Origin of the sequence: Bacillus sp. MMSF_3328, assembly GCF_030733525.1 — a bacterium.
In the GTDB taxonomy this organism is placed as follows: Bacteria; Bacillota; Bacilli; order Bacillales; family Cytobacillaceae; genus Bacillus_AB; species Bacillus_AB infantis.
The window spans coordinates 1-40,458 of record NZ_JASHIV010000032.1 but is presented as its reverse complement, the minus strand read 5'-3'; the positions used below and the strand labels follow the sequence as shown (position 1 = coordinate 40,458).

Here is a 40,458-nt window from a genome sequence, read left to right as displayed (position 1 = left end):
CGGGCCTTCTCTCGTATAACAGATTAGCGCTGTGACTGGTCAATCCACTCTTGAAGCTTATCCTTGAGCGTGTTGAAACCCTGGGAAGAATCAGAATCATTGTACTGAATCGCTGCAGCCTGGCGTGGTTTGCGAGGCTTTCTTGCTTTTGCATCAGCAGCTTCAGCTGGTGCTTCTTCAGTTGCCCGGATAGATAAACCGATCTTTCCTGCAGCTTCATCCACTGAAAGAACCTTTACGTTTACTTCATCTCCAACCTTCAGGTGCTCGTTAACATCCTTTACATACCCGTGAGTAATTTCAGAAATGTGAACCAAACCTTGTGTATTTTCATCAAGAGCAACGAATGCGCCGTAAGGCTGGATTCCAGTAACCTTTCCTGTTAATACGCTGCCTACTTCGATTTTCTCTGACATATGAACACTCCTAATACCTATTTATTTTCGTCGATTATACGCAATTAAAAATTATATCATACATCATCCTTTTTATCAAAGCAATCCTTTGGAGAAAATGACCATTGTATATGCCATCAGGTACTGGCACTTCAGGAGTTATCAGAAGTCTGGCTTAAGAGCACTCAATTACGGTTGCTCTCTCTTGAGTGCCGCATCTCCTTTTCTTAAAGCTGTTATTAATAACATTTATCGAACTGTAACAAAAAATACAAGGATCTCAAATTTCATCTATCTGATTCCGCAGTAAAATAAGTGTGTAAGATCATTCTGTGAAAGGGTGGGTGCAAATGTCCGCAATCGGTCTTGCTATTAAGCAGAATAGAGAAAGGTTGAATCTGACTCAGCAGGAATTGGCTGTAAAGCTTAGAATAGGCACAAGCACTATCGAAAAATACGAAAACGGCTGCCAGCAGCCTGACACCCAGACCATCTTAAAAATCTCAACGATCCTGGACGTGCCGGCATCCGAGCTGTTGGAGCATGGTTTCACAGCTTGCCAGACAGGACTGGATCCTGAACTGGAGCAGCTCCTTTTAGAAACAGGCATACACGATGCAAAAATGATTTTAAAAAATGCGAAGAAAATGGGAAAAGAAAATTTTTTGAGGATGATGGATGCGATCCAGGCAGCGAGATAAACTTAATTGAGATCATAATTAAAATATTTTTCTGAGTTTCTATGTATACAAAAGGGGGAATCCGGAAAAGCTTAAAACATAAGCTTTCTAGTATTCCCCCCCTTTTTGAAGTGGATATCCTGATGGGTATCCCTTTTTTTATTTTCTGTTTTCAAGGAATCGGCCGATTCTTTTTACGGCTTCCTGCAGCTGTTCCATGGATGATGCATAAGAACAGCGGATATGCCCTTCCCCGCTCTCCCCAAAGACATTCCCTGGAACGACGGCTACCTTTTCCTCCAGCAGAAGCTGTTCCGCAAACTGCTCAGAAGTTAATCCTGTTCCTTCAATGGAAGGAAAGGCATAGAAAGCACCGCCGGGAATATGGCACGGCAGCCCGACATCCTCGAGGGACTGAACAAAATAATTGCGGCGGCGCCGGTAGCTTTTTTGCATGCTTTCCACATCGCCCCTGCCTGTCCTCAGCGCTTCCAGAGCGGCAAACTGCGCCATGGTCGGAGCACACATCATACTGTACTGGTGAATTTTCAGCATAGCCTGGGATATCTCCTTCGGCGCACAAATAAACCCAAGCCTCCAGCCCGTCATGGCAAAGCCTTTCGAAAATCCTGAAATCAATAAAGTCCTTTCCTTCATCCCGCTGATGCTGGCAAAGCTTGTATATTCCTCATCATAGACGAGCTCTGCATAGATTTCATCTGACAGGACGAGCAGATCATGCTTTTCAGCAACAGCCGCTATGGCCTCCAGTTCTTTGCCCGACAGCATCGTTCCGGTAGGATTATTGGGAGAGCATAGAAGAATCGCTTTTGTCCGCTGCGTTATCGCCTGTTCCAGCTGGGAAGGGAGGATTTTGAAATCGTCCTCCTTTCTTGTCTGGACAGAAACAGGAGTCCCGCCCGCCAGGCTTACAAGCGGAGCATAAGATACGAAGCAAGGCTCGATCACAATTACTTCGTCCCCTTGATCCAAGATGGCTCTTAAAGCGATATCGATTGCCTGGCTTGCCCCTACTGTGACGATGATTTCAGATTCTGGTTCATATTGGACGCCAAAGCTTTTCCCCATGTAAGAGGCAATTTCCTGCCTTAGTTCAAGCAGGCCGGCATTCGCAGTGTAGGAGGTATACCCCTGCTCCAGCGACAGGATCGCTGCCTCCCTGACTGACCAGGGGGTCACGAAATCCGGCTCGCCTACACCAAGGGAAATGACGCCTTCCATACCTGCCGCCAGATCGAAGAAACGCCTGATGCCTGAAGGCTTAAGCTGGTCGACCTTAGCGGATATATAAGTTTTCGTTTTCATCACGGCGATACCACAATTCTTTTATCTTCGTCTGCCTGGTCAAAAATTGTTCCATCATGCTTATACTTTTTCAGAATAAAATGAGTGGTGGTTGACAGCACTGAATCCAGGGTCGAAAGCTTCTCTGATACAAACCGGGCAACCTCATTCATGGAACGCCCTTCCACAATGACAGACAGGTCGTAGGCCCCGGACATCAGGTAAACTGAGCTTACCTCCTTATACCGGTATATCCGCTGTGCGACCTCGTTAAAGCCGACTCCCCTTTTGGGGGTCACCTTTACATCAATCATAGCGGTTACGCCCTCATGGCCGTCAATCCTGGCCCAGTCCACTGCAGAGGTATATCGGACAATCACCCGGGACTGCTCCAGTTTTTCCAGCAGCGCTGCCGCCTCATCAACAGAGATCGCGGCCATTTTCGCCACATCCTCAAGCGGGGTGCGTGCGTCTTTTTCCAGTATTTCAACAATTTCAAGCTCTTTCTCACTCAGTCTCATGGACCTTCCTCCCATTCCCGTTTAAAATATTTACATTATAGCAAAATCAGCGGAATAATAAATCTCACTTTTCTATTATTTTTCTAAAATAATTTTTCCAGTGATGTGTGAAGGGCAATGAAAGGGGAATGATATAACAGAAAAGCGCGAGCGCCTTGCTTCAAAAGGAACGCAGACTATGAACGCCCTGTCCTGTGCCAGCGTCTGCATGACCAGCTTCTTCTGGCCTCGAGGGTGCAGATGCAGCAGCTGGACAGATGAAGCTGAAAATATATTTACTTTCTTATCTTTGAATAAAGCCTTCCAGGCAATACCATCTTTCATAGGAGTGAGGGTAATATGCAAGCCTTTAAGACAGATGAAATTGTAGTGAACGGGAATACAATTTATTATGAACAATACGGACAGGCCCCCTCAAAGGAGACCATCGTCCTCCTGCACGGCTTTCTTTCCTCCTCCTTCAGCTTCAGGAGGCTGATTCCTTTTCTGCAGGAAGATTTTCATGTAATCTCCATTGATCTGCCCCCGTTCGGAAAAAGCGGAAAATCGGATCAGTATAATTATTCCTACAAAAATACCGCCCAGACAGTCATGCAATTTCTTGAAAAACTGGGTCTCGGACAAGTCACAATTGCAGGCCATTCAATGGGAGGGCAGATATCGCTCAATGTGGCCCGCCAATATCCCGATCTCATAAAAAAAGCCATCCTTCTCTGCAGCTCAAGCTATTTGCCTAAATCAAAGATGCCGCTGATCCTGTCGAGCTACCTCCCCTACTTCCATTTGTATGTAAAGCTGTATCTGCAGCGCTCTGGCGTGCGCCAGAATTTAAGGCAGGTTGTCCATGACCATAGCATGATCACTGATGAAATGATGTACGGCTATTTGGCTCCTTTTATGGAGGATGATATCTTCAAGGCTTTGACCCGGATGATCAGGCACAGAGAAGGCGACTTGGATCAAAAGGCATTGAAAGAGATCGACACTCCCTGCCTCCTTATATGGGGCGAGCATGACAGGGTTGTTCCGCTCACCATTGGAAAAAGGCTGGACAGCGACCTGCCAAACTCAAGGCTCATCGTCCTCAAAGACACCGGCCATCTTGTACCGGAAGAACGGCCGGAAGAAGTATACAGCCATATGAAGGCATTTATTTGCGCCAAATCATAATAAAGCCTTTGTCACCTTTAAGGAACCCAGGCCAATGAACGCCACGTGTTGTCGCAGCGTCTGCATGACCAGCTTCCCCTGGGCTTCAAGACAAACCTTCCGTAAACGCGTTCTTTGCCTTGTTTGGCTTGTGACCTTGTGGGGCAGTCACAGCTGCTGGACAGTAATCGGAGTAAAAATACACCCTTTTATAATTTGATTAAAAGATATATAAAACAGGAAGTCTTATCCATACTGTAGTGACCAGCAAGCCTTAAAATAAGCGGAGATTCTCCGGTTAAGCTGTTGAATATGGCAGGAGTAAGGATAAATAAGCGGAAATTTTCCGCTTAAGCAGAGCGAAGTTGCCCATTTTTCTGTTTTTTGGGTTGATAGCCGGAATTTCTCCGTCTATTTGAGCTGTTTTTAGCGTTTTTTTCGAAAATAGGGGGAATTTCTCCGCTTATTTTTCATCCTGCCATTCATTCAGGTCCGGGAAGGTCCGCTCAATTTTAACAGAGCCATAAAAACAGGCCGGACACCCTTCAGGTGCCGGCCATTCTTCAACTTATATGGTTTATATAGTGCAGCTCCCGCTGTTTTTAATAACAAGGAGTGTTTCAGCCATCTTTTTGCACTGCTCCAAAGGGATGATGCTTTCGAAGGAAAATTCGTATATGCCCTGGATTTTACGTGCGAGTTTATCGGGGCTGTCCAAATCATGGACGGCGTGGATTGCGTCTGCTATCTCAGTATCATAATTCCCTTCTCCGCAGCGGAAAGGATCCCATTGATCCAGAGCCTGGTACATCATCATGTGCATAACCTGGACTTCCATTTAAAACCACCTTTTTGATTTAATTTTGCCTGACCATATCTTATCATAAGAGTATCAGGACAGAGAACTGCAATCCAGGAGGTTATCATGAGAAAATATGACTTTCATAAAGCAATCAACAGATATGAAACAGCTTCTGTGAAGTGGGAGCTGACTAAAGATGTATTTGGTTCTTCGGATGTGCTTCCTATGTGGGTGGCAGATATGGACTTCGAACCTCCTGAAGAAGTACAGAATGCAATAAGCAAACGGGCCAGCCACGAGGTCTTCGGCTACACATTTGTCCCCCCTTCTGCATCTGAAGCCGTCCAGCAGTGGCAGAAGAGTCAATCCGGCTGGGAAATAGGCAGGTCATGGGTGTTATACAGCCCAGGAGTGGTCCCATCCATCAGCATTGCCATCCAGGCAGTCACAAGTCCGGGAGATAAAATCATGCTCCAGTCTCCTGTTTACACGCCTTTCTTTGAGATGATTGAAAAAAACGGGCGCATGGTCGTCAACTCTCCGCTTGAACTAGTGGAACAGCGCTATGAAATCGACTTCCAACGATTCGAGGAAGAGCTGAAAAAGGGCATTAAGCTTTTCTTGCTCTGCAATCCCCATAACCCCGGCGGCCGGGTTTGGACAAAAGATGAGCTATTGAAAATCGGGGAATTATGCGCAAAATACGGGTGCCTGATTCTCTCAGATGAAATCCATTCAGATCTGGTGTTTTCGCCGCACATTCATATTCCGATTGCATCTCTTTCCACAGAATTCCGGGATATTTCCATTACACTCATTGCACCGAGCAAGACTTTCAATATTGCCGGGCTGCAATCGTCAGCCGTCATCATACCCAATGAGCAGCTTCGCGAGAAATTCAAGGCTGTCCAGGCACAGCAGGGCTTTTTCACTTTGAACATTTTTGGCATCACCGCCCTGGAGGCTGCTTATTGGCATGGACGTGACTGGCTGGATCAGCTCTTATCATATCTGCAGGAAAATTACGAAATCGCCCGGAGCTTCATAGAAAGGGAGCTTCCTTCAGTCAAGGTTATGGATCTTGAAGCGACATACCTGATGTGGCTTGACTGCCGGAATCTCTCACTGCCGGATAAAGAGCTTAATGCCCTTCTCATTGAAAAAGGCAGGATTGCGCTTGAGCCTGGCACGAAATACGGACCAGGCGGCGAAGGATTTGTCCGGATGAATATTGCCTGCCCGCGTGAAACTCTCGAGGAAGGACTGAAGCGGCTGAAACTAGCTTTTTCCTGATATAAATTAAATGGCACAAAAAAGAACAGCTCAGGTCAGCTGTTCTTTTTTTGCAGGCTATCCTGCTTCATGATTTGATTTTCCAGCTCTTTAGCCTTTTTTTCCTCGCGTTTTGAAGCCCTGATGATCAGGCGCATGGCGATGATGGCTCCAATCAGGAATATTGTAAACGTTATGGATGCCGGAATATACTCCGATTTATCTTCCGGGAAATATAGGAACAAAGACAAAATATAAGCCTGGATCATTGTTTTCTTCCTTTCTGCCAAAAGCAGTGGTCAGCCTTATTATATCAGCTGGGCCTGTCCTGTCCAAGCGGCTACTTAATGACCTTTATCTCCTTGATTTTTATGTCTTCAACCGGCCTGTCAGATTCATCTGTTTCGGCAGCTGCAATTTCATCGACGATTTCCATTCCCTCGATCACCTGGCCAAAGACAGTGTGGCGGGAATCCAGCCAAGGGGTCCCTCCCTTATCGTAAGCTGCAACGATTTCTTCTGGATATCCTGCTTTTTCCATCTGTTCCTTCATGCCCGCTTCTGATGTACTCTTTTGGACGATGAAAAATTGGCTTCCGTTCGTGTTTGCGCCGCTGTTCGCCATGGACAAAGCACCGCGGAGGTTATACAGCTTATCTGAGAACTCATCCTCAAATGGCTGCCCGTAGATGCTTTCTCCGCCCATGCCTGTCCCGTCCGGATCTCCTCCCTGGATCATAAAGTCATTGATGACCCTGTGGAAGATAAGTCCGTCATAATAGCCCTCTTCACTATGGGTGATGAAATTCTCTACAGCCTTTGGAGCATGATCAGGGAAAAGCTTGATCTTAATAGTCCCCATTGATGTCTCCATTTCCACGAGGCGTTCATTTTCCCCAACTTCCGCTGTAAGCTGCGGATAGCCTCCCTCAGCACTCTTCTCCTCTGCGGCCTGTTCGGTCTGTTCACCTTGGGTTCCTTCTGATGCCCCTCCACCTTCCTTGCCGGCACCGCTGTTTTGATCAGTGCTTGTTCCGCACGCAGCCAAAAGCATCATCACTGCTGCAAGGAAAAGGTATATGAAATTCTTTTTCATGATTCAGTCCTCCTCTATTATTGCTGATAGGCATGGGGCCCCCGCTTTTCCTCTGTCCATCTGCAGGAGCTGGCCCCTTCCGCTTTTCTTATAGATTACTGGATTTCCTCTTGCTTTGCACTTTGTTTTTCAAAAAAATTCGGGCATAATGGGAACAAAAGCTATAAAGGAGGGGACAGCTTTGAGTGAATTCCAGGTGGGAGCTCAGGTGACAGCTATATATAAAACAGGGAAATATATTGGGGAAATTACGGATATACGGCCTCAGCATTATCTTGTCAGGGTGCTTGCTGTCGAAAAGCATCCGATGCAGGGGGATCTTCATAATCCTAAGCAGACAGATGTCATGATGTTTCATGAGCGGAGGGCGCTTGCATACAGAGAGCAGACAAATGTTCCGAAGCAGATGGTCAGGACATATGAAGGAATCATCCCGGACTATGAAGCTTCTCTTAAGCTTGCATTGGATAAAATGAAAAGCGGGCTCTTAGAGGAAGATTCTGATTGGGCGAAGCTCTCCCTCGAGAATGCGGAGCGGCTGGAAGCCGATTATTTCAAATAAAATCAGCAAAAGCCAAATCCAACTGCGGGTTTGGCTTTTATGCAAAGCGGTTTAAAAGCTTGGAAAGGTCAATCCTGTCACCAATGGTCGTGGGCTCGTGGTTTTGGAGATATTTTTTATCTTTTTCTACAAGCTGATAGATTTTATAGGTTGTCAGGGCATCATCCAGTGCCCGGTGGTGCCTGCCTGTTCCTTCCTTTCCATATTCCTTCACCGCTTTCCATAGGCCAGTTTGGTTTTGATCGCCAAAAAAACGTTTATACTCCATCGACAAATCAACTTCCTTCCCCTTAAACGGAAAAGCGGTCCCGGCCTGGCTGCAGTTCTGGCGGAGCACCTTCATATCCATATTGCCCCAGGTTACAATTTCATCAGCATTATTGCCGCCCATCTGCTCAAGTCTGCAGATCAGGTCCGCAAATGAAATCCCCTTATCCACCTGCTCCTGGCTGATATGTAAAAAAGACTTGCATCTTTCAGACAGTTCCGGAAAATGGATGGGAGCCACAAAAGAGGAGAACTGCTCCAGTATTGCCCCATTTAGTACAGAAACGGCGCCTGCCTCGATGATCTCCGGAGAAAATCCTTTGAACTTTTCGTTTCTTTCTGGCATGGTAAATTCAAAATCAATAAATAAGCAGTGATTGCCGTCTTTCATCACCATCCCTCCTCCCTGATTTATATTACATCATTTACCATTTATTATATCATTAAAGAAAAGTATTTTAACTATTCCGCAAATAACTTTCTTGCTTTTATATTTTATCATTCTCACAAAAAAATGAATGATGCCGATAATACCTATATCACCATTTATGAAACTGGCATGAATAGCATATCTTACATAAGAAACGGAGAAGCCGGCATGAAAACACTGACGGGATATCTGACAATCGCCTTCATCCTGCCTTTCTTTGTGCTGTCTGTGTATAAAGCGGCCGATGAGGCCAGCCGCCTGGAAAGCCTTCCCCGCTTTTTGGACAGCAGGATTGAAGTGACTAATGCAGCATCATTTCCACAGACCAGCCTGATGACTGATCAGGATGGCCGTGTGATTTCTGAAATCTTTACTCCCTATAACCGCATTCCGCTTGCTGCTGAAGATATTCCCGAATTTTTGAAGAAGCTGATGATTGCTTCGGAAGATGAGCGGTTTTATGAGCATAAAGGATTCGATCTGGCTGCGATTGGCAGAGCCTTGGCTGCAAATGCAGATAACGGCACAATTGAGGAAGGCGGGAGCACGATTACACAGCAGCTGGCCAGGAACCTGTACCTGACCCATGAGCAGACATATAACCGCAAGCTGACAGAGCTGCTGTATGCCTACCAAATGGAGAGGACGTATTCCAAAGAAGAAATATTATCCTATTATTTAAACAGCATCTATTTCCAAAATGGGGCATACGGAATCGAGGCAGCTTCACAGGTTTATTTTCAAACGTCCGCCGTGAATCTTACCAATGCCCAGCTGGCTTTTTTGGCTGCCATCCCGAACAATCCTGCCTTGTATAACCCGTCCAAACACTTTGACAGGACGAAGAAAAGGCAGGAGCTGCTGATTGATGTTCTTGCTGAGAAAGAAGAGATATCCCCCGAAGAGGCAAAGGCTCTTAAAGGCGAAAGGATTGCCTTCACACTTTCAGACCGGGTCGATCTTTTTCCGGATTACACAACCTATGCCGGGGCTGAACTGAAAGAATTGATCAGGATCAGTGAAGGCATCCCCTCTGATTCAGAGGAAGAGCTGGATAGCAAAGTGGAGCAGGTCCTCCAATCCGGAGTGATCATTCACACTTCACTGGATCCTTCACTGCAGCAAAAAGCTGTGGATGCAGCTGCTGCCCATCTGCCTGATCAGGAGGCAGAAGCAGCTGCCGCAGTCGTCAAAAGCAGCACCCGAGGGCTGGCTGCCCTTACAGGCGGGCGGGATTACAGGAAATATGACTTCAACAGAGGGTACCAGGCCTTCAGGCAGCCAGGCTCTGCCATCAAGCCTCTGCTTGTGTATGCCCCTTATCTGGAAAGGGCACACACAGCAGTAAATTCCAAGGTGGATGCCGGCCCACTCTGCATCAGCGGCTATTGCCCCCATAATTACAGCGGTAAAAATTATGGAAAGGTGAGCCTGGAACAAGCCTTTATCCACTCCTATAATACTCCTGCGGTCAGGCTGCTGAGCATGATAGGAATAGATGAAGGCTTCAAGGATCTGGATCAATTCGGATTCAGTGAAGTAGGGGAAGCAGACCAGTCCCTTGCTGCTGCAATCGGCGGATTCAGCAGGGGGGTGTCCCCCCTTGAACTCGCAGGGGCGTATACCGTTTTTGCCAATGAGGGCTTTTATCAGCCGCCAAGAGCCATCCAAAAGATCACAGATAAAAACGGCAAACTGCTGTATGCATGGGAAGAGCAGCCAGTGAGAATCTGGAGCAAAGAAACTATAGATAAGATGAGACTGCTGCTGCAGGAAACAATCTCATCTGGGACCGGCAGGAAAGCCTATTTTCCAGGAGGTTATACAGGAGGCAAGACAGGAACCACCAATGATTATAAAGATTATTGGTTTGCGGGGCTCACTGATGAATATACGGCAGCAGTTTGGGTAGGCAAAGATCAGCCGGAAAGCATGGAATCATACGAAAAGCTCGCTCCGCACTTATTAATCTGGAAGGCTATCTTAAAATAAAGCAGCAGAGATGCATTAAGCACTCTGCTGCTTTTGCTGTGTACTCTATACAGGAAGGCTAGCCATCACGCTGTTATATAGCTTCAATGTTATAAACAAAAGGATGGAAAGCAGAGAAGCCCAGGATATGACCTGGAAGAAGATGATCCCGATCAGTCCAGCCAGAGAGATGGAACTGCCTGAAATATAGACAAAGTAAATGAAATAAATGACAGTCGCTGCAAGAAAAATTCCCGCCATAGTGTAAAAGCTGAAAAAGCTAAAAAGCGACAGCGCACCGCCGGCCAGATATATAACTGATCCGCTCCGGCTTTTCGCGATTGCTTCTCCGCTTTCATCTTTCGAAAAGAAAAGCAGGGAAAGGCCGTTGATGGTGTCTGCAATCAGCTTCAAGGCAGCAAAAATCATAAAGCAGCAGGCCATACAGATGATGAGCAATGCAAGCTTTATGCCAGCCTCCGGAAAGAACTCTTTCATGCCTTCATATACACCAATTCCCGAAAGCCAGCCCAGCAGTCCCTTCTCCGCTATGGCCGAAAAAGACAAACTGAATAACAAAATCGCCATTAAAGGGAAATAGCTGGTCAAATACTTATTTTTCATATGAAGCCCCCTTAGTCACAGATTCCCTAATAACATTATCGGCTGGTCCGGCCGGATGTACAGGCCGCACAAAAGGAACCGGCAAAAAAGCTGCTCTAAAAGCTGCAGTCATTTAATAAGATAATAAAAAATGAAAGCGCTAACATTAAGGGGGATTTAAAATGAAAAGAATGAGAATCTGCCTGCCCGCGTCTTTGCTGACAGCCTGCCTCCTGTTTGCCTGGAATTGGCCGGCAGCGTCCACACCAAAAGAGATGCAGGAATTCAAAGGGGCATTGGAAGATCACATGCAAAGTACAGTCCACTATTATCATGAAGATTCAGCAGAAATCAAGGACTTTATCACAATGAATGGAGACGTGGTAAAGATCATCCAGACAGATGAAACTGCCACACCGGAAAATGAGGAAAAGATTGAGGAATATTCCACAAAGATCGCTGTCGCTTTTACTGAATTCGAATTAAAGCGCGATTCCATTTTCTTTTTTAAGAAAAGAGAAATGTATTATTATGATCTTGAAAAGAAGGAATTCCTGTCTTCTGTAGATGTGATGGGGAATTCCGGGGTGGAACAGTTTTTCAAAGAATATATGCATGATTTCACAAAAGTGCTGACACCTGCCTCGCTTGCACTGCTTCTGCTTCTGCTATCCGCCATTATCATAGTACCGGTCCTGATCATGATTTTTCATAATAAAAGCAGGTCAGTCTCCGGGACAGCCGGCCAGGCTTAAGAGAGGATGAACTATTTCATCCTCTCTTTATTTATGGGGCAGAACATCCACTCCTGCTTCCACCCTTACATATTCCCTTGATTCAAATGCTTTTATCTTTCTCTTATCAGGGCCCTGGCCAGATTCAGCCGGCATAACCTCTACCATTTCTTCTTCTGTATCAGAGTAAAAAAATTCTCTTTTATCCTTTGCTTCCAGCACCCATGCACCGGCAAACAAAAACCCAAAGAGGATTATGGATGCGAGTATTTTTTTATGCATCATAACCACCACCTACCCGTAGTTTGCATGCATTTTATTAAGTTTATACAGATTTTTTTCGAAATTTTTTCCGGTTTCCAACCTGTTTCTACCTATTTAATAAAGTTGGGAGAATCCTTGCGGCATAAGGTTTCCTCAAATGCACGACCGTGCCATTTAGGTTATAATTTGTTCAGAGGCAGTCTCCGGGAGGAATTTTTTTCCCCTGGCATAACTTAGAGCAGATAAAGTGCGGAGCATCTTATAACAAAGATTGGAGATAATTGTATACATACGCGTCTCTGCTTACAGCTTTTCTTCACAAGCCTGGAATACTTTCAGCCGCAAATGGGAAAAGGCCTTTGATATGTATCAATTTCTTCCTGACAAGGACTCACATGCACCAATTCTGTGCGCTTACAATTAAAAAGGAGGTCATATTGTTGTCTTTGCTGCATTTGGCGATTGTCTCGCCATTATTGTTTGCCATATTTATACCATTCTTCTATAAATATTTCAGGCAAATACATACCGGGTGGTTCCTATTGCCCCTGCCCATCCTGCTTTTCAGCTATTTCATCAGCTATCTGCCGGAAACAAAAGCGAATGGGGCAGTAAGCAGGACCCTTTCCTGGATTCCATCCTTCGGGATCGATTTTACAGCCAGGGTCGATGGCCTCGGGCTGCTTTTCGCCCTTTTAATCACAGGCATCGGAGCATTAGTGGTGCTGTATTCCATTTATTATCTTTCTAAGGAAAAAGAAAAGCTCAACACCTTTTATGTTTATCTGCTCCTGTTCATGGGGGCTATGCTGGGAGTTGTCCTATCCGATAACCTGATAGTCATGTATGCTTTCTGGGAGCTGACCAGCTTTTCTTCTTTCCTGCTGATCGGCTATTGGTACCACAGGGAAAAGTCCCGCTACGGCGCCCAGAAATCGATGATGATCACGGTACTTGGCGGACTGGCTATGCTGGGCGGGATCATCCTGCTTTATCTGATGACAGGAACTTTCTCTATTTCCGAAATCGTCCCGATGGCCTCTGAAATCATGGAAAAGCCGTACTTTGTCCCTGCTCTGCTTTGTTTCCTGCTGGGCGCTTTTACAAAATCGGCACAATTCCCGTTTCATATCTGGCTTCCTGACGCAATGGAGGCGCCGACGCCTGTCAGTGCATACCTCCATTCTGCGACAATGGTAAAAGCAGGCATCTATTTAGTAGCCAGGATGAGCCCGGTCTTTGCAGAGTCCGGCATCTGGCTGTGGCTTGTGGCATCCTTCGGGATCGTTACGCTGTTCTGGGGTTCCTTTTCTGCCGTCAAGCAGACAGACCTCAAAGGGATCCTTGCTTTTTCAACCATCAGCCAGCTCGGACTGATCATGTCCCTCCTCGGAGTTGGTGCAGCTGCCCTGCATTACGATACCGTGGAAGACAGCCTATATACGATAGCTACAACTGCGGCAGTGTTTCATTTGATCAACCATGCCACCTTTAAAGGAAGCCTCTTTATGGTGGTCGGCATCGTTGACCATGAAACCGGGACCAGGGATATCCGCAAGCTCGGCGGACTAATGAGCTTTATGCCGATTACCTTTACCCTTGCAATGATTGGAGCCTTTTCAATGGCCGGCCTGCCTCCATTTAATGGGTTCCTCAGCAAGGAAATGTTCTTTACCGGAATGGTCAACATTCTTGAAGTGGATATCTTCAATCTGGATACATGGGGTATTTTATTCCCAGTGCTTGCCTGGATTGCAAGCGTGTTTACGTTCATTTACAGCATGGTGCTGGTATTTAAGACATTCACAGGAAAGTTCCAGCCTGAAAAGCTCGATAAAAAACCGCATGAAGCTCCTTTCGGCATGCTTATTTCGCCGATCATCCTGGCTTCACTGGTCGTTATCATCGGATTCTTCCCGAATATCCTGTCAAGCACCATTATCGCTCCAGCCCTTGGAGTGATCATGCCTGGCCTTGTGTTTGACGTGCATATTTCATTCTGGCACGGCTTCACTCCAGAGCTTTTCATGACGCTTGGGGTCATTGCTTTCGGAGTACTGCTTTATACTACACTGGACAAATGGCGCCAGATTTATGATCTGTTCCCGGAGAAGCTTGCACTCAACCGCTTTTATGATGGCGGAATAGAAGGCATGCAGACCTTCTCATCAAACCTGACAAGAACCTATATGAACGGGTTTATCCGGACATATCTTGTGTACATCTTTACATTCTTTATTCTGCTGCTTGGCACGACGCTTGTCTGGAAGAATGCCTTTAAGCTGAGCACAAATGATCTGTCTTCAATCGGCTTCTATGAAGTGCTGCTGGCGCTGATCATTGCCGCTGCATCCATATCTATCCTGTTTGCCAAGTCAAGGCTGACATCGATTATCCTGCTCGGTGCAGTCGGATATACAGTAGCTCTGTTCTTTGTGTTATTCAGGGCGCCAGACCTTGCTTTGACGCAGCTTGTCATTGAAACTGTGTCTGTCTCGCTATTCCTGCTTTGCTTCTATCACCTGCCGAAGCTGAAGCGGAATGAAGAGAGAATCCGCTTTAAAGCAGTCAATCTTGCAGTATCGATTGGGGTTGGCGCCATCGTCACGCTGATCGCCCTTTCTGCACACAGCAATAAGCTTGTTGAATCTATTGCAGGCTATTATGTTGAAAATACTTATAAAGAAGCAGCAGGAAAAAATATGGTCAACGTGATACTGGTTGACTTCAGGGGCTTTGATACCATGTTTGAAATATGCGTTCTCGGGATTGCCGCCCTCGGCATCTTCGCGATGATCAAGCTCCGCCTGGCAAGGAGGAATGAAGGGTGAAAACGAACGATATCATACTGCAGACAGTGACGAAGGTCGCCCTGTTCATCATCATCCTGTTTTCAATCCATCTGTTCTTTGCCGGCCACTATTATCCGGGCGGCGGGTTTGTCGGCGGGTTGATGACATCCGGTGCCATCGTGCTGCTCCTGCTCGCTTTTGATATGAAGACAGTCGCAAATATTCTGCCGATCGACTATAAATATATGATTGCTACGGGGCTTTTGTTTGCTGTCGGAACAGGGGCAGGCGCTCTGCTGTTCAATGTCCCTTTTCTGACACACGCCTTTAATGATGTCTATCTGCCGCTGCTCGGGAAAACTTCCCTGCACACGGCAGTACTGTTCGATACCGGTGTATTCCTTGTCGTTGTCGGAGTTACAATGACCATTATTCAAACAATAGGGGAGGATGAATAATGGAGATATTAATGTCCGTTCTCATTGGCATTCTGTTTATGTCTGCCACTTATCTGATGCTTTCAAAAAGCTTGCTCAGAATCATTATTGGAACAGGCCTTTTAAGCCATGGCGCCCATCTTCTATTGATTACCATGGGGGGCTTGAAGAGGGGAAATCCGCCATTATTGGGGGAGCATGCTGAAAAATATGCCGATCCCATTCCTCAGGCCCTGATCCTTACTGCCATCGTTATCAGCTTTGGCGTTACAGCCTTCTTCCTGGTTATGGCCTACCGCGCCTACCAGGAACTTGGCACAGATAATATGGAAAGATTGAGAGGAAAAGAAGGAAATGACTAACTTATTAATGCTTCCCATTCTAATCCCGCTGGCAACAGCGATCCTTTTAATCTTTCTCGCTAAAAATGTCCCTGCACAGCGCTGGGTTTCCGGGATATCTGCCGGTGTCACGGCTGCTGCTGCCTTCGTGCTTGTGCAGAAGGTGCACAATGACGGCATTCAGACAGTCGATCTGGGCAGCTGGGAGGCGCCCTACGGAATCACGCTGGTATCTGATATGGCTTCTGCCCTGCTTGTTTTGACAACAAGCCTGATATCCCTGGCCTGCCTGATTTATTCTTTCAGATCCATTGGCATTGACCGCGAGAAATTTTATTATTACCCTGTATTCCAGTTTCTGATCGTCGGCGTCAACGGGGCATTCACTACAGGGGATATTTTCAATCTGTTTGTTTTCTTCGAAGTGATGCTCATGGCATCATATGTCCTGATCGTTCTCGGCGGGACGAAGATCCAGCTTCGGGAATCCATCAAGTATATTCTTGTGAACGTCATATCATCAGCCTTGTTCGTCATTGCAGTAGGCTATTTATATTCTATTGTAGGATCCCTGAACATGGCCGATATTTCCGTGAAAATCGCAGCGTTCGGGCAGCCTGGCATTTTGACGGTGGTCGCAGTTCTGTTCCTTATCGTGTTCGGACTGAAGGGCGCCATATTCCCGCTTTACTTTTGGCTTCCGGGCTCTTACTATGCACCGCCCATCCCGGTCATGGCCGTCTTCGGCGCCCTGCTGACCAAGGTAGGAGTCTACTCCATCATGCGGACGTATACTCTCTTCTTTTATCATGACCAGGGGTATACTCATGAAATTCTCAGTATACTCGCAGTGCTGACCATCATCCTCGGGGTGATAGGGGCAGTTGCATACTGGGACGTCAAAAGAATCATCATTTACAATATTGTTGTGGCCGTGGGGGTCATCGTATTCGGGATTGCGGCAATGACTCCGGATTCACTGGCCGGGTCGCTCTTTTATATCATTCACGATATGATCATTAAAGCAGCGCTCTTCCTGCTTGTCGGAATCATCATCAGCATTACGGGGACAAGCAACCTCCGCCATATCAGCGGGCTGATCAAAAGGTACCCCGGGCTTGCCTGGACCTATTTCATTGCGGCACTTGCCCTTGCGGGGATTCCTCCGCTCAGCGGCTTCATTGGAAAGCTCCTGATCGTCCAGGGAGGATTTGAAGCCGGCCGCTATTGGGGTGCAGGAATCGTCCTTCTATCAAGCCTCCTGGTACTGTTCTCAGTCATGAAAATCTTCATCAATGGATTCTGGGGAAATCCCCGCTCCTACAAAAATGAAGATAAAGCTCCTGTAAGGACATTGCTCATTGCTCCGGTAATGCTCACTGCCCTGTCTGTATTTATGGGAGTCGGGACAGAAGTGATCTATCCTTATATCTCGCAGGCTGCTGAAACTCTTTCGGACCCAAATATCTATATCAATGCAGTCTTAAAGGAGTAATGATATGGCATTTCAAATTTTATTGAATTTCTTTTTAGCATTTGTATGGATGTTCCTTAAGGTCTCTTATGACCCGGTAACATTCCTTGTCGGCTATTTCTTCGGGCTGCTGATCATCTTTGCATTCAGGCGGTTCTTCGATTCACGCTTTTATCTGCTCCGGGTCGCGGCTGTCCTGAATCTGCTGCTGATCTTTATGAGGGAGCTGATATTATCCAATATTGCCATACTGAAGGTAATCCTGAAGCCAAAGCTTGATATCAGGCCCGGCATCTTTGCTCTTGAAACAGAGCTGACCGAGGACTGGGAAATCACGGTCCTTTCGGGACTGATCACTTTAACGCCGGGAACGCTGGTCATTGATGTTTCCGATGATAATAGAATCCTTTATATCCACGCCATGGATATAGGGGATGTCCATGAATCGGTCAGCAGCATCAAGAATTCTTTTGAAAAAGCAATCATGGAGGTGAGCAAGTGATGCTGGAAGTGATTGTACAAATTTCGCTGCTCTGCATTTCCGTTAGCATGGTCGGCCTTATCTACCGTGTAATCAAGGGGCCAACCATCCCTGACAGAATCGTGGCACTCGATGCCATCGGGATCAATCTCGTAGCTGTCATTGCACTCATTTCCATCTTGCTGAAAACCAATGCTTTCCTGGAGATCATCCTGCTGATCGGTATCCTTGCATTCATCGGCACGGTAGCCTTCTCGAAATATCTGGAAAAGGGGGTTATTATTGAACGTGATCGAAATCATTAGAATCATCATCATAGTCCTGATCCTGATAGGGGCCTTTCTCAGCCTTGTAGCGGCTTTTGGAGTAATCAGGCTGCCTGATGTATACACACGTAACCACGCCGCCTCCAAAGCCGCTACATTGGGTGTCATGTCCGTTCTGCTTGGGACCTTCCTTTATTTTTATGCAGAAGAAGGGCATTTCAACTCAAGGCTTATCCTGGGAATCGTATTTATCTTTATGACATCCCCTGTTGCCGGCCACCTGATCAGCCGTGCAGCATATAACGCAGGTGTCCCATTGGCGAATGTAAGCGTCCAGGATGATTTAAAAACAAAGAAAAATTCACAGGTAAGCGTCAAACAAGAAAAGCCATGAGGGAATCCCTCATGGCTTTTCTTGTTATTCTCATGCCCAGATGCTGCTATTTCCTTTGAATGACCGCCATTGTGCATCTTGAAACACACACAAGCTTCCCTTCTTCATCAGTGATTTTGATATCCCAGACCATTGTTGATTTTCCCTGATGAAGAACAGTGGCAGCTGCAGTGACGACTCCGTCTTTTTTTGCCCTGATATGGTTGGCGTTGATCTCAAGGCCGACCACAGCTTGTTTTTCCTGGTCCACTAATTCAAATGCACCGATGCTGGCCACCGTTTCAGCCAAAGCCACCGAGGCGCCGCCATGCAAAAGCCCGAAAGGCTGCCTGGTCCTCTCATCGACCGGCATGGTCGCTGTCACATGCCCTTTCCCAAGCTCAGTCACTTCTATTCCTAAGGCATGTATCAGCGTATTCTCCAATTTCATCATTCCAGTTCCCCCTCCATGTTTTTAACCATGGTGCATGACTATGTATGTACTTTTACTATAACTTCAATCCTTGTGACAGACAACCTGGCAAAGTATCCTTGCTCTTCATTCCCTGCCCCAAAGGCCGGGAGCAGTGTGTTGCTTCGGAGTCAGTGAACGCCAATCTAATACAAAATAACTGCTTAAATAAAAGGCTGCGTTAGTGTACCTTGTTGATTTTGGGCTGCATTTCAGCACAGCTGAAATGCAGCCCAAAATCAACAATAATGTTTAACAAAGCTAAATAAAAAAAGCCTGCTGCGGCAAACTAAAGATGTCCATCAAGTTCCGCAAAAACATGGACGAAACCATAGACAGGGGTGTTCATTTATGGATCATATCCGTGAAGGTTTAATTCCAGCAGTTCTTGGTACAGCTGTAACAGCAACAGGCTACGCGCTGAAGCAATCCAGAAAAGTAGACAGCACGCTGTCCGACACCATCGTCGGCTTCGGACTTGCCCATATCGTTCTGGGAGCCATTGACCTGGTTGAACACCGCCATCACTATTAGCACACAAAAAGGCAGCTTTTGCACGCTGCCTTTTCTTTTTTTAGCTCCCTCACGCCAGCTCCCTTTGCTTTTCTTTTTTTCTTCTGCTGCGTGTCTTGATCACGAGGATGATAAGCGCAAAGACGGCACCGGCCAAGAGCGCCTCTTTTCCATAAAGGATGATGGCATCTATATGATCGCCGAACAGATATCCTAAAGTGAAAGCAACCGCAAGCCAGAGCAGTGCCCCGCTGAAGGCAAACAATGCGAAGGTTTTGAATGGAAGCCTGCTGAAGCCATAGAGGAATGGGACAAAATTGCGCAGCCCCGGTATGAAATAGCTGAGTGAAAGGGAAAAGGCATGATGCTTATCCATCAGCCTCAAAGAGTCATCAATTATTTTTGCAAACCGTTTTCTTTTATGGAAATATTTGATCAGCGGCCGGCCGATAAACCGGCCAAGTGTATAGCAGGTCGTCAGCGCGGCAGTCATGCCGGCATAGGTCACTAGAAAAGCCCCAAGAGGATGAAGCACACTCATCGAGGAGACCATCCCGACTGTCATGGCAATGACTTCATTTGGGACGGGGATGCCGAAGACGCCGAACCAGAGCCACAGGAATAGGCCGACATAGCCATTTTCTTCAATCAGCAGCAAAATATAATCCAGCTCCATCTTCAGCACCTCCCCCGCTCTCCATCTATTTAAGAATTCTCCATTACCCTTGTTTACCCCTCTTTTATCTTTATGAATCCATACTAATACGCTCATGCTACTTAAATGTATATTCCTTCCTGCAAAGCACATAACCGATTAAGATGGCTGACAGTTTTTTTTTCACTGGCAATCGTAAGAAAGGGGGCCGCCGCATATAGATGGAATGAATGGGTGCACCTGGATTATGTTCCATGAAAGGAGCCAAATAAATGTTTCCGCATTATTATTACGGAAGAAGAAACAGCATCAGCCGCTACCCGCAGCCTGTATGCCATTTTCCTCCGCCTCCCCGCCAGCTCTATTATACAGCCAGCGTGAGGCAGTTTCCTTCTGTCAATCCTGCCACCTTTATGAGCTCGGCCAAGCATATGCAGGATCTAATGAGTGATGCCAGGTCACTGCTTGACAGGATGGCTACTTCCAAGCAGTTTTCCAATGATCTGATGTCAGCTGCCCAGCAATCCCAGACAAAAAAAGCAGAAGAGATGATCAAGGCAACCGGAATTAAGTCGCAGCCCCGTGTCACATATACACCGGACGGGCTCACCCTGGTATTTGAAGCAAAAGATGACCATGCTCAGTGCTGCAGCCTGACCTTAAAGCTCAGATGGATGTAAGTGCAAGTGCTGGCTGCAGCACTGATGCAGGAATTTCAGCACAACAGAAAAAAGCTCTCCTGACCAGAGAGCCTTAAAAGAAAGAGTCTATTGTTAAATGGCACTTCATACCTTCATCAATCAGTAATACGGATATCCTCCGCCGTATGGCGGGCCGTAAAATGGCGGCGGGTAAAAGTATGGCCTTGGCCGCGGAAAAAACAGTGCACTGCCGACAAGCCCTCCAAGCAATCCGCCTACAAACGGCGCCCCAAAGAAAAATCTTGAACCGCCTCCAGCATAATATGGCGCTCTATATGGATGCATAAAAGGTCTACCTCCTTATTTTCTTCCCTACACTACTACATATGCAGGCGAATGCCTTTTGGACTGGGCATTTGTCCGCTTTCCGGGGCTTTCACCGCCGGGCTGTTCTTCATCGGCAAAAAAAAAACACAGGAGAAGCTCCCCTGTGTTTTTCAGCATTATTTTTGTTCCAATATATCTGCCGTTTGTCCGCACGCCTGCAGTGCCTGTTCGACCGCCTGGAGGGATTCCTCGATGCGCTCACGGTTTGAACCCTGTTCTACCGTTGATAATGCCTGCTGCAGGGAATCTTTCGCCTGATTCAGGGATCCATATGAGTCCTGTACATATCCTCTTGCATTTTTCTGCATGATAGCACCTCTTCTTTGCTTCTTATTTTTCACTGCCAATAACCAATGGGAAGGCAATTCCGTTCATCTGCAGAGCTGACCAGCCGGAGCTGGAACAGAAATTGGTCGAAGAGGATCGGCTCACCATCATCGAAAGAGCATGCTTCCAAAAGGAGCTCCAGCGGATTATCTCCTGCCCCGGAATGCTCCATCACGCCTGAAAGCCAAAGCTTGAAGCTCAATGACTGCCCAAGTGCACTATATCCCGCTTCATCGAATATTTCCCTTATCTGCTTTTCATCCATCCGGCCGCCTCCCTGCATACCAGAAATCTTCCATTTTTGATTTTTCCCAAACAGGCTGTTTTTATACTTTCCCCAGGCAAGAAAAGGCTCTGGGAGAACAACCATTTTCTGCACTTTTGCATGATGGCTCGTCTATAATATAGCGAAGCATAAATCGGCAGCCTGCAGGGTATTCCAGAATTCATCATATGTAGCCTTACAGCTGTTCCAATAAGGAGGGATATCATAAATGGATACTAAAGAACTTTTCGATTTGTCCAATAAAACGGCCATCGTCACCGGCGGCGGGCGGGGGCTCGGCGAGCAGATGGCCTATGCACTTGCAGAGGCAGGAGCAAATATAGTCGTCTGTTCCAGGAATCTTGAGGCGTGCCAGACTGTCAGCAAGAAACTGGCATCCATGGGAGCCCAGTCATTGGCATTGGAATGCGACGTGACCAATGAAAACAATATCAGCTTTGTCATCGCGGAAACGATCAGCCATTTCGGCCGGCTTGACATCCTGATCAATAACAGCGGAACTTCCTGGGTCGCTCCGCTCCTGGACTACCCGGAAGACAAATGGGACAAAGTGATGGATGTAAATGTGAAGGGCGCATTCCTGTTTACCCAGGCAGCTGCCAGAGCCATGAAGGATCAGGGCAGCGGAAAAATCATCAATATCGCATCTGTCACAGGATTCAGGGGGGCTCCATCCGGCTTCCTGGATACACCGGCATACAACACCAGTAAAGGAGCGCTGATGGTGCTGACAAAGGATCTGGCTGTGAAGCTCGCTCCTTATAACATCCAGGTCAACAGTATTGCCCCGGGCCTGTTTCCGACAAAAATGACGGCATCCATGGAAAAAACCAATAAAATATTGCTGAAAAAAATACCTGCCGGAAGGTTTGGCAAGAATGAGGATTTAAAGGGAACAGCGTTGTTTCTGGCTTCCAGTGCTTCTGATTATGTGACAGGCCATACGCTTGTAGTAGATGGCGGCTTGACGGCAACCATCTAGAAAAACAGCGGAAAGGAGCAGGCGAAATGTCAAATGAACAAGCGCAGGAATTATTCAGTTCATTAAAAAAAATGGGAATGAAGCTTGAATTTGAACTAAATGAGCTGATAAAAAAGCAGCTGAATAAAGAAGAACTTCTGCTTTCAGCCAGCTCGAATTCAGCTGTAATCGCGAGTATGATCAGCCAATGCAGGAATATGGTTGAGTTGCTTTCCATACCTTTAAACTTCCCTACAAAGAACGATGTTGCCCGGGTGGCAAAACTGGCCATTCAGGTTGAAGAAAAAGTCGATCAGCTTGACGAACAAATGATGGCACTGTCCAGTACACTTGCCGATATAAAAAGTTCGGTCGAAATGCTTGGGGCAGGAGGCTTAACAGAAAAGCCGGACAGCCCGGCTATGGACCTTCCTAAATCCGGTCAGAACCCGCAATTGAAAGCACCTTCCTCCAAACCAGAATCTGTTAATGATTCAGGAACTGCGGCTTCCAGGAAAAAACCAGAAGACAGTCCGGCTGAGAAGAGACGGAAAGCACGGTCCAGGGCACTCAGCATCCTTCTGGATAATATCCAGAAAAATGCTGAAATCCAATCCGGATTGCCTTTGAAAGGATCGAAAAGTAATGGGAGATAATAGCAGCAGCTCCAATGGATTCTGGTCCGAGAAGGAACAGGAGAGATGGAGAGGATTTTTCCGGACTCTCTCGGCAGCACAGCCCGATCAGGGATGCACATACAGAAGGGCAGTCTGGAAAAAGAACAAAGCGGTCTTATGGCATTACCCCCCGGCGGAAAGAAAGTACAGCACTCCCATGTTCCTGATTTATTCACTCATCAACCAGCCTTATATCCTGGACCTTGCACCAAATGAAAGCATGATCGAGGTACTTGTCAATAAAGGCTATGATGTGTACCTTATTGATTTTGGCGCCCCGGGATATGAAGATAAAGACCTGACGATCACCGACTATATCAGGGATTATATTGCGAAAGCCGCCGCAAGAGCGCTCAGGCACTCAGGGGCATCAGAGCTGACAGTTATGGGCTTTTGCCTTGGCGGGACCATTGCAGCCATCTATGCAAGCATCTCAGAGGAGCCGATCAAGAACCTGGTTCTATTTGTTACACCAATTGATTTCAGCATCCTGCCCGCCTATGATGAGTGGATTGAAGCCGTTTCAACAGGCAGGGCCGATTTTGACGCTGTCATTGATGCACTAGGAATCATCCCGGCCCCCTTAATGGAAGCCGGCATGCGGCTGCTTACTTCACCTATCTACTTATCTCACTACCTCTCTCTTTTAAACCGCTCATATGATGAGAAATACACAGAAAAGTGGCAGAGGTTCAACACCTGGACATCGGGCCATATCCCTTTTTCCGGAGCAGCCTTAAAACAAATTTTCCATGAGCTCGGGAGAAGGAACTCCCTGATGGACGGCTCTCTCATCATCGACGGAAAAAAAGCCGACCTGGCTAATATCCAGGCAAACCTGCTTGCTGTAGCAACAGCAGGAGACAGGCTGGTTCCCAGAGAACAGGTTGAGCCTGTGATCGGCCTCGTTTCGAGCAGAGACAGAACTTTTCACTTGCAGCATGGAGGGCACGCCAATCTTGCAACGGGCGGACAGCTTCCTCCCTACCTGACCGATTGGCTCCATGAACACTCAGAGCCTTCCGGCAGTTAAAATCTGGACAATGGAGGGATACGATGTTTTATACCTTGAACTATGAGAAGCTTTTTGGACCAACAGCTCACTGCAGCTATTACGGGTTTGCCTCAATTGTGTTTGCAGATTACTTCAAGAGATGCTGCAGCTAATAGTGGGGCTTATCTTTTATAAAAAACCTCATCTTCATTGGGATGAGGTTTTTTCCATGGCCAGGTCAATCAAAGCTGAACCTTTCTTCTTTGAAAGGATCCCCATAATTATGGTAGCCATTTCTTTCCCAGAATCCAGGCTTATCCACAGCAGAAAACTCGATGCCGCGGAGCCATTTGGCGCTTTTCCAGAAGTAAAGGTGCGGAATGACGGCGCGGAGCGGATATCCGTGTTCCGGGGTAAGAGTCTCGCCATTATGGGAGTGTGCCAGGAGGCTCGTTTCCTTCAGGAAGTCTGCAAGCGGCAGGTTGGACGTCCATCCTTCCTCTGCATGCAGAATGACAAATGATGTTTCAGCTCTAAGCTTTACCAGCCTGACAATCTCACTTGCAGCTACACCTCTCCACACATTATCCAGCTTTGACCAGCCAGTGACACAATGGATATCATTTCCGGACTCTGTCTGCGGCAGCTTTTGAAGATCACTGTAGCTGATTACCTTTTCCTTTTCCACTGTCCCGAAGATCCGCAGCGACCAGTTATCCAGATTCGAGTAATAAGGAACATTGCCATGGTGCAGGACCGGAAAAGATGCGGTCACATTCTGGTTCGGCGGTACACGCCCCCCGTCCCCTTTCCTTACTTTTCCGAAATACATGCAAAATCACCCCATTCACTTCTGTATGTAAGGATATATTATCCTATATTTCTGTTCATACACAGGAATATGCAAAAAGAGGGGCTCCATCATTACAGGAGCCCCTCTGCTTGATTATAGAACCATTGCTGCAATCCAGCCAAAGGCAATCAGCGGAATATTATAGTGCACAAAGGTTGGCACACATGTATCCCAAATGTGATTATGCTGTCCATCAGCATTAAGCCCGGCCGTCGGCCCGAGCGTACTGTCTGAAGCCGGCGACCCTGCGTCACCAAGAGCAGCAGCTGTTCCGACCAAAGCGATGGTCGCCATTGGACTGAAGCCAAGCTCCATGGCAAGCGGGACAAAGATCGTCGCAATAATCGGGATGGTCGAGAAAGATGATCCGATGCCCATTGTCACGAGCAGGCCGACAAGGAGCATAAGGAAAGCTGCAAGAGGCTTGCTGCCGCCGATAATTCCCGCTGCCTGCTCAACAAGCCTCTCAACATCGCCCGTTTCTTTCAGCACATCAGCAAACCCAAAGGCCGCCAGCATGACAAAGCCGATGAAAGCCATCATTTTCATTCCCTCGGTCAACAGGGCATCTGCTTCCCTCCAGCGGATTGCTCCGCTGATATAAATGACCAGGATGCCGCTCAGCGCCCCGAATATCATAGAATCCAGGATAATCTGAACTGTAAGTGCCGCGATAATGGCGAGGATGGAAAACAGGATTGCCATTTTTGAATAGCTTCCTTTTTCCGGAGCAGCGATTTCGATAGTCTCATAGCTTCTTGATTTACGGTATGAGAAGAACACTGCGATGATAAGGCCTGCTGCAAGACCGGCAGTCGGAATCAGCATCGCTTTTGGGATATCTCCCATTTCAATGACAAGGCCGCTGTCAGCCATATTGCTGGCCAAAATTTCGTGGAAAATCTTCCCGAAGCCTGCAGGCAGCAGGATATAAGGTGCAGTCAGCCCGAATGTCAGGACTGAAGCAATCAGGCGCCGGTCGATGTTCAATTCATTCATAACATGAAGAAGCGGCGGTATTAAGATTGGAATAAAGGCAATGTGAATGGGAATCAGGTTCTGGGAAAAACAGGCCATCAATAGAATCGCGAACACGATCAATGCCTTTGAATAGGCCTTTCCCTTGGATCCACCGTTTTTGCCGACAACCCCAAGCACCCAGTCCACCATTAAGTTGGGAAGCCCGGTTTTGGAAATGGCAACGGCAAACCCGCCAAGAAGCGCATAGCTGAGGGCCACCTCGGCACTCCCTCCAAGCCCGTTTGTAAATACTTCAATTACTTTATCTACAGACAGCCCGCCAGTCAAACCGCCAACCAATGCCCCTGCAATCAGTGCAAACACAACATTCACACGCAAAAGGCTCAGCGCCAGCATCACAAGCACAGCTGCAATTACTGCATTCATGTTAAATCCCCTCTCTTGATGTAAAAACGTATAAGTATATGGAATGAATAGTTCAGCGTGTTTTAGCAGGTTGAGAAGTGTAAGCTTCTCCTTGATTACTTTACTCTGATAAATTGGTAAAGAACTAAAACACAAATATTAAAATACCATACAGGGGCAGGCCTGTCAATGATCCCGGGGGACTTCCAGGGATTGGAGGACGGTGCAGGGGTGATATTGAAAAATGAAAAAAGCCCGACCCCTTGAGGGCCAGGCCAAATTAGTTCTTATTCAAATGGCTCAAATCGTTCTACCATAAGTGCAAGTGTTCTGGCCATCACTCCGGTGGCACCGGAAGGACCGAGATCATGCGCCTTGTCAACAGTAGCAGTGCCGGCAATATCCAAATGCACCCAAGGAGTCCCTTCGGCAAATTCCCCGACAAAGCCCCCGCCCATGATGGCATGGCCTGCACGTCCAGGAGAGTTGTTCAGATCGGCAATCTTGCTGCTCCTGATGCGTGCCTTGTCTTTTTCAAATAATGGAAGCCTCCAGATCGGTTCTCCGGCTTCAAATGAAGCTTCGAGCACCTGCTCATAGAGAGCCTCATTATTCGCCAATGCGCCGGTTGTATCATTGCCAAGCGCGACGATCACACCGCCTGTCAAAGTCGCTACATCTACCAGATAGCCTGCTCCATGATGCTTCGCATAGGTGACAGCATCAGCAAGAGCAAGGCGCCCTTCTGCATCTGTATTCAGTACTTCAATCGTTTTTCCGCTCATGGAAGTGATAACGTCATCCGGCTTGAATGCAGTACCGCTCACCATATTGTCTGTAGACGGAATGACGGCAACAACATTCTGTGCCGGCTTCAGTTCACCAATGATTTCCATGGCGCCAAGCACAGCGGCAGCTCCGCCCATATCGGTCTTCATGCCGACAATGCCGTCTTTCGGCTTGAGTGAATAGCCGCCTGTATCAAAAGTGATGCCTTTTCCGACCAGACCGACCACATCGGTCCACTCATCCCTGCCCTGGTATTTCAGGACAATCATTTTCGGAGGCTCAGAAGATCCCTGATTGACGGCAAGAAGTGCGCCCATGCCGAGCTTCAGCATATCTTCTTTTTCAAGAATTTCCGCTTCGAAATGATATCTGCCTGCGAGCTCAAGCGCGTAGTTCGCCAAATCTGTTGCTGTCAGCATATTACCTGGAAGGTTTACAAGCGTCCTCGCGGAGTTTGTCCCTTTTCCGTGGGCAGTCCCGACTTCAAGTGAAGCCTTAACCTCAGCTTCATCTGCAGTACTGTACACGGTCAGGCTTTCGACTTTCCTTTCAGGCTCATTAGACTTTTGCTTATAGCCCTGGAATTCATATGCTGAAAGCTCGAAAGCTTCTGCTGCAGCATGCGCCGCATCATTTGCGTCTGCATCCTCCGCTGTAAATGAGTCAAGATAAAGCGCAGCCTCCTGCAGCCTGTCTTCTTTTAAACGCTTAAAGACCTTTCCGAAAGCTTCCCTCAGCACTTCAAAATCCAGTTCCTTTTCTTTTCCAAGCCCTACAAAATAAATCCTTTTGACTCCTGTTTTGCCAAATGTATGTATTTTGGAGACTGCTTTTTTCTTAGCTGAAATGTCTCCGCTTTTCATCAGTTCTGTCAGATTTCCTTCAAAAATGTCATCCGCCTTTGCCAGATTGCCTTCAAGCTTGGCAGGCTTATCAAATAATCCGATGACAAGGGCCTCATGGCCGGCACCGAAGTCCAAATCCTGTTTGATTGTATACATTCTGATCACCTCCAGTATTAATACCTATATTATATCGGATAAAGTGATTTATTTCGAGAATCTAATCATCTTCCAAAAATAAATAGATATGAGGCAGGACGGGAAGGGTTTTTACCTCCTCATAAGGAATTGTATCTATAGTCTCTGGTATAATGGAGAGGCATGCAGAAATGAATCCGTACACCTTTTCAAGGTCCAGCCCCCAATGCTTCGGCCTGTAGGATTGGAGATAAGAATGGGCAGCCCGCATCATGAGCCTGGCGCCTTTTACATTGCCGTACTCGTAATGGTAGATGGCCACACTCATTTGCAGCAGCCCTTTGAAGAACAGATTGGCTTTATCTTCCATCCACATTTCCTCCAAAAGGTCATGGCAAGTGTAATAGTCGCCTTCATTGAAACAGATGAAGAACTCATAATATTCTTTGGGATAAAGCATGCAATCACCCCTGCACAGAATGTATTCATACTCCTGGTTATCCATATCATATCAGATGTACATAAATTACAGTATTCAACTTCCGCCCCGGCGGGTATAAAAAACAAAAGGGCACTCCGCCCTGCAGCTGAGGCATAATGGAAGTTCCAGCTCCACTTGCTTCCTGTCAGCCCAGGCAGCTGCAAAACAGCCAAAAAATGAAAAGGTGGTTTCCCGATGGATTTATTGCTCAACTTCCCTTTATGGTCTGCACTGGCCGCAATCTTTTTTGCACAGTTTGTAAAGGTGCCCATTCAGTATATTGCGACGAGGAGACTGGACTGGTCACTCTTGACAAGCACGGGAGGCATGCCCAGCTCCCACTCGGCCGCCGTCACTGCCCTTTCCACGGGAGTCGCCCTGGAAACCGGGATGGATTCTGCTGTATTCGCGGTGGCGGCTGTATTTGCCATCATCACGATGTTTGATGCAACCGGTGTAAGAAGGCAGGCAGGTGAACAGGCCATTGTCCTGAATCAGCTTGTGAACGATTTTAATAAATTCGTCGAAGAAGCGAAAGTATGGCAGAAAAAGGCCGAAAAAGAAAAACAGAAAGAACTGAAGGAGCTCCTCGGCCACAAACCGATTGAAGTGTTTTTCGGGGGCCTGACAGGGATTGCTTTGACCCTTGTTCTCGATATGCTAGTTAATCTATAAGGAGACTTTTATGAGAATAGTATCTATCTGTCCCAGCAACACAGAAATTATCGCTTACCTCGGGCTGACACATCTTCTGGTCGGAATCGATGACTATTCTGACTGGCCGGAGGAAGTGCTTCATCTGCCAAGGCTCGGACCTGATTTGTCAATTGATATGGATAAGGTTGAAGCGCTGAAGCCTGATCTCGTACTGGCATCCTTGAGCGTGCCGGGGATGGAGAAAAATATCGGGGAATTAAGGAATAGGAACCTGCCTTTCATTACCCTTAATCCCCAAAGCCTTGAGGATATTGCACGGGACCTGGGTACAGCAGCCGAGGCTGCCGGATATCCCGGATTGGGTGAAAAGGCAGCCGGCGAATTCAGGACGAAAATTAAAAGCCTGCAGGAAAAATCGGCAGGCGCCGGGTACAAACCCTCCCTCTACTGGGAATGGTGGCCAAAGCCGGTTTTCACCCCTGGAAGCATCAACTGGCTCACTGAAATCAGCGAGCTTGTCGGCGCCGTCAATCTGTTCAGGGATGTGGAACTCGCCAGCGTCCAGACAGATTGGGATGACGTCCTCCGCCGCCAGCCTGATTATATCTGCCTTGCATGGGTAGGCGTCCGCAAAGAAAAGGTAAAGCCGGAGATTGTCGTGAAAAGGCCAGGATGGAAGGAACTTGAGGCAGTCAAACATGAAAGAATCCTCGTACTGGAGGAAGAACTGTATTGCCGCCCTTCCCCCCGCCTGATTGAAGGCGCTGAAAGGCTCGCCCGTATACTGCATCCGGAATGCTTTTAGCGATAAAAAGAGGGAGGCCGTTTGATCCGGCCTCCCTCTTTCTTAGTTTTATTTTCTTTTTTGGCTTTTATTTGCGACTTTCCGGATTTATTTGCGACAGCCTCAAATTCGGACTTTCAATTCCTCGTTCCTCTACTGAACAAGGCTTATCAGCTTTTCTTGATCCAGCTCCGGCGTCTAAGGCCTCGAGTCATAATCCACTTTAGGATTGAAGGCAAAGACCGCCTTCTATCCTAAAGCGTCTTATGCTTGTCTGCCTCGGGCAAGCCGCCTCCGCGTTTCCTATTCCTCCACAGCCCTGTACTGGTGGCGGAATACCTGCATGGATTCGTTCTCGTTAAGGGCGCTTAGTTCCTCTTCGGTCAGGCTTCCGTCTCCCTCTTCAATCACATAAACATCAAGCGTTTTTTTGCCCCAGCTGCTGTAGACGTCTTCGACGGTTTCATAATATAGATCAAGTTTATTACCTTTGATGGCGCCGCCTTTGTCAGCTACGACCCCGTATCCATAACCCGGTATGAACAGGATGGTGCCGATCGGGAAAACGTTCAGGTCTGCTGCTACTGTAGAGTACAGATCTCGTTTTACCTTGACCCCAGAGTATGTAATGCCAAAGGACGGGTGCCCCGGATTCTTTCCTGTTGATTCATAATAGGCCGTATAGCCGGTCGCCACTACAGATTTGGCGGGATATTCTGACCAATTGAATGCTTCTTCCAAGGACTGTGGCTCGGCAGTAACCGCCTCCGCTGAGGAAATCAGCTCATTCGCTTCCAGCCTCGGAAGATATTTGTAGGCAAGTCCCATTGTTTTATATGTATGGTCTGAGAAAGCATAATCTTCCATTTCAGCTGCTGCCCCGCCGCCTTCGTACTGATAGGACTCAAGGGTTTTCGCGCCTACTCCGGATATGGATTGAAAGGTGGTAAGCAGTGCCCCTAAAAATAAAACTGACATGATGATGCGCTTTGTCCATTTTTTTAGTCTATTCATATAATAATTCACTCCTCCCAAGTTAATCATTTCCCAACTTTAGAAAAAGTATTCCTGGGAGGATTGGAATTAAGGCAATACCGCGGTTTCTGTATTAGAAGTAAAATTCATATAAAGCCTGCTGTATCAAGGTTTTAGTACAGGAATGGTATTTCCTAAAAAAAAATTATAAAATTTATGATTCTGAAGTTTTTTAGTCGCCTATCTCAGACTTTTGTTATATTTTTTAATAGTAGGGTCTGTTGGTATTCTGTATTGATTTTAGACTCATTCATATGAAAAGGTGTGTTTCACAGAGCAAAAAAAACACTCCCAATATGGGAATGCTTTTACATTAAAACATTCTGTAGCCTTTGCTTCTCAGCAGTTTAATAGTAATACCGGCTGCAACTGCACCAGCCATCCCGCTGCTTAAAATCAGGACATCAGCCATGGCGAGCTCTGACAAAAGCCTTCCCAGCTCAGGAAATGCTTCACCGCTGTTGGTGAAATATTCTATGAAACGGACCTGGTCAACAATCAGGATAGCGATGATTGGATAAATAATGGCCATGATCCAGGACATTCTAAGCAGCATATTCAATATAAAACCGATTCCAAAAAATAAAACGAAAAATAGCAGCATTGAAATTGGCAACACAAAAATAGTCATCTGCACAGGCAGTACCCCCTTAAAACATCACTTTTAAGTGTACTGAATGGCCGAAAGGTAGTCAATTTTAATTTTGTGAACACTTTTTAACAACTATAACTGTTCAGGCCTTGCCGAAGGAAAATCCAGCCACGGAAAAACCCTGCAGTCAGCAGGGTTTTATTTTATCCTTTCTTTTTGCCGGAACCGTTGCAGCAGGTGCATGTTTCAGAGCCGCCTAATAAAAGCTGGAAATAGCCCTTCCCTGAACAATAGTCGCATTCTTTGGTTTCATAAGTCATTGCTGCCATCCTGCTCATCCCCTTTACACACTGAATTTTCTGATAATATATCAAGGATTGAGGAAAATGGAAAGCTTCATATTAGCCGGAAAAGCCCTTCTGTAAACGCATACATGTTAGATTATCTTACAATATCTAATGAATTCTAATAATTTCTGAAAATTATAAAAATAGTTTATATGCGGAGTATCCGAAGTGGTCGCCAGGGTTTACGCCGTCTATCAGCTGTTTGGCAGCCCCTTCATTAAGTTCTGTCAAATACTTGAGGAGGATCGAGGCATCTTCATGGACCGCTGCTTCTCCAGGGTCCATAAACTGCACATCCATCAGCTCGCTTTCCTGGACAGTGATGCTTTGGCCTTTTTCAGGCGCCATAAGAAAAAGGATCATATTGTCGCTGACCTCGCCGCGGATCACACCAGTCCTCAGCCCTATCATGCCGACCGGCCTGCTTGCAATGCCCGTTTCTTCCTTTACTTCCCTTACAGCTGCTTCATCGGCAGTCTCCCCTGGATTAACAAAGCCTGCAGGCAGCGACCATTTGCCCTTCAGCCCGCCGTATTTTTTCTTAACTAAAAGCCACTTTCCCTCCGGTGAAATAACCAGGCCTGAAACAGCAAGCCACACTTTGCCACGTTTGCTCTCCATTACGTTTATGACCTCCATGCATAATGATCTTTCTATTGTAGCAGAGCTCTGCTTCTAATTGGTTTTTGGACACAAAAATACCGGGGAAATGATCCCCGGCAGTTTTTATTAAAAGATATTGAATTTGCCTTTTTTCAGGACAAGTCCAGGTCCGCCAATCATGAAGAGGGCACGGTTGTCGATCATCTTCTTCATGAAGGAAGCCTTTGATCCTACCAATTTCTTGCCGAAAGCCACACCAATGGCATCGTCTTCGCCCAATGAACATACTGTACCTTTGATATCAGGAGTGAAGGTCTCAAGCTCACCCTTGTTGCGGATCAGTGCAACGATATTGCGCGCGCATACCTCTCCCTGCTGCATGGCGATTTGGGCAGTAGGAGGATACGGACGGTTGATTTCTTCATTGATGATCAATGAGCAGTCGCCGATGATGAATAGATCTTCATGGCCAGGAACCCTTAGGTCAGGCTGAACCTTTACGCGTCCGCGCATCGCTTCAATGCCGGAATTTTCGATGATGGAGTTGCCGCGAACACCTGCAGCCCAGACGACAGTGCCTGCTTTGATGTGCTCAACTTCTTCGTCGCCTTTTCCGACCGTGATTCCATCTTCATTGCATTCTTTGATGGCAGTGCCAATCAGGAATTGAACACCCTTTTTCTCCAGGTGGGAGACTGCATAGTTGACAAGCTCAGGGTCAAAGCCAGGAAGGACCGTAGGAGCAGCTTCAACACAGATGATCTTAACCTTGCTGTAGTCCACATCATATTCCTTGCACAGCTCAGGCACTCTGTTTGCCAGCTCGCCAAGGAATTCAATGCCTGTGAAGCCGGCGCCTCCGACTACAATTGTCAGCCTTTCATCCTTTTTCTCTTCTTCAGTATTGTAAGTGGCAAATTGATATTCAATATGCTCGCGGATCTGTCTTGCAGCATTCACATTTATAATAGAGAAAGCATGTACATCCAGGCCTTTGATGCCGAATGTTTCCGGCTCAGCACCAAGTGAAACGACCAAGTAGTCATAGGTTACTTCGCCTTCCTCGAGGATGACCTTCTTTTCTTCAGTTTTAATTTCAACAGCAGTACCCTGGACAAATTCGATTTTGTTTCGGTCAATGACATTTTTAACATCATAGCGAACTCGATCGTGATGAAGAGTACCTGCAGAAGCTTCGTGCAGCCAAGTCGTTTCATAGTGATAGTCATTCTTGTTCACTAATACGATTTCTGCTTCATTCACTCCAACCTGCTTTTGCAAACGTGTTGCCACCATCAATCCGCCGTAGCCGGCACCTAGAATTACTATTTTTGGCTTTTTCAAAGCGTATCACTTCCACCTTTATTAGTATTTTCGAAAACTCTTCTGCTTTTTCTTATCTTCCACTGCTTTATGAGTTTTTATTTTATAAGTACAAGAAAAAGTTTGTGATATTCTTCACGAAGCAGAGCAAAAAAATGTCCGAAATTTGTCACAAAGTTTATGTCTATAATACATAATATTCTTTTTTTCGCGGTTTTTCAAGGTTAAAAGCAGAATATATCCTATTGAGAAAATTAAGATTTTTACGCAATTTTTCTCATTATTCCAACAACTTTCGGTTCTGCTATGTGAGGTTTTTCATTATTTATGATATGATGAAGGCTAGAAATGTTACTACATATGTTGAGGTGATTAGTGTGAAGGAAGATCAGACAATCTATGATATAACGATTATCGGCGGAGGGCCTGTCGGGCTGTTCACTGCTTTTTACGGCGGCATGAGGCAGGCCTCTGTTAAAATAATTGAAAGCCTTCCCCAGCTTGGCGGGCAGCTGTCAGCTCTTTATCCGGAGAAATACATATATGATGTAGCCGGTTTCCCGAAAGTGCGGGCACAGGAGCTCGTCGATAATTTGAAAGAGCAGATGAAGAAATTCGAACCTACGGTATCGCTTGAGCAGTCGGTTGAAAAGCTTGAAAAACAGCCGGACGGCATTTTCAAGCTAACCACCAACAGCGAAATCCACTATACAAAGACGGTCATCATCACGGCCGGAAATGGCGCATTCCAGCCGCGCCGCCTTGAGCTTGACTCGGCTCCGCAATATGAAGGCAAGAACCTGCACTACTTCATTGATGACCTGAATCATTTCTCCGGGAAGAAAGTGGTTGTATTCGGAGGAGGCGATTCAGCAGTAGACTGGGCCTTGATGCTTGAGCCTATCGCAGAGAACGTAAAGATCATCCACCGCCGCGACAAGTTCCGCGCCCACGAGCACAGTGTAGAAAACCTTCACAATTCCAAGGTTGAAATCAAGACTCCGTTTGTTCCTGCCGAACTGATCGGCAATGAGGAGGGCATTTCCCAGGTGATCATCCAGGATGCCAAAGGGGAAGAAAAAGAAGCCATCGATGTTGATGCCGTCATCGTCAACTACGGCTTTGTTTCATCGCTTGGCCCGATCAAAGAGTGGGGCCTGGAAATTGAAAAAAATAATATTGTCGTCAACAGCAAAATGGAGACAAATATCCCGGGCATTTACGCAGCCGGCGATATTTGCACCTATGACGGCAAAGTGAAGCTGATTGCTTCCGGTTTCGGAGAAGCGCCGACTGCAGTGAACAATGCTAAGGCCCTTATTGATCCTAAAGCACGGGTGCAGCCTCTGCACAGCACGTCCATGTTTGATAAATAATCAATAAAATGGCCCCGCCGGAGAGAAACTCCGGCGGGGCCGCTTTTATTTCTTACCAATAGTGTCTGCGTTTTCTGCGGCGGTCTGTTTCTGCCCCGGCTACGTCATCAGCCAGGCAGCGCCTTACAGCCCTGCAAAATTCCTCACTGTCAATAAAGGCCTCAACCCTTACCTTAAAGTCATCATCGCGTTTCTTGTGATGACAGTCAGATGCACCAGCCACATCATCCTGCTTCCAGTGCCTGTTGCCCGATAAGCCTGCTACATTGTCATTATACCAGCAGCCCATAGATTCACCCCCTCTGCAGCAAGATATGTTTCATCTTATGCATGAGGGAGACAAGCCGGCAGTGCGAACATCCTTTTTCTGAAAAAATGGATGCTGCCCGGCAGCCCAATTTAGTACAATCCTGACCCTTCGAGGATTTCCCCTCCTGTTCTATCTACAGCAAACCATGCGGAAGCATCCCCATCTTCCTTCGGGCGGCTCCACGCTGCCACAAAATGGACCTGGCAAAGTTCACCCTTTCTTATTTCCGGGATTGGAACTGCAATCGCATTTGGCAAATACCTGACGATTTGGAGCTGTGAAATTTCATCTTCAGCATAGAATGAGTCCGGCATCATATCCTTTATTCTTGACCTTTGAACTAAGGCAGCCCCATCCTCTGTGCCAAGAGTGAGCTTCCATTCCCCATACTCCCAGGTCATCGCCTCGAGCCTTTCTCCGCTGTCCGGCCACCCGGCGCTTCCTATTGGTTCCATCTCTGCTTGAAATATACAGTCCCTTAAATTATGACAAGCTCTCAGCCTCCAGACGGCAGCAGCTGCTTTTTCTATTTTCATATGTGATGGAATCCTGATGTCAGGTTCGCAGAGGAGAAGCTCGGCTATGTAATCCTTATGTGAATATCTCAGCAAGAGTTCTCCATTTTCCAGCCTAAAGCAGGAAGGTTTGCTATGGCACCTTGATGGGACTTGGCCATTGATTCGGAGGTCAAATGCAATGGCTCCTGCCGGCGTCTGGATAATCGGGCTGCACCCAAACTCGCTCTCAGACTCCTGCGTATTTTGAAACAGCTTCATTTTTTAACCCCCGCTTCTCTTTTTCCATGTAAAAAACGCTTCCTGATATGCTCAATTGAGGTCAGGAAGCGTTCTGTAAGGTGTATGATGACAATTAAGGAATCAGCAATTTTCGGGTGTCCCTGCATTCTTAGCGGTCCTGAACGAAGAACCGCAGCCGCAGGAAGCGATGGCATTGGGATTGTCGATGGTGAATCCGCCGCCCATCATGGATTGCTTATAGTCGATCTTTGTGCCGTTAAGGATGGCAGCATCTTCCTTGCTTACAAGGATTTGCAGGCCATGGAGCTCGAACTGGGCATCGTTTTCTTCAACTTCATGCGCAAAGCCCATGCCGTATGACAACCCGCTGCAGCCCCCGCCTTTTACTGCAACACGCAGGAATGCATTTTCCTCTTCATTTTGCTTCATCATATCTTTAATTTGAAAAGCCGCAGCTTCAGTAATTTCAACAATTTGGTTTTCCATTTTAAATCCTCCTTAATCTTGAGGTTTTTACTCTTATATATAGTATATACAGACTTTGAGCGGGACTCAACTGAGCAGGCTTCAATTTTAAGGCCCTTTTATCAAATCCGCTCCTAAATTAGAACTTATTACCTAAAAAACCCTGGTGTTTATGGTATAATAAACCTAATATTCTATAATGGAAGGTGAGAAAATTGGCCATACTGGAGCCATTGTATGAAAAAAGCTGCAGCTGCCCTGTATGCAAGAACAACTTTACAAGCCAGAAGGTCCGTTCCCGCTTCGTAAAAATCAAAGGCTATGACACTGATTTTCTTCCTTTTTATGACTCAGATGCAAGCAATCCGATATTCTATTATATACAAGTATGTCCTCAATGCGGCTTTTCGTTTTCCGAGGAATTCAGCCCATATTTCCCCCCGGGTTCAAAGGAACAGATCGATGAAAAGATCACGAGCCAATGGAAGCCCAGGGACTTCGGCAGGAAGAGGAGCAGGAATGAAGCAATCCAGACATACAAGCTGGCTGTCTACTCAGCACTTTTGAAGAAGGAAAAGCATGTGTCCATCGCGGGATTGTATATGCGGCTTGCCTGGCTGTACAGAAATGGCGGCGATGAGACACAGGAACAGCGCTTTATGAAATTGGCTGCCCATGAATATGTGGAATCCTATTCAAGCGGTGATTACCAGGGCACGCAGATCTCTGAAACCAGACTTCTATACCTCATTGCAGAACTTTCAAGGAAAATAGGCAGCGATGGGCAGGCAATCAAGTTTTTCTCCAAGGTAATTGAACAGCAAAGCCGTTCGATTGAGCCGGGGATCATTGATATGGCAAGAGAACGCTGGCATGAAATGAGGGAAAGCAGAAGGCAGACCTGCTGATGTCTGCTCCTTCAAGAACAAAAGCGCAGGCGCCTTGATCACCCCCGACAAGCATAAGACGAACCTCCCGAAAAGGCATTCTTTGCCTTTTTGGGAGGTTTGGCTTATGACCACGATGGGGGTAGGCGGTGGAGCTGGACGTGGAAGCATTGAAAATTATCCACAAGTCTTCCAATTTATAAATTCCTTAACTATAAGAAAAAGGCCGCATCGATATGCGGCCTTTTATATTAAAACATCGGATTTTCATCCAGGAATTGATATATGTTTTCCACCAGTTCCTCCGGCGTCTCTCCTGTTACAACCTCACCGTTCACCAGGGCATATAAAGAGCTTGCACATTTTCCGCAGTACCCAAGGCAGCCATACTCAATCACATCCAGATCCGGGTCCTTTTCAAGGATTTCCAGGGCCTTCTGCGCACCGCTTGCCAGGTTGCTGATGCAAAATTCTATGATTGGCTGAATCACATCTATTCACCTCTCTACTAATTGTTAATGTACTTGGTTTCAGGCAAAAACGCAAGCAAAGGCATACTGTCATATACACAGTAAGCGCTGGATTATCATTATTGGATGATTGAAGGGCGTATAATGTCGACTTTTGCCTGGATTATTCAGATATGTGTTGTGATTTAGCTATAATTTCGTTATACTTTTTATGTTGTTTCATGAATATTCTTGTGAATTAATATTCTAATTATTTTGCTAATATAATAATGTAAACGTTTAATTCTTATTCTGTCATTGTGTTCTATTATTTTAATATATTACTATAGCTGCTTACATACTGGACAAAAGGGGAAATTTGGTTATGAAAAATCTTGTCATACTTGGCGGAGGATATGGCGGCATGAGAGCTCTTGCCCGTCTGCTGCCAAACTCATTGCCGGAAGATACAAGCATTACACTGATTGACCGGGTACCTTACCACTGCCTTAAAACTGAATATTATGCACTAGCAGCAGGAACGATCTCTGATCAGCATGTCCGGGTTGCTTTCCCTGAGCATCCGCGCCTTAAGATTAAATATGGAGAAATCTCGGGGATCGACCTTGAAAAACAGCAGGTAAACCTGGCAAATGAAACTCCTGTTTCCTATGATGACCTTATCATTGGACTTGGGTGCGAGGATAAGTACCATAATGTCCCTGGGGCAGATGTACACACCTACAGCATCCAGACAATCGAAAAATCACGCCGCACTTATGAAACATTGAACAATCTGTCGCCGGGGTCTGTCGTTGCCATCGTTGGGGCAGGACTGAGCGGCGTTGAACTGGCATCCGAGCTGAATGAAAGCCGGCCGGATCTGAAAGTGAAGCTGTTTGACAGGGGAAATCATATTCTTTCCGCTTTCCCTGAAAGATTAAGCACTTATGTAGAAAATTGGTTTGACAATCACGGAGTGGAAATCATCAACAATTCCAACATTACCCGTGTAGAAGAAAACATCCTTTATAACCATGACGAGCCCCTTCAGTGCGATGCCATTGTATGGACAGCAGGCATTCAGCCAAGCAAGGTTGTCCGTGACCTGCCGGTGGAAAAAGATGCACAGGGCCGTGTCGTGCTTACCAAGCACCATAACATTCCCGGCAATGAGCATGTGTATGTTGTAGGAGACTGCGCAAGCCTGCCGCATGCACCAAGTGCACAGCTTGCCGAAGGCCAGGCAGAACAAATTGTCCAGATCCTCCTGAAGCGCTGGAAAGGCGAAGAGCTGCCAGAATCCCTGCCGGTCATCAAGCTGAAAGGCGTCCTTGGCTCACTCGGCAAAAAGCATGGCTTCGGCCTTGTCGCCGAAAGACCGATCACAGGCCGCGTCGCCAGACTGCTTAAATCCGGAATTTTATGGATGTACAAATATCATAATGGCTGATCAAGCAAAGCAAAGGAGTACGGATGGAAGATCCGTACTCCTTTTTAACTTAAATGTGAATGTATAACTGACCTTATTTATAGATCTGAAAAATGCCACAGAGTGCAGAATCTCTGTCATTCAATTCAAAGCCGATTGAATGAAGTGTGCCTGGAACGGAAATCAAAAGACACCATTTAGGAGGATATCTCATTCAGATGGATTAGAGGATTGCCCAAAATTTTAGAGACCTGTTGATTGCAGTGGAAGGCACGCAGACTCCTGCGGGACTGCAGCGGCAATGCTGAGACCCCGCAGGAGCTTGCTCTGAGGAGGCTCAGCGCCGCCCCGCGGAAAGCGAAGTGCCTGGAACGGAAATCACCAGTCCCCATTTAGGAGGATATCTCATTCAGATGGATTAGAGGATTGCCCAAAATTTTGGAGACCTGTTGATTGCAGTGGAAGGCACGAAGACTCCTGCGGGATTGAAGCGACAATGCTGAGACCCCGCAGGAGCTTGCTCTGAGGAGGCTCAGCGTCGCCCCGCGGAAAGCGGAGTGCCTGGAAGATTTAACAATTAATAACGAAGAGACGTTAAGATAAGCGACCTTCCCCTCTTATTTGAATGACCTAATTAGGAAAGGGGAATTGCCCAATTAATTTTAAGAACCTGGTGATTGGAGTGCAAGGCACGCAGACTCCTGCGGGATTGAAGCGGCAGAGCTGAGACCCCGCAGGAGGTACGACGAGTTATCATGAACGAAACTAGCTCCTACTCGTAACATCGTAGGTTAATCTGGTTAGAATGTTTACTGTTAAAATA

General features: G+C 46.7%; 50 protein-coding genes. 23 read left to right on the top strand and 27 right to left on the bottom strand.

All coding sequences use genetic code 11. The features are described from left to right. Positions 1 to 23 precede the first annotated feature (23 nt). The gene (gene yugI, locus RBB45_RS25420) at positions 24 to 416 is read right to left on the bottom strand and encodes a S1 domain-containing post-transcriptional regulator GSP13 (RefSeq protein ID WP_009795405.1); all 393 of its coding nucleotides are present in this window, start codon (positions 414 to 416) and stop codon (positions 24 to 26) included. Positions 417 to 745: 329 nt separating this feature from the next. Between yugI and RBB45_RS25415 the strand changes: the two genes are divergently transcribed. Further along, complete coding sequence (locus RBB45_RS25415; RefSeq protein WP_009795406.1) at positions 746 to 1,096, top strand: helix-turn-helix domain-containing protein; 351 nt, start codon at positions 746 to 748, stop codon at positions 1,094 to 1,096. A 138-nt stretch (positions 1,097 to 1,234) separates the two neighbouring features. Here RBB45_RS25415 and RBB45_RS25410 read toward each other — a convergent pair whose 3' ends face one another. Together RBB45_RS25410 and RBB45_RS25405 are read right to left on the bottom strand one after the other, a co-directional pair. Continuing rightward, positions 1,235 to 2,404, bottom strand: coding sequence for an aminotransferase (locus RBB45_RS25410; RefSeq protein ID WP_094769478.1), 1,170 nt, complete (start codon positions 2,402 to 2,404; stop codon positions 1,235 to 1,237). After that, on the bottom strand, positions 2,401 to 2,901 hold the full coding sequence (locus RBB45_RS25405; RefSeq protein ID WP_022544325.1) for an Lrp/AsnC family transcriptional regulator: 501 nt from the start codon (positions 2,899 to 2,901) through the stop codon (positions 2,401 to 2,403). Before RBB45_RS25405 ends, RBB45_RS25410 begins: the two co-directional genes overlap by 4 nt. A gap of 339 nt (positions 2,902 to 3,240) precedes the next feature. On the opposite strand from RBB45_RS25405, the gene RBB45_RS25400 reads away from it, so the two are divergent. Beyond that, entirely contained in the window at positions 3,241 to 4,071 is an 831-nt protein-coding gene (locus tag RBB45_RS25400) for an alpha/beta fold hydrolase (protein ID WP_148950994.1), read from the top strand. 556 nt (positions 4,072 to 4,627) lie between these two features. Here the strand turns inward: RBB45_RS25400 and RBB45_RS25395 are convergent. Continuing rightward, positions 4,628 to 4,888 carry a YugE family protein gene (locus tag RBB45_RS25395; protein ID WP_009795411.1) on the bottom strand — a complete coding sequence of 87 codons (261 nt, stop codon included), beginning with the start codon at positions 4,886 to 4,888 and terminating at the stop codon, positions 4,628 to 4,630. A gap of 87 nt (positions 4,889 to 4,975) precedes the next feature. On the opposite strand from RBB45_RS25395, the gene RBB45_RS25390 reads away from it, so the two are divergent. After that, on the top strand, positions 4,976 to 6,145 hold the full coding sequence (locus RBB45_RS25390) for a MalY/PatB family protein (RefSeq protein WP_306010578.1): 1,170 nt from the start codon (positions 4,976 to 4,978) through the stop codon (positions 6,143 to 6,145). Positions 6,146 to 6,180: 35 nt separating this feature from the next. Here RBB45_RS25390 and RBB45_RS25385 read toward each other — a convergent pair whose 3' ends face one another. Both RBB45_RS25385 and RBB45_RS25380 read right to left on the bottom strand, forming a co-directional pair. Beyond that, positions 6,181 to 6,393, bottom strand: a complete 213-nt coding sequence (locus RBB45_RS25385) for a hypothetical protein (RefSeq protein WP_009795413.1) — start codon at positions 6,391 to 6,393, stop codon at positions 6,181 to 6,183. A 71-nt stretch (positions 6,394 to 6,464) separates the two neighbouring features. Then, positions 6,465 to 7,220, bottom strand: a complete 756-nt coding sequence (locus tag RBB45_RS25380) for a peptidylprolyl isomerase (RefSeq protein ID WP_129613966.1) — start codon at positions 7,218 to 7,220, stop codon at positions 6,465 to 6,467. Positions 7,221 to 7,401: 181 nt separating this feature from the next. On the opposite strand from RBB45_RS25380, the gene kapB reads away from it, so the two are divergent. Then, positions 7,402 to 7,782 (top strand): kinase-associated lipoprotein KapB, encoded by a 381-nt coding sequence (gene kapB, locus RBB45_RS25375; protein WP_022544326.1) that lies wholly within the window; start codon positions 7,402 to 7,404, stop codon positions 7,780 to 7,782. 37 nt (positions 7,783 to 7,819) lie between these two features. Here the strand turns inward: kapB and kapD are convergent, their stop codons facing one another. Next, a complete protein-coding gene (kapD, locus tag RBB45_RS25370) occupies positions 7,820 to 8,440 on the bottom strand; it encodes a 3'-5' exonuclease KapD (RefSeq protein ID WP_009795416.1) in 621 nt (206 codons plus the stop codon). A gap of 207 nt (positions 8,441 to 8,647) precedes the next feature. Between kapD and RBB45_RS25365 the strand changes: the two genes are divergently transcribed. Continuing rightward, on the top strand, positions 8,648 to 10,471 hold the full coding sequence (locus tag RBB45_RS25365) for a transglycosylase domain-containing protein (protein WP_306010577.1): 1,824 nt from the start codon (positions 8,648 to 8,650) through the stop codon (positions 10,469 to 10,471). Between the two features lie 45 nt (positions 10,472 to 10,516). Here RBB45_RS25365 and RBB45_RS25360 read toward each other — a convergent pair whose 3' ends face one another. Then, positions 10,517 to 11,074 (bottom strand): YufK family protein, encoded by a 558-nt coding sequence (locus tag RBB45_RS25360; RefSeq protein ID WP_306010576.1) that lies wholly within the window; start codon positions 11,072 to 11,074, stop codon positions 10,517 to 10,519. Between the two features lie 161 nt (positions 11,075 to 11,235). Between RBB45_RS25360 and RBB45_RS25355 the strand changes: the two genes are divergently transcribed. Beyond that, entirely contained in the window at positions 11,236 to 11,808 is a 573-nt protein-coding gene (locus tag RBB45_RS25355) for a hypothetical protein (protein ID WP_306010575.1), read from the top strand. Between the two features lie 27 nt (positions 11,809 to 11,835). On the opposite strand, the gene RBB45_RS25350 is transcribed toward RBB45_RS25355, so the two are convergent. Next, a complete protein-coding gene (locus RBB45_RS25350) occupies positions 11,836 to 12,072 on the bottom strand; it encodes a hypothetical protein (RefSeq protein WP_009795421.1) in 237 nt (78 codons plus the stop codon). A gap of 419 nt (positions 12,073 to 12,491) precedes the next feature. On the opposite strand from RBB45_RS25350, the gene RBB45_RS25345 reads away from it, so the two are divergent. Genes RBB45_RS25345 through mnhG form a run of 7 tightly spaced genes read left to right on the top strand, consistent with a single transcriptional unit; the run spans position 12,492 to position 18,236 of the window. Then, positions 12,492 to 14,882: a Na+/H+ antiporter subunit A gene (locus tag RBB45_RS25345; RefSeq protein WP_022544328.1), complete on the top strand. Its 2,391-nt coding sequence runs from the start codon at positions 12,492 to 12,494 to the stop codon at positions 14,880 to 14,882. Beyond that, on the top strand, positions 14,879 to 15,301 hold the full coding sequence (locus RBB45_RS25340) for a Na(+)/H(+) antiporter subunit B (RefSeq protein ID WP_009795423.1): 423 nt from the start codon (positions 14,879 to 14,881) through the stop codon (positions 15,299 to 15,301). The genes RBB45_RS25345 and RBB45_RS25340 overlap by 4 nt, the downstream gene beginning before the upstream one ends. Then, positions 15,301 to 15,642, top strand: coding sequence for a Na(+)/H(+) antiporter subunit C (locus tag RBB45_RS25335; RefSeq protein ID WP_009795424.1), 342 nt, complete (start codon positions 15,301 to 15,303; stop codon positions 15,640 to 15,642). Before RBB45_RS25340 ends, RBB45_RS25335 begins: the two co-directional genes overlap by 1 nt. Next, positions 15,635 to 17,116, top strand: coding sequence for a Na+/H+ antiporter subunit D (locus RBB45_RS25330; protein WP_101549595.1), 1,482 nt, complete (start codon positions 15,635 to 15,637; stop codon positions 17,114 to 17,116). Before RBB45_RS25335 ends, RBB45_RS25330 begins: the two co-directional genes overlap by 8 nt. Positions 17,117 to 17,120: 4 nt before the next feature. Beyond that, a complete protein-coding gene (locus tag RBB45_RS25325; protein ID WP_009795426.1) occupies positions 17,121 to 17,597 on the top strand; it encodes a Na+/H+ antiporter subunit E in 477 nt (158 codons plus the stop codon). Beyond that, positions 17,597 to 17,881 (top strand): Na(+)/H(+) antiporter subunit F1, encoded by a 285-nt coding sequence (locus RBB45_RS25320; RefSeq protein WP_009795427.1) that lies wholly within the window; start codon positions 17,597 to 17,599, stop codon positions 17,879 to 17,881. Before RBB45_RS25325 ends, RBB45_RS25320 begins: the two co-directional genes overlap by 1 nt. Next, positions 17,865 to 18,236 (top strand): monovalent cation/H(+) antiporter subunit G, encoded by a 372-nt coding sequence (gene mnhG, locus RBB45_RS25315; protein ID WP_306010579.1) that lies wholly within the window; start codon positions 17,865 to 17,867, stop codon positions 18,234 to 18,236. Before RBB45_RS25320 ends, mnhG begins: the two co-directional genes overlap by 17 nt. Before the next feature lie 46 nt (positions 18,237 to 18,282). On the opposite strand, the gene RBB45_RS25310 is transcribed toward mnhG, so the two are convergent. After that, a complete protein-coding gene (locus RBB45_RS25310) occupies positions 18,283 to 18,666 on the bottom strand; it encodes a PaaI family thioesterase (protein ID WP_035403284.1) in 384 nt (127 codons plus the stop codon). Positions 18,667 to 19,038: 372 nt separating this feature from the next. On the opposite strand from RBB45_RS25310, the gene RBB45_RS25305 reads away from it, so the two are divergent. Beyond that, positions 19,039 to 19,221: a hypothetical protein gene (locus RBB45_RS25305; protein ID WP_009795431.1), complete on the top strand. Its 183-nt coding sequence runs from the start codon at positions 19,039 to 19,041 to the stop codon at positions 19,219 to 19,221. Between the two features lie 49 nt (positions 19,222 to 19,270). On the opposite strand, the gene RBB45_RS25300 is transcribed toward RBB45_RS25305, so the two are convergent. Then, positions 19,271 to 19,876: a DedA family protein gene (locus tag RBB45_RS25300; protein WP_009795432.1), complete on the bottom strand. Its 606-nt coding sequence runs from the start codon at positions 19,874 to 19,876 to the stop codon at positions 19,271 to 19,273. 251 nt (positions 19,877 to 20,127) lie between these two features. Between RBB45_RS25300 and RBB45_RS25295 the strand changes: the two genes are divergently transcribed. Continuing rightward, entirely contained in the window at positions 20,128 to 20,535 is a 408-nt protein-coding gene (locus RBB45_RS25295; protein WP_009795433.1) for a YuzC family spore coat inner layer protein, read from the top strand. Positions 20,536 to 20,655: 120 nt separating this feature from the next. On the opposite strand, the gene RBB45_RS25290 is transcribed toward RBB45_RS25295, so the two are convergent. The 3 genes from RBB45_RS25290 to RBB45_RS25280 form a co-directional block, all read right to left on the bottom strand. Beyond that, positions 20,656 to 20,841 carry a hypothetical protein gene (locus RBB45_RS25290; RefSeq protein WP_022544332.1) on the bottom strand — a complete coding sequence of 62 codons (186 nt, stop codon included), beginning with the start codon at positions 20,839 to 20,841 and terminating at the stop codon, positions 20,656 to 20,658. A 158-nt stretch (positions 20,842 to 20,999) separates the two neighbouring features. Beyond that, a complete protein-coding gene (locus tag RBB45_RS25285; protein WP_022544333.1) occupies positions 21,000 to 21,191 on the bottom strand; it encodes a hypothetical protein in 192 nt (63 codons plus the stop codon). Positions 21,192 to 21,220: 29 nt separating this feature from the next. Further along, a complete protein-coding gene (locus RBB45_RS25280; RefSeq protein WP_142385249.1) occupies positions 21,221 to 21,475 on the bottom strand; it encodes a hypothetical protein in 255 nt (84 codons plus the stop codon). 229 nt (positions 21,476 to 21,704) lie between these two features. Here RBB45_RS25280 and RBB45_RS25275 point away from each other — a divergent pair, with 229 nt between their 5' ends. The 3 genes from RBB45_RS25275 to RBB45_RS25265 are packed head-to-tail and all read left to right on the top strand — an operon-like array spanning position 21,705 to position 24,167. Beyond that, the gene (locus tag RBB45_RS25275; protein ID WP_009795438.1) at positions 21,705 to 22,478 is read left to right on the top strand and encodes an SDR family oxidoreductase; all 774 of its coding nucleotides are present in this window, start codon (positions 21,705 to 21,707) and stop codon (positions 22,476 to 22,478) included. A 26-nt stretch (positions 22,479 to 22,504) separates the two neighbouring features. Further along, a complete protein-coding gene (locus tag RBB45_RS25270; RefSeq protein ID WP_009795439.1) occupies positions 22,505 to 23,113 on the top strand; it encodes a hypothetical protein in 609 nt (202 codons plus the stop codon). Beyond that, positions 23,103 to 24,167: an alpha/beta fold hydrolase gene (locus tag RBB45_RS25265; protein WP_101549591.1), complete on the top strand. Its 1,065-nt coding sequence runs from the start codon at positions 23,103 to 23,105 to the stop codon at positions 24,165 to 24,167. Before RBB45_RS25270 ends, RBB45_RS25265 begins: the two co-directional genes overlap by 11 nt. 199 nt (positions 24,168 to 24,366) lie before the next feature. Here RBB45_RS25265 and RBB45_RS25260 read toward each other — a convergent pair whose 3' ends face one another. The 4 genes from RBB45_RS25260 to RBB45_RS25245 form a co-directional block, all read right to left on the bottom strand. After that, entirely contained in the window at positions 24,367 to 24,960 is a 594-nt protein-coding gene (locus tag RBB45_RS25260; protein ID WP_101549590.1) for a sulfite oxidase-like oxidoreductase, read from the bottom strand. Between the two features lie 114 nt (positions 24,961 to 25,074). Continuing rightward, complete coding sequence (locus tag RBB45_RS25255) at positions 25,075 to 26,388, bottom strand: Na+/H+ antiporter family protein (RefSeq protein WP_009795442.1); 1,314 nt, start codon at positions 26,386 to 26,388, stop codon at positions 25,075 to 25,077. Between the two features lie 266 nt (positions 26,389 to 26,654). After that, the gene (locus RBB45_RS25250; RefSeq protein WP_022544335.1) at positions 26,655 to 28,157 is read right to left on the bottom strand and encodes a leucyl aminopeptidase; all 1,503 of its coding nucleotides are present in this window, start codon (positions 28,155 to 28,157) and stop codon (positions 26,655 to 26,657) included. Between the two features lie 61 nt (positions 28,158 to 28,218). Then, positions 28,219 to 28,596 (bottom strand): DUF309 domain-containing protein, encoded by a 378-nt coding sequence (locus tag RBB45_RS25245; RefSeq protein ID WP_022544336.1) that lies wholly within the window; start codon positions 28,594 to 28,596, stop codon positions 28,219 to 28,221. 216 nt (positions 28,597 to 28,812) lie between these two features. Here RBB45_RS25245 and RBB45_RS25240 point away from each other — a divergent pair, with 216 nt between their 5' ends. Both RBB45_RS25240 and RBB45_RS25235 read left to right on the top strand, forming a co-directional pair. Then, a complete protein-coding gene (locus RBB45_RS25240; protein WP_009791424.1) occupies positions 28,813 to 29,292 on the top strand; it encodes a divergent PAP2 family protein in 480 nt (159 codons plus the stop codon). Between the two features lie 10 nt (positions 29,293 to 29,302). After that, positions 29,303 to 30,079, top strand: coding sequence for a cobalamin-binding protein (locus RBB45_RS25235; protein WP_306010574.1), 777 nt, complete (start codon positions 29,303 to 29,305; stop codon positions 30,077 to 30,079). A gap of 282 nt (positions 30,080 to 30,361) precedes the next feature. Here RBB45_RS25235 and RBB45_RS25230 read toward each other — a convergent pair whose 3' ends face one another. The 5 genes from RBB45_RS25230 to RBB45_RS25210 form a co-directional block, all read right to left on the bottom strand. Next, positions 30,362 to 31,072, bottom strand: coding sequence for a 3D domain-containing protein (locus tag RBB45_RS25230; protein WP_101549585.1), 711 nt, complete (start codon positions 31,070 to 31,072; stop codon positions 30,362 to 30,364). Between the two features lie 334 nt (positions 31,073 to 31,406). Beyond that, a complete protein-coding gene (locus RBB45_RS25225; RefSeq protein WP_022544338.1) occupies positions 31,407 to 31,730 on the bottom strand; it encodes a YuiB family protein in 324 nt (107 codons plus the stop codon). A 158-nt stretch (positions 31,731 to 31,888) separates the two neighbouring features. After that, the gene (locus RBB45_RS25220; protein WP_022544339.1) at positions 31,889 to 32,014 is read right to left on the bottom strand and encodes a YuiA family protein; all 126 of its coding nucleotides are present in this window, start codon (positions 32,012 to 32,014) and stop codon (positions 31,889 to 31,891) included. 153 nt (positions 32,015 to 32,167) lie between these two features. Next, entirely contained in the window at positions 32,168 to 32,653 is a 486-nt protein-coding gene (locus tag RBB45_RS25215) for an NUDIX domain-containing protein (protein WP_022544340.1), read from the bottom strand. 108 nt (positions 32,654 to 32,761) lie between these two features. After that, positions 32,762 to 33,979, bottom strand: a complete 1,218-nt coding sequence (locus RBB45_RS25210) for an NAD(P)/FAD-dependent oxidoreductase (protein ID WP_009791430.1) — start codon at positions 33,977 to 33,979, stop codon at positions 32,762 to 32,764. A 356-nt stretch (positions 33,980 to 34,335) separates the two neighbouring features. On the opposite strand from RBB45_RS25210, the gene RBB45_RS25205 reads away from it, so the two are divergent. Next, positions 34,336 to 35,334: an NAD(P)/FAD-dependent oxidoreductase gene (locus tag RBB45_RS25205; RefSeq protein WP_022544341.1), complete on the top strand. Its 999-nt coding sequence runs from the start codon at positions 34,336 to 34,338 to the stop codon at positions 35,332 to 35,334. Between the two features lie 52 nt (positions 35,335 to 35,386). Here the strand turns inward: RBB45_RS25205 and RBB45_RS25200 are convergent, their stop codons facing one another. The 3 genes from RBB45_RS25200 to RBB45_RS25190 form a co-directional block, all read right to left on the bottom strand. Beyond that, on the bottom strand, positions 35,387 to 35,623 hold the full coding sequence (locus RBB45_RS25200; protein WP_022544342.1) for a hypothetical protein: 237 nt from the start codon (positions 35,621 to 35,623) through the stop codon (positions 35,387 to 35,389). A 110-nt stretch (positions 35,624 to 35,733) separates the two neighbouring features. Next, the gene (locus RBB45_RS25195) at positions 35,734 to 36,420 is read right to left on the bottom strand and encodes a hypothetical protein (RefSeq protein ID WP_224949754.1); all 687 of its coding nucleotides are present in this window, start codon (positions 36,418 to 36,420) and stop codon (positions 35,734 to 35,736) included. 102 nt (positions 36,421 to 36,522) lie between these two features. Continuing rightward, positions 36,523 to 36,888 (bottom strand): HesB/IscA family protein, encoded by a 366-nt coding sequence (locus tag RBB45_RS25190; RefSeq protein ID WP_009791435.1) that lies wholly within the window; start codon positions 36,886 to 36,888, stop codon positions 36,523 to 36,525. 194 nt (positions 36,889 to 37,082) lie between these two features. Between RBB45_RS25190 and RBB45_RS25185 the strand changes: the two genes are divergently transcribed. Beyond that, positions 37,083 to 37,775 (top strand): DUF2225 domain-containing protein, encoded by a 693-nt coding sequence (locus tag RBB45_RS25185; RefSeq protein WP_306010573.1) that lies wholly within the window; start codon positions 37,083 to 37,085, stop codon positions 37,773 to 37,775. A gap of 230 nt (positions 37,776 to 38,005) precedes the next feature. Here the strand turns inward: RBB45_RS25185 and RBB45_RS25180 are convergent, their stop codons facing one another. After that, the gene (locus tag RBB45_RS25180; protein WP_009791437.1) at positions 38,006 to 38,245 is read right to left on the bottom strand and encodes a YuzB family protein; all 240 of its coding nucleotides are present in this window, start codon (positions 38,243 to 38,245) and stop codon (positions 38,006 to 38,008) included. A 343-nt stretch (positions 38,246 to 38,588) separates the two neighbouring features. Here RBB45_RS25180 and RBB45_RS25175 point away from each other — a divergent pair, with 343 nt between their 5' ends. Beyond that, entirely contained in the window at positions 38,589 to 39,656 is a 1,068-nt protein-coding gene (locus RBB45_RS25175; RefSeq protein WP_009791438.1) for an NAD(P)/FAD-dependent oxidoreductase, read from the top strand. Positions 39,657 to 40,458 lie beyond the last annotated feature (802 nt).

Excerpts from the sequence above, each read along its gene's own strand:
- RBB45_RS25395 (WP_009795411.1), bottom strand. The coding sequence starts at position 4,888 with ATGGAAGTCCAGGTTATGCACATGATGATGTACCAGGCTCTGGATCAA.
- RBB45_RS25275 (WP_009795438.1), top strand. The coding sequence starts at position 21,705 with ATGGATACTAAAGAACTTTTCGATTTGTCCAATAAAACGGCCATCGTC.
- RBB45_RS25265 (WP_101549591.1), top strand. The coding sequence starts at position 23,103 with ATGGGAGATAATAGCAGCAGCTCCAATGGATTCTGGTCCGAGAAGGAA.
- RBB45_RS25350 (WP_009795421.1), bottom strand. The coding sequence starts at position 12,072 with ATGATGCATAAAAAAATACTCGCATCCATAATCCTCTTTGGGTTTTTG.
- RBB45_RS25255 (WP_009795442.1), bottom strand. The coding sequence starts at position 26,388 with ATGAATGCAGTAATTGCAGCTGTGCTTGTGATGCTGGCGCTGAGCCTT.
- RBB45_RS25215 (WP_022544340.1), bottom strand. The coding sequence starts at position 32,653 with ATGGAGAGCAAACGTGGCAAAGTGTGGCTTGCTGTTTCAGGCCTGGTT.
- RBB45_RS25245 (WP_022544336.1), bottom strand. The coding sequence starts at position 28,596 with ATGCTTTATCCCAAAGAATATTATGAGTTCTTCATCTGTTTCAATGAA.
- RBB45_RS25400 (WP_148950994.1), top strand. The coding sequence starts at position 3,241 with ATGCAAGCCTTTAAGACAGATGAAATTGTAGTGAACGGGAATACAATT.
- RBB45_RS25415 (WP_009795406.1), top strand. The coding sequence starts at position 746 with ATGTCCGCAATCGGTCTTGCTATTAAGCAGAATAGAGAAAGGTTGAAT.
- RBB45_RS25230 (WP_101549585.1), bottom strand. The coding sequence starts at position 31,072 with ATGAATAGACTAAAAAAATGGACAAAGCGCATCATCATGTCAGTTTTA.
- RBB45_RS25405 (WP_022544325.1), bottom strand. The coding sequence starts at position 2,901 with ATGAGACTGAGTGAGAAAGAGCTTGAAATTGTTGAAATACTGGAAAAA.
- RBB45_RS25355 (WP_306010575.1), top strand. The coding sequence starts at position 11,236 with ATGAAAAGAATGAGAATCTGCCTGCCCGCGTCTTTGCTGACAGCCTGC.
- RBB45_RS25295 (WP_009795433.1), top strand. The coding sequence starts at position 20,128 with ATGTTTCCGCATTATTATTACGGAAGAAGAAACAGCATCAGCCGCTAC.
- RBB45_RS25195 (WP_224949754.1), bottom strand. The coding sequence starts at position 36,420 with ATGAAGCTGTTTCAAAATACGCAGGAGTCTGAGAGCGAGTTTGGGTGC.
- RBB45_RS25250 (WP_022544335.1), bottom strand. The coding sequence starts at position 28,157 with ATGTATACAATCAAACAGGATTTGGACTTCGGTGCCGGCCATGAGGCC.
- RBB45_RS25190 (WP_009791435.1), bottom strand. The coding sequence starts at position 36,888 with ATGGAAAACCAAATTGTTGAAATTACTGAAGCTGCGGCTTTTCAAATT.
- yugI (WP_009795405.1), bottom strand. The coding sequence starts at position 416 with ATGTCAGAGAAAATCGAAGTAGGCAGCGTATTAACAGGAAAGGTTACT.
- RBB45_RS25270 (WP_009795439.1), top strand. The coding sequence starts at position 22,505 with ATGTCAAATGAACAAGCGCAGGAATTATTCAGTTCATTAAAAAAAATG.
- RBB45_RS25285 (WP_022544333.1), bottom strand. The coding sequence starts at position 21,191 with ATGCAGAAAAATGCAAGAGGATATGTACAGGACTCATATGGATCCCTG.
- RBB45_RS25220 (WP_022544339.1), bottom strand. The coding sequence starts at position 32,014 with ATGGCAGCAATGACTTATGAAACCAAAGAATGCGACTATTGTTCAGGG.
- RBB45_RS25280 (WP_142385249.1), bottom strand. The coding sequence starts at position 21,475 with ATGGATGAAAAGCAGATAAGGGAAATATTCGATGAAGCGGGATATAGT.
- RBB45_RS25235 (WP_306010574.1), top strand. The coding sequence starts at position 29,303 with ATGAGAATAGTATCTATCTGTCCCAGCAACACAGAAATTATCGCTTAC.
- RBB45_RS25320 (WP_009795427.1), top strand. The coding sequence starts at position 17,597 with ATGCTGGAAGTGATTGTACAAATTTCGCTGCTCTGCATTTCCGTTAGC.
- RBB45_RS25310 (WP_035403284.1), bottom strand. The coding sequence starts at position 18,666 with ATGAAATTGGAGAATACGCTGATACATGCCTTAGGAATAGAAGTGACT.
- RBB45_RS25335 (WP_009795424.1), top strand. The coding sequence starts at position 15,301 with ATGGAGATATTAATGTCCGTTCTCATTGGCATTCTGTTTATGTCTGCC.
- kapD (WP_009795416.1), bottom strand. The coding sequence starts at position 8,440 with ATGAAAGACGGCAATCACTGCTTATTTATTGATTTTGAATTTACCATG.
- RBB45_RS25290 (WP_022544332.1), bottom strand. The coding sequence starts at position 20,841 with ATGCATCCATATAGAGCGCCATATTATGCTGGAGGCGGTTCAAGATTT.
- RBB45_RS25385 (WP_009795413.1), bottom strand. The coding sequence starts at position 6,393 with ATGATCCAGGCTTATATTTTGTCTTTGTTCCTATATTTCCCGGAAGAT.
- RBB45_RS25200 (WP_022544342.1), bottom strand. The coding sequence starts at position 35,623 with ATGGGCTGCTGGTATAATGACAATGTAGCAGGCTTATCGGGCAACAGG.
- RBB45_RS25365 (WP_306010577.1), top strand. The coding sequence starts at position 8,648 with ATGAAAACACTGACGGGATATCTGACAATCGCCTTCATCCTGCCTTTC.
- RBB45_RS25240 (WP_009791424.1), top strand. The coding sequence starts at position 28,813 with ATGGATTTATTGCTCAACTTCCCTTTATGGTCTGCACTGGCCGCAATC.
- RBB45_RS25175 (WP_009791438.1), top strand. The coding sequence starts at position 38,589 with ATGAAAAATCTTGTCATACTTGGCGGAGGATATGGCGGCATGAGAGCT.
- RBB45_RS25390 (WP_306010578.1), top strand. The coding sequence starts at position 4,976 with ATGAGAAAATATGACTTTCATAAAGCAATCAACAGATATGAAACAGCT.
- RBB45_RS25300 (WP_009795432.1), bottom strand. The coding sequence starts at position 19,876 with ATGGAGCTGGATTATATTTTGCTGCTGATTGAAGAAAATGGCTATGTC.
- RBB45_RS25380 (WP_129613966.1), bottom strand. The coding sequence starts at position 7,220 with ATGAAAAAGAATTTCATATACCTTTTCCTTGCAGCAGTGATGATGCTT.
- RBB45_RS25360 (WP_306010576.1), bottom strand. The coding sequence starts at position 11,074 with ATGAAAAATAAGTATTTGACCAGCTATTTCCCTTTAATGGCGATTTTG.
- RBB45_RS25330 (WP_101549595.1), top strand. The coding sequence starts at position 15,635 with ATGACTAACTTATTAATGCTTCCCATTCTAATCCCGCTGGCAACAGCG.
- RBB45_RS25260 (WP_101549590.1), bottom strand. The coding sequence starts at position 24,960 with ATGTATTTCGGAAAAGTAAGGAAAGGGGACGGGGGGCGTGTACCGCCG.
- RBB45_RS25305 (WP_009795431.1), top strand. The coding sequence starts at position 19,039 with ATGGATCATATCCGTGAAGGTTTAATTCCAGCAGTTCTTGGTACAGCT.
- RBB45_RS25325 (WP_009795426.1), top strand. The coding sequence starts at position 17,121 with ATGGCATTTCAAATTTTATTGAATTTCTTTTTAGCATTTGTATGGATG.